The sequence below is a fragment of the Lysinibacillus sp. CD3-6 genome (genome assembly GCF_006351725.2).
In the GTDB taxonomy this organism is placed as follows: domain Bacteria; phylum Bacillota; class Bacilli; order Bacillales_A; family Planococcaceae; genus Lysinibacillus.
This window is the reverse complement of record NZ_CP085880.1, coordinates 692,055-749,725: the sequence shown is the minus strand read 5'-3', so window position 1 is coordinate 749,725 and position 57,671 is coordinate 692,055. Positions and strand designations below refer to the sequence as shown.

The following is a 57,671-nucleotide window of genomic DNA, read 5'->3' as shown; positions in this document are numbered from 1 at the left end:
CATGATGGACAAGCTTGTTGTGCCATATATTTTTCCATTTGTTCTCGTACATAATCCGAAGTTGTCTCCTTAAAACGACGCTCTACGTTACGAACAACACCTTCAAATTCAATCATTTGATCTCGCACATTGCCAAACTCATTTTCATAATGGAAGTGAATTTTATCTTTACCTGAGCCAAATAAAACCTTATCCATCTTTTCTTTAGGTATATCTTTGACAGGTACATCCATTGGAATATCGTAATGGTCACATACAGCTTTTAATAGCTGTGGATAATATTGTGAGCTTGTAGGCTCCCACGGTGCAATAGCATGCTCTAGTAATGAGCGATCCCAATCTGGCACGATAAGATCCAGATCAACCTCTTGTGTCGTGCCTAAACCGTCACAGCTTGTGCACGCTCCAAAAGGACTGTTAAATGAAAACATACGAGGCTCTAATTCCCCAATTGAAAATCCACATAATGGGCAAGCATGATGTTCGCTAAATAATAATTCTTCATGCTCCATTACATCTACAAGTACGCGCCCTTCCGCCAATCGAAGTGCTGTTTCTAATGAATCACTAAGACGAGCTGCAATTCCTTCTTTTACAACAACACGATCGACTACAACTTCTATCGAATGCTTTTTATTTTTATCAAGATCAATTGCATCATCTAAATCGCGTAATTCTCCATCAATTCGTACACGAACAAAGCCTTGCTTCTTCAAATCCTCAAGTATTTTTACATGTGTCCCTTTACGCCCAGAAATCATTGGTGCAAGTAATTGCATTTTCGTACGTTCTGGGTAGACGAGCAAACGATCCACCATTTGCTCAATCGTTTGAGACGTAATCTCAATACCGTGATTTGGACAAATCGGCTTGCCAATACGAGCAAATAGTAAACGCAAATAATCATAAATTTCCGTAACTGTTCCGACTGTTGAGCGTGGGTTTCGGCTCGTCGTTTTTTGATCGATTGAAATGGCAGGCGATAGCCCTTCTATTGCATCTACATCGGGTTTATCCATTTGGCCAAGAAATTGGCGAGCATATGCCGATAATGATTCGACATAGCGACGTTGTCCTTCAGCGTAAATCGTATCAAACGCCAATGATGACTTTCCAGACCCAGATAAACCTGTTATCACAACTAATTGGTCACGTGGAATTGTGACATTTATATTTTTTAAATTATGTGCTCGTGCACCTTGCACGACAATTTCTGTATTTTTCACAAGCCAATCACCCTTCTGCTTTCAATTCAAATATTGTATCGCGAAGCTCTGCTGCACGTTCGAAATCAAGTGCTTTTGCCGCTTCCTTCATCTCCAATTCAAGAGTAGCAAGTAATTTCTCTCTTTCTACTTTCGTTAACTTTTTGCCTTTTGTTGCTTTTGTTACATAAGACTCCTCTTCCTCTGCCACCTGTGTCGCACGAATAACATCTGGAATCTTTTTGACAATTGTTTTCGGTGTAATACCATGTTCTTCGTTGTAAGCCATTTGAATTGTACGGCGGCGTTTTGTTTCCTCAATAGCCTTTTTCATAGAATCAGTCATATTGTCCGCATACATGATGACATGACCATTCGCATTACGTGCAGCACGGCCAATTGTTTGAATAAGAGAACGCTCTGAACGTAAAAAGCCTTCCTTATCTGCATCTAAAATTGCTACTAGTGATACTTCAGGAATATCTAAGCCTTCACGCAATAAGTTAATGCCGATAAGTACATCATATGTACCTTTACGAAGTTCGCGGATAATCTCGATACGCTCTAGTGTCTTAATCTCTGAATGTAAGTATTCCACTTTTAAGCCCATTTCCTTCAAATAAGCTGATAAATCTTCCGACATTTTTTTCGTCAATGTTGTAACAAGTACACGCTCATTGCGCGCAATACGATCATGTATTTCATCAATTAAATCATCAATTTGCCCTTCAATTGGACGAACATCAATTAACGGATCTAATAATCCTGTTGGACGTATAATTTGTTCTACCATTTCTGGAGTATGTTCAATTTCATATGGGCCAGGTGTTGCTGATACATAAATTGCTTGATGAATATGTTTCTCAAATTCCTCAAAACGTAATGGACGATTGTCTAGTGCAGATGGTAAACGGAAACCATGCTCTACAAGAACACCTTTACGCGCCTGATCCCCATTATACATACCCCGTACTTGTGGTAATGTCACATGGCTTTCATCAACTACAAGTAAAAAGTCCTCTGGGAAGTAATCAAGTAACGTATAGGGTGTTGCTCCAGCTTCACGTAATGTTAAATGGCGTGAGTAGTTTTCAATACCTGAGCAAAAGCCCATTTCTCGCATCATTTCTAAATCATAGCGTGTACGCTGTTCTAAACGCTGCGCCTCTAATAGCTTATCTTCTGCTCGCAATAGCTCAAGACGTTGCTCTAATTCTTGTTCTATATTGTCAATTGCTTTAAGCATTTTTTCTTCACGCGTAACGAAGTGGGATGCTGGGAAAATGGCTACATGGTCTCGATCTGCCAATATTTCTCCCGTTAAAGCATCTACCTCTCGAATTCGATCAATTTCATCTCCGAAAAATTCGACACGTACGCAATGTTCATCACGAGATGCTGGGAAAATTTCCACAACGTCTCCTCGCACACGGAACGTCCCACGAGTAAAACTAATATCATTGCGTTCATATTGCACGTCGACTAATTTTCGAAGTAATTGATTGCGCTCAATTTCCATCCCTGTGCGAATTGAGACAACCAATTCCCGATATTCTTCTGGAGAACCTAAACCGTATATGCAGGATACGGAGGCAATAATAATAACATCATCGCGTTCAAAAAGTGCCGAAGTAGCTGAGTGACGCAGCTTGTCGATTTCATCATTAATGCTTGAATCCTTTTCGATATACGTATCGGTTTGCGGAACATACGCTTCGGGCTGAAAGTAGTCATAATAACTTACAAAGTATTCAACCGCATTATTTGGGAAGAACTCTTTGAACTCACTATATAATTGACCCGCAAGTGTTTTATTGTGGGCCATAATCAGTGTTGGTTTTTTTATTTGCTGAATGACGTTAGAAATCGTAAACGTTTTACCCGTCCCTGTTGCACCAAGTAATGTTTGATGTCGTTTCCCTTCACGTACACCCTCCACTAATTCTGCAATCGCCTGTGGCTGATCCCCATTAGGCTGATATGGCGCCTGTAAATCAAATGTTTGCACGCATGTCCCCGTCCTTTCCTTCCAATTTGTACATATATTTTAGCATAGCAGTATTAAAATATCGAACATTTAACGAACGAATGTTTGTTATTTTTTCATTTTCAATTTTTGGTATGTCTCTTTCAGTTACGATCAACTTCTATCCTTTATACCCATGATTAGATATATACCCATTCTTTAATCATAGAATTCTAGAAAAATAAAAGATTTTACAGCAAGCAATAATCTATCGGCACGCTTATCGTCTAGTTCATGAGACAAAAAAATCCGCTCTCCTGTAGTGGAGAGCGGTTTTATCATATTATTCACTTGCTACTTTGTGTAAAGCTTCTAGTTCAGTTGCGTATAAGTGAAAAGCTTTTTTATCTCGTTCATCGAGTGTTCTATCTATCAGAACCATTAGCTGTTCTTCACGATGTATACGCTGGATATGATTTAAAAATAAATCTAAATAAATCTCGTTCAATAATTTCTCTGCCTCATCAATTTTTTTGGACTGACCAACGGCTTTTAGAAAATCTGTGTACGAATAATATTTATCCAACGATCTCACCTCGATCCTTTTCTAAATTATAAGAAAATTTAGATTAAAATGCAACGCTAAACAAATAAAAATCATCTATTATTTATTAGAATTATAGCGTAATTTCGAGCAAATCCCTTAGGAAAAAGCATCAAATTTCTATATATTTTAAGCTTAAATCTATATTTCCAGATTGTATTTTTGTCATTTACACTACAAATAATCACTATCAAAAGGAGGTTTTTACATATGTCATCAAATTATGTGAATGGTTATTTAATTTCTTTCAATACTTATTTATTACAACCGATTCAGCATGAATCTAAAGTTTTTACTCGAGTTATCGACAAGCATAATGAGCTTATTGTGACACGCAAACCTTTGCATGTTTTACGCAAATCTTGCATCTCATTAGGCACGACTTATGAAGCGGCAAAACATTCAGCAAAGCGTTTTTTTGGTAATCAACATAAGCTTCCCATAGTCGTCGCATATGATTATGGCTTTCCATGTATTTTTTTACCGACCTATTCACCAAACTCTATACACAATATTTGGATTGGGCTTCATGCTATTTCAAATATTTCACCAAGTAATGAAGGCTGTATTATTACATTGAAAAATGATATGGAAATTGAATTGCCTATTAAATATGCTTCGATTAGTAAACAATTTGTGAATGCTTCCATGCTTTATAAACATTATATGGGTGAGCGTAAACAACTTAGCCATGATGCTCCGTATCATCCACCATTTTAATGAGAAGGTTCACTTGAGTATTAATAAAATATCTACTTGTTAGGGTTAGTAGGAGCTGTCACAAAAAATGCTCTATTCATGTGACTCTTCCTAAAGCGTAAAAACCCACTTCGCTTTCCGCGGGCACACACGTAAGCCGTAACCGTCGCTGTGGCGCCGTTTGTTACGTCTTACGCTCTGTGCGTTCCCGCAGGAGTCTACGTGGGTTTTTACTTAGGAAATATATATATTAATGTTCTACTAGCAGTGCCTAGGAGGATATTGCATAGCTGGAGTTCCTGTGCCATTCTATGCATTGTACTTCTAAAGCGTAAAAACCCACTTCGCTTTCCGCGGGCACACACGTAAGCCGTAACCGTCGCTGTGGCGCCGTTTGTTACGTCTTACATTGGGTGCATTCCCGCTGAATGCTTTGTGGGTTTTTTGTTTGATAACCTTACTAACAAAATTCTGAATTGTTTGAGTGACTGGCACTTATCATTAAATTTTAGAACGTAAATATGCATTGATAAATGGATCTAAATCTCCATCCATTACTGCGCCTACATTCCCTGTTTCTTCACTTGTACGGTGATCCTTAACCATAGAGTATGGATGGAATACGTATGAGCGGATTTGAGAGCCCCAGCCAATTTCCTTTTGCTCACCGCGAATTTCATCAAGTTGTGCTTGCTGCTTATCGATTTCTAATTGATATAATTTCCCTTTTAACATCGTCATTGCTTTTTCACGGTTTTTAATTTGTGAACGCTCTGCCTGACATTGAACGACAGTGCCAGTCGGAATATGCGTAATACGAACAGCTGAATCGGTTGTATTAATATGCTGACCACCTGCGCCTGTTGCACGGTACGTATCAATTTTTAAATCCTCTGTACGAATATCTACTTCAATATTGTCATCGAATTCAGGCATGACATCACATGAAACGAATGATGTATGACGACGACCAGAAGAGTCGAACGGTGAAATACGTACTAAACGGTGTACACCCTTTTCAGCCTGCAGGTAACCGTACGCATTATGCCCTTTAATAGATAGTGTAACGGATTTAATCCCCGCTTCATCACCAGGAAGATAATCGACTGTTTCTACTTTAAATCCGCGTTTTTCAGCCCAACGTGTATACATACGTAATAACATAGAACCCCAGTCTTGAGACTCTGTACCACCAGCACCAGGATGGAGCTCTAAAATCGCATTGTTTTGATCATATGGACCACTTAATAGTAATTGCAATTCAAAATCGCCCATTTTTTGTTGGAATTCTGCAAGCTCACTACCTAACTCCTCCTGTAATTCCTTATCGGGCTCTTCACGTAATAACTCTAGTGTCATATCTAAATTTTCATGTGTATCTACTAACTCTTTATATTCATTCACAATAGCCTTTAAGCCATTACCTTCATTGATGACTACCTGTGCTCCTTGTTGATCGTCCCAGAAGCCTGGCTCTAGCATCATTTCATCTAATTCTTGAATACGTGCCTCTTTGTTTTCTAAGTCAAAGAGACCTCCTAAAGTCCGCCAATTTTTTGGCTGTAGTGTCTAACGCGTTACGTACATCTGCTAATTCAATCATTGCTAAATCCTCCGAACATATTTAATGGATATTACAAGTAAAATCCGTATTATTCTATTATAGCGTTTTTCAAGCGGAAAACATAATTTTTTCAATACGCCAATCCATGATCCATAAAAAATAGTAGTACAAAGCACTTAGCTTATACTACTATTTTTTATGTTCAATTTAGTTTGGCAAGTAAACTTTTCCGAGCTTCTGCATGAATTTTTTGGTCACAATGCTCACATGTCAATCGTCTATTGCGATCCACTTTATAAAGCTGATATTTCCGCGTTCCTTCTAAAAGCTTAAATTGTTTTTTACAGCAAATACAAATCGTTTCATAATAAATCATCAAAGCCTACACCCCTCTGTATTTATTAATTGGATTTCTAATTAGCTAATAATTTTAAGAACAGTTATTGGATAGTCCGTTGCTTCTGTTTTCTAGCATTCATCTTTTTTCGTTTCATCCTCTATCTTAGAGCGAATTGCCATTCGTTGAAATACTTTGACACGATCAAACTGCACAAGTAAATGTTTTGTTCGTTTTTCAAGTTTGTATTTTAATAAAAAAGCTCTCTGAATACGATATTCAAATGCTTTCGGACTCACATCCACAATAATTTCTTGACCGTTCATAAATACAACCTTTGTTTGCTTTTTACCAATAGCAATATAATCATCTATATGATGGACAGCAAACCAAATACACTCTGGATGTAATGGTGACTTACTAGGGAACCACAAAATATTAAACCGTTCATGAACAACAATGGGATTTTTATTGAGCTTACCTAAGATCATCTTTGAACCATCAAAGGCCCCTCGCAAGCTCGAACCAAAATAACGGAGATTAAAATCCATTAATCTTGTAGGAGATAATTTGGATATATATTGATAGTCTCTTTCAATAACTCTCGTACATAAATTTCCAAAGGCATCATACTCAGGCATATACAACATTGTTTCACTACTCATAATGTCTTCACAATTATAATGCAATGATTACTCCTCCTTTAAATCATGTTTATCGTGTGAATTAAAAAGGAATGTACATGTTTATTGGTATATCTATGTACTTCCTCGAGCACGTCTGCTAAAACTACATTACTCGAGAATTTGATTCAACTAACGCATAAATTCACCTCCCCTTTTGTCAAAGAAAGTAAATTCATATGAAAGTGTCTTACTATTTATTTAAATAATCTGCTATACTCATTACTTTCGTTGAACTAAATACCTATTGTTACAATTATTGTATACTTTCGGTTGTCTATTGTCTATTAATTCAGATTTTGGCATTATTTCTTCCATGGCAAAAAAAGATCAATTCAACTTTTCGTTGAATTGATCTTTTCGTATCTTTATTGACCTGCACCATGGCAGTTTTTAAATTTCTTTCCACTACCACATGGACATAAATCATTACGTCCAATATTTTCAGCTTTACGTACAGGTTGTTTCTTCGGTGCTGGAGAACCATCCTCTTTCGGATTCACAGCTTGACCTTTCGCAACCTCTTCACGTTCTAAGTTACTGCGGATTTCTGCTTTCATCGCATATTTCGCTACATCCTCCCGAATTGAAGCGACCATATCCTCAAACATCGCAAAACCTTCTTGTTGATATTCACGTAGCGGATCATTTTGACCATATGCACGTAAATGAATCCCTTGTCGTAATTGATCCATTGCGTCAATATGATCAATCCATTTCGTATCAATTGAACGTAATAAAATAACCTTCTCAAATTCACGCATACGCTCTGGTGTAAGCTCTGCTTCTTTTTCATCATAGCGTTGGTGTACAGCATCAGAAATAATCGAATTAATTTCTTCGGCAGTTTTACCTTGGAAGTCTGCTACTTTTAATGTGCCTTCTTCTAGTAAGTTAGCTGCCACAAAGTCCTCAATCGCTTTTAAGTTCCAATCTTTTGGCTGCTCACCTTGTGTATAAAGACCGACAATATTATCAATTGTTTCCTGAATCATTGACTCTACAAGTTCACGCATATTTTCTGTTTCTAAAACGTCATAACGCTCTTTGTAAATAATCTCACGTTGCTGACGTAAAACATCATCATATTGTAGTAAACGTTTACGTGCATCGAAGTTATTCCCTTCAACACGTTTTTGCGCTGATTCTACCGCTCTTGATACAACTTTCGATTGTAATGGTTGTGAATCATCCATACCAAGACGCATCATCATAGACTTCATATTATCAGAGCCAAAGCGGCGCATTAATTCATCTTCAAGCGACAGGTAGAATTGCGTAACCCCTGGGTTCCCTTGACGACCAGAACGTCCACGTAGCTGATTATCGATACGTCGTGATTCATGACGCTCCGTACCAATTACAGCTAAACCACCAATTTCTAATACACCTTCACCAGGTTTAATGTCAGTACCACGACCAGCCATATTTGTTGCAATCGTAACGGCACCTTTTGAACCGGCATTTGCGATAATTTCTGCTTCACGCTCATGATTTTTCGCATTCAGTACATTATGAGGAATTTTATGTTTATCAAGTAACTGTGAAATAATTTCAGATGTTTCGATCGCAACTGTACCTACAAGTACTGGTTGACCAGCCTTATGACGCTCAGCAATATCCGCTGCTACAGCTTTATATTTCCCTTCCATTGAAGCAAAAATTAAATCTGGACGGTCATCACGTGCAATTGGTTTATTCGTAGGAATTGCAATAACGCTCATATTGTAAATATTACGGAACTCTTCTTCTTCTGTTTTCGCAGTACCCGTCATACCCGCAAGCTTTTGGTACATACGGAAATAGTTTTGGAACGTAATTGTAGCCATCGTCATCGACTCATTTTGAATCTCAACGCCTTCTTTAGCTTCAATTGCTTGATGGAGACCATCAGAATAACGACGTCCCTTCATTAAACGACCAGTAAAGCCGTCAACGATAACAATTTCGCCTTCTTGCACAACATAGTCAACATCATTATGCATACTCACATGCGCCTTTAACGATTGGTTAATGGCATGATTTAAACGTACATGTGTTAAATCAAACAAGTTGTCGATACCGAATGCTTTTTCGGCCTTTTCTACACCTGCATCCGTTAACGTAACGCCCTTTGTCGATTCTTCATACGTGTAATCTGTATCAGCACTTAACATACGTACAAACGCATTAGACTGCTTGTACAACTGCGCTGACTTCCCAGCCTGTCCCGAAATAATTAATGGTGTACGTGCCTCATCAATTAAAATCGAGTCAACCTCATCGATTACAGCGTAGTGAAGTGGACGTTGAACACGTTCTTCTTTATAAAGCACCATATTGTCACGTAAATAGTCAAATCCTAATTCATTATTTGTACTATACGTAATATCTGCATCATATGCAGCACGCTTTTCTTCTTTTGATAAGCTGTTTAAATTTAAGCCTACTGTAAGCCCTAAGAAATTGTACAGCTGTCCCATTTCAGCAGCGTCACGACTAGCCAAATATTCATTGACTGTAACAACATGCACGCCTTTACCAGTAATCGCATTTAAATAAACCGCCATAGTAGCAGTTAACGTTTTACCTTCACCCGTTTTCATCTCTGAAATATTACCTTCATCAAGTGAAGCAGCACCCATAATTTGCACGCGGAAAGGATACATTCCTAATACACGCTTCGACGCCTCACGACTAACTGCAAAAGCTTCAGCACGAATGGAATCTAATTTTTCGCCATCTGCATAACGTTTCTTAAATTCTTCTGTCTTCGCTTGTAGTTGCTCATCTGAAAGCTGTTCCATTTGAGAAGCGAATCCCTCAACTTGGTCAGCGATTTTTTCTAATTTTTTTAACTCACGTTTATTGAAATCAAATAATTTATTTAATAGGTTTGCCATGAATATTTTTCACTTCCTATACGAGTCTCAAATTCCATTTTACCATTGTGTAACAGTTTCATGCAAACAGTGTCCTATAGTAAGGTACAAAACATCGCAAAATAAGTTCATTTTACGACCTTTTTTTACCTTTTAAGCGTAAGACGAGGGTATTACAAATGAAAAAGAAAATAATTTAGTCGTTTATCAATTGACTACACATCTGCATTAAAAATGCCTGCCTCCATGTCAAGTAACTTTAACCTATCCATCTCATAGCAAGTTCATCTTGATTAACAAATCAACACAATGCCATTCTCCTCTTAAACGCTTTGTTCTTATTTGCAATCCCTGTTCATTCTTCAATAATCGGCAAGACAGCTCTATATAAAAGAAAATAGGTAATCTTGCAGTAGAAAATTATAAAAAAAAGCAGAGGTTTAAATCCTCTGCTTACTTTTTTGCCTAGCGACGTCCTACTCTCACAGGGGGAAGCCCCCAACTACCATCGGCGCTAAAGAGCTTAACTTCCGTGTTCGGTATGGGAACGGGTGTGACCTCTTTGCCATCATCACTAGACTTTATATTTAATTGAAAGATGTTATTCTTTCAAAACTGGATAAACGGTTCATTGAATGTTTCAAACTTTTTGGTTAAGTCCTCGATCGATTAGTATTCGTCAGCTCCATGTGTCACCACACTTCCACCTCGAACCTATCTACCTCATCGTCTTTGAGGGATCTTACTTACTTGCGTAATGGGAAATCTCATCTTGAGGGGGGCTTCATGCTTAGATGCTTTCAGCACTTATCCCGTCCACACATAGCTACCCAGCGATGCCTTTGGCAAGACAACTGGTACACCAGCGGTGTGTCCATCCCGGTCCTCTCGTACTAAGGACAGCTCCTCTCAAATTTCCTACGCCCACGACGGATAGGGACCGAACTGTCTCACGACGTTCTGAACCCAGCTCGCGTACCGCTTTAATGGGCGAACAGCCCAACCCTTGGGACCGACTACAGCCCCAGGATGCGATGAGCCGACATCGAGGTGCCAAACCTCCCCGTCGATGTGGACTCTTGGGGGAGATAAGCCTGTTATCCCCGGGGTAGCTTTTATCCGTTGAGCGATGGCCCTTCCATGCGGAACCACCGGATCACTAAGCCCGTCTTTCGACCCTGCTCGACTTGTAGGTCTCGCAGTCAAGCTCCCTTGTGCCTTTACACTCTACGAATGATTTCCAACCATTCTGAGGGAACCTTTGGGCGCCTCCGTTACCTTTTAGGAGGCGACCGCCCCAGTCAAACTGTCCGCCTGACACTGTCTCCTGCCCCGCTAAGGGGCATGGGTTAGAATTTCAATACAACCAGGGTAGTATCCCACCGACGCCTCCTTCGAAGCTGGCGCTCCGAGATCTCTGGCTCCTACCTATCCTGTACAAGTTGTACCAAAATTCAATATCAGGCTACAGTAAAGCTCCACGGGGTCTTTCCGTCCTGTCGCGGGTAACCTGCATCTTCACAGGTACTATAATTTCACCGAGTCTCTCGTTGAGACAGTGCCCAGATCGTTACGCCTTTCGTGCGGGTCGGAACTTACCCGACAAGGAATTTCGCTACCTTAGGACCGTTATAGTTACGGCCGCCGTTTACTGGGGCTTCAATTCGCAGCTTCGCTTGCGCTAACCACTCCTCTTAACCTTCCAGCACCGGGCAGGCGTCAGCCCCTATACGTCACCTTACGGTTTTGCAGAGACCTGTGTTTTTGCTAAACAGTCGCCTGGGCCTATTCACTGCGGCTCTCGTGCGCTTGCACGCTCAAGAGCACCCCTTCTCCCGAAGTTACGGGGTCATTTTGCCGAGTTCCTTAACGAGAGTTCTCTCGCACACCTTAGGATTCTCTCCTCGACTACCTGTGTCGGTTTGCGGTACGGGCACCTCTCACCTCGATAGAGGCTTTTCTTGGCAGTGTGAAATCAGGAACTTCGTCCATACGGACTCGCCATCACAGCTCAACGTTACAGTGTGCGGATTTGCCTACACACACGCCTTACTGCTTGGACGCGCACAACCAACGGCGCGCTTACCCTATCCTACTGCGTCCCCCCATTTCTCAAACGGTGAGGAGGTGGTACAGGAATATCAACCTGTTGTCCATCGCCTACGCCTATCGGCCTCGGCTTAGGTCCCGACTAACCCTGAGCGGACGAGCCTTCCTCAGGAAACCTTAGTCATACGGTGGACGGGATTCTCACCCGTCTTTCGCTACTCATACCGGCATTCTCACTTCTAAGCGCTCCACCAGTCCTTCCGGTCTGACTTCAACGCACTTAGAACGCTCTCCTACCACTGACATCGTAGATGTCAATCCACAGCTTCGGTGAATCGTTTAGCCCCGATACATTTTCGGCGCAGCGTCACTCGACCAGTGAGCTATTACGCACTCTTTAAATGATGGCTGCTTCTAAGCCAACATCCTGGTTGTCTGTGCAACGCCACATCCTTTTCCACTTAACGATTACTTTGGGACCTTAGCTGGTGGTCTGGGCTGTTTCCCTTTTGACTACGGATCTTATCACTCGCAGTCTGACTCCCGTGTATAAATATCTGGCATTCGGAGTTTGTCTGAATTCGGTAAACCGGGATGGCCCCCTAGTCCAAACAGTGCTCTACCTCCAGTATTCTCATCACGAGGCTAGCCCTAAAGCTATTTCGGAGAGAACCAGCTATCTCCAAGTTCGATTGGAATTTCTCCGCTACCCACACCTCATCCCCGCACTTTTCAACGTGCGTGGGTTCGGGCCTCCAGTAAGTGTTACCTCACCTTCACCCTGGACATGGGTAGATCACCTGGTTTCGGGTCTACGACCACGTACTAATTCGCCCTATTCAGACTCGCTTTCGCTGCGGCTCCGCCTTCTAAAGCTTAACCTCGCACGTAATCGTAACTCGCCGGTTCATTCTACAAAAGGCACGCTATCACCCATTAACGGGCTCTAACTACTTGTAGGCACACGGTTTCAGGATCTCTTTCACTCCCCTTCCGGGGTGCTTTTCACCTTTCCCTCACGGTACTGGTTCACTATCGGTCACTAGGTAGTATTTAGCCTTGGGAGATGGTCCTCCCGGATTCCGACGGAATTTCACGTGTTCCGCCGTACTCAGGATCCACTCTGGAGGGAATAAACTTTCGACTACAGGGCTTTTACCTGCTCTGGCGGACCTTTCCAAGTCGCTTCATCTAACTCATTCCTTTGTAACTCCGTATAGAGTGTCCTACAACCCCAAGAGGCAAGCCTCTTGGTTTGGGCTCTTCCCGTTTCGCTCGCCGCTACTCAGGGAATCGATTTTTCTTTCTCTTCCTCCAGGTACTTAGATGTTTCAGTTCCCTGGGTCTGCCTTCAAGACGCTATGTATTCACGTCAAGATACTACGCGATTAAACGTAGTGGGTTCCCCCATTCGGAAATCTCCGGATCAAAGCTCACTTACAGCTCCCCGAAGCATATCGGTGTTAGTGCCGTCCTTCTTCGGCTCCTAGTGCCAAGGCATTCGCCGTGCGCCCTTAATAACTTAACCTAGTTATTAAGCCTATAAAAAACTTAAAAAAATAAATGTGTTTGTTACAATTTCAATGTCGTTTTATCCAGTTTTCAAAGAACAAATTTTGAAGTATTTCATTCGTAAGAATGAACCTTCAAAACTGAACAGCAAAGACGTAATCATTGTTTCGTCCTAAACGAAACATTCCGTTAAAATCCTTAGAAAGGAGGTGATCCAGCCGCACCTTCCGATACGGCTACCTTGTTACGACTTCACCCCAATCATCTATCCCACCTTCGGCGGCTGGCTCCAAAAGGTTACCTCACCGACTTCGGGTGTTACAAACTCTCGTGGTGTGACGGGCGGTGTGTACAAGGCCCGGGAACGTATTCACCGCGGCATGCTGATCCGCGATTACTAGCGATTCCGGCTTCATGTAGGCGAGTTGCAGCCTACAATCCGAACTGAGAACGACTTTATCGGATTAGCTCCCTCTCGCGAGTTGGCAACCGTTTGTATCGTCCATTGTAGCACGTGTGTAGCCCAGGTCATAAGGGGCATGATGATTTGACGTCATCCCCACCTTCCTCCGGTTTGTCACCGGCAGTCACCTTAGAGTGCCCAACTAAATGATGGCAACTAAGATCAAGGGTTGCGCTCGTTGCGGGACTTAACCCAACATCTCACGACACGAGCTGACGACAACCATGCACCACCTGTCACCGTTGTCCCCGAAGGGAAAACTATATCTCTACAGTGGTCAACGGGATGTCAAGACCTGGTAAGGTTCTTCGCGTTGCTTCGAATTAAACCACATGCTCCACCGCTTGTGCGGGCCCCCGTCAATTCCTTTGAGTTTCAGTCTTGCGACCGTACTCCCCAGGCGGAGTGCTTAATGCGTTAGCTGCAGCACTAAGGGGCGGAAACCCCCTAACACTTAGCACTCATCGTTTACGGCGTGGACTACCAGGGTATCTAATCCTGTTTGCTCCCCACGCTTTCGCGCCTCAGTGTCAGTTACAGACCAGATAGTCGCCTTCGCCACTGGTGTTCCTCCAAATCTCTACGCATTTCACCGCTACACTTGGAATTCCACTATCCTCTTCTGCACTCAAGTCTCCCAGTTTCCAATGACCCTCCACGGTTGAGCCGTGGGCTTTCACATCAGACTTAAGAAACCACCTGCGCGCGCTTTACGCCCAATAATTCCGGACAACGCTTGCCACCTACGTATTACCGCGGCTGCTGGCACGTAGTTAGCCGTGGCTTTCTAATAAGGTACCGTCAAGGTACAGCCAGTTACTACTGTACTTGTTCTTCCCTTACAACAGAGTTTTACGAACCGAAATCCTTCTTCACTCACGCGGCGTTGCTCCATCAGGCTTTCGCCCATTGTGGAAGATTCCCTACTGCTGCCTCCCGTAGGAGTCTGGGCCGTGTCTCAGTCCCAGTGTGGCCGATCACCCTCTCAGGTCGGCTACGCATCGTTGCCTTGGTGAGCCGTTACCTCACCAACTAGCTAATGCGCCGCGGGCCCATCCTATAGCGACAGCCGAAACCGTCTTTCAGAATTGTCTCATGAGAGACAAAAGATTATTCGGTATTAGCCCCGGTTTCCCGGAGTTATCCCAAACTATAGGGTAGGTTGCCCACGTGTTACTCACCCGTCCGCCGCTAACGTCAAAGGAGCAAGCTCCTTATCTGTCCGCTCGACTTGCATGTATTAGGCACGCCGCCAGCGTTCGTCCTGAGCCAGGATCAAACTCTCCATAAAAGAAATTTGATTAGCTCAAATTGTTTTGCTGGCATCAATTTTGATGTCCAAAATTTTGTTTCGTTCACTAACGAAGTTAGCTACTAAAAACTATATTGATTACGTTTTGCTTGTTCAGTTTTCAAGGTTCATGTTGCACTGCGTTTCAGCAGCAATACAATTATTATATCAAAATACTATTGTGTTTGTCAACAACTTTTTTAAAAGTTGTTTTCGCTGTCTAAGTGACAGGAGTTTTAATATACCACGATAATACTTTATCTGTCAACACTTTCATTTAATTAATATTTCATCAATATAATTAATCGGTGTTTTACGACAGGATTAAATATTATCATGTTATATATTTAATAGTCAACAAAAACTTATAAAAAATTGCTTTTATATTTTTCTACTATAAGTATGAGAAGTTCTCGATATTATCCCCTTAGATTAAGGAAAGGAAAAATACCAAACTCATTTAGATTGAAATGCATTTCATCTAGCCTCTGGATATTATGTAAAGCTCCATTATCCTACTAAGCCTCAACACATTAGTTCTACATTTTCAAAAGTACAATATACCTTCCTTTAAATTAGGATAAAAAAAGAACCCTCATTAGAAGAGGGTTCTTAATTATTTATTTAAGTTGTTTCAATTAAGCCATACTTGCCATCTTTTCGTTTGTAAACAATGTTAGTACCGTTTGATTCAGCATCAGTAAAGATGTAGAAATCATGGCCTAGCATGTTCATTTGTAAAACCGCTTCTTCATGATCCATCGGTTTTAAATCAAATTGTTTAGTACGTACAATGGAATATTCGTCTTCCTCTGTTACAGTATCAGCTGCTGCCTGCGTTATAGCAAAATAAAGTCCTGCACCTTCACGCTCACGGAATTTACGGTTTACTTTTGTTTTATGCTTGCGAATTTGTCGCTCTAATTTATCAACAATTAAGTCGATTGCAGCATACATATCATTATGACGTTCTTCTGCACGAAGTGTTAAGTTCTTCATTGGAATCGTAACTTCCACTTTTGTTTGCTTGTCATTATAAACCTTTAAATTTACGTTAGCATTGGCGTTAACATCTTCGTTAAAATAACGTTCAACTTTTTCGATTTTATTTTCAACATACTCTCGAATAGCTGGCGTTACCTCAATATTTTCACCACGAATGTTAAAGTTTAACATGTAAACTCCTCCTTTATGACTGCTATACTTCTTATTTCTACACAAGTGTGTGAAATTCCTCTAAAATAATTCTTTTTTTCACAATAAATTTTAAGAATTAATTTTTTTAGCTTTTGCTTCTGCCGCTTCTTTTTTACGACGCAATTTCAGCTCGTCAACAATCAAATCCTCAATAGCGCCTTGATTATTGAAAAATACACCGTATTGTTTCCCATTCCCATAAGGACGGCTCCAAATAACTTCACCATATACTCGAATTTCTCTTGTATCTAGAACAAATCGCAAATCAAGAGGAGAAGGACGTAAACCTAAATCGACCTCAGTAAACATCTTTAAACCCCTTGGACTGATATCCAATAAATCCGCCATTGCAGTTTGCGCATGATTCACTTTTCCATTCTCATATATCGCAAAAGTCATATTAACAGGCTCGTCAAATTTAAAACGAAAGCCTTCTTGACGCTTAAATATCATTTTCCCCACCCCAATACTTTTCAAACATATAGTTAGCTTGATTATGACATGAATACATGATTTTCATCTAGAGGGAATTAGTAACATATTTTACCGTTAAATCACCTAATTTATGACTATATGTAAAGTTCCTCTTGTCGATTTTTGTATAATCTTAATAACTTTTTCGTTTTTTTATTTGCATAATTTGTCTAATAAACAAAAGAGACCATCATCAAGCGATGGTCTCTAATTTTTTATTAAACTTGTCCGTTATTCCCATTACCGAATTGTTGTTGTCGATTAATGCGAATAACTTCTTTCCAAGTATCTCGAAATTCCGTCACTAAGCCTTCAACCTCTTCAATAATGCTAATATCATTTTGGATATTTGCTTCTACTAACCGACGATTCATATATTCATAGAGTGCTAACATATTTTTCGACACTTCAATATCCATATTAAGCGTCGCCATAAGCTCACTAATGATTGCTTGAGCTTTTATCAAATTTGTATTTTTGTCTTGAATATTTTTATCTTGAATCGCAAGTTTAGCTTTATTTAAAAACTTTAAGCATCCATTATAAAGCATTAATGTTAGCTCACCAGGTGAAGCAGTTGTGACACTATTTTGCTTATACGCGTTTTGTGCTGTTAAATTTGCTGCCAATAAAGGACAACTCCTTTTAGATGTTACTTATTTACTATTTTAAACCATTAAACAAAGAAAAGCTAATAGAGAAATTAATTTTTCTTATCGTAATACATCCCGTCCATCACACGGACATTACCATAAGGATTAAAATATTGCACTTCACTTTTTTTCGTTTTTTGAAGGTTTGCCATATCCTGCTTTACTGCGCTCATTACAGCAGCCAATCGTTCTTTAATGCCATTATCTAATTCAAGCAAAGTACGATGAACGCGATCTTGTTCATCATAATGAAAACCTTCTTGTTTCAATCCATTGATAATCGTTCCACGCTTGTCCAACATATTATTAATAGTATCCACATAGTCATCACGATCTTCGCCTTTTGGGATATCACCTAATAATTTATATAGATTCGCAGACGCCTGCAATAGTTGATTTGTTAGTTGCATAAACTTCCCCTACCTTGCCAAATTAAAAACTTTATCAACCTTGAGCAAACAAGCTTGATTGTGAATTAGCTTTATTAATTGCTTGTTCCATCGCTGTGAATTGCTTCCAATAACGAGCTTCAATATCCTCAAGTTTGCTCTTCCAAGTGCTAATTCGACTTTCTGTATCTATAAGGTTTTTCCCAATTACATATTGAGAATCCGTCATCGTAGAACGTCCAGCTTTTTTCTCAATATTCATTTCTAAAGATTTCATCGATTCACGTAATTTTTCTAAATAACCACGTGTATCGACTGTTTTTCCATCCACTACATCCTCTTTTTTACCTTCACTATTTTTAAAGAGTTTTTCGACTGCATCTGGATTTTCTTCTAACGCTTTACGTAATTTAGCTTCATCAATTTGCAATGCTCCGCCATCGCTATAGCTTGTTGTCGTTGTTATTCCAATACTATAAAGTGTATTATACTTAGAGTCATCAATCGCTGGATTTGATTGGTAAATTAATGAACGCATATTTGACAAGCCATTTCTTATAAGAGTATCACCTCGAAGTAGACCACTCTTCGCTTTTTCTTCCCAAAGTTTAATTTCACTTTCGGACATTTCTTCTTTTTGCTCGCTTGTTAATGGCGTATAGTCACGATATTTTGTTTCTTTGGTTTGATCATTGAAATCTTTGATTAATCCATTATAAGTCGTAACAAATTCTTTTATTTTTGTCATGATGTCGTCAACATTCGTTGTCGATGTCATTGTCACGGCTTGTGCTTTTGGCGCGTCATTTACTTTCGTATCATCTATAGTACCATCAGGTTTTAAAATACCAGCTGCATCAGCATCTGCTTTTGCCGTATTTTGCGTATTAGTAGCTTCATTTAAGCGTGTAACAGCGGCTTTTTCTTCAGCAGTTGCAATTAAGTACTCTGATCGTTTAACATTTTGATCCGCTAGCGCATAAAATTTATTTTTTTGATCCGCTGTTAAACCATCCCAAACCTTTTTTTGGTCATCTGATAAATTCTCTTCTTTTATACTACCATCTTGTAAACCTTTTAATACAGCATCACCTAATTGGCTATACTTTTCTTTTAAATCATCAGCTTGAGCTTTTTCTTGATAAGTTTTTAAAGTTGCCGAATCTGTTGCTATTATATTAGTTAAATCATCTTTACTTAAAGATTTTAATGCATCTTTTACTTCTTGTGAAAATTCCGCATTATCGTCAATATCTTTATGAATTTTGTCAATTGAATCATTGCTGTTGTATGGGAAACGTTTTAGAGCATCAATAGCATTTGAATCAAAATCTTTTAATTTAGTACCATATTGTGCGTAATCAGCTTGAGATTTAAATGCTTTTAACTGCGTTGTATCAAGTGAAGATAAAGCTTGTAATTCATCATCTTTTAAAGATTGGAATTTTTCTATCTTCTCAGGACTCATACCACTTTCATCTATTGCCTTCCTCATATCCGCAACTGATTGACCTGCAGATAATTTATCATTAATGAAACTAGCTTCATCGTCTGCTAAACCTTTCCAAAAAGCGTTTCCTAGTTTATTATATTGCACTTGTTGTGACAAAGTTAACGAACTACCGAAAGCATCTGTATAAGCTTGGTTGTGTCCTGCTGTGTAACTATTAATATCACTAGCACCATAAGCCCCTTGTTTATTTGCAAGGTTTGCTTGTTTATTTGCTAAATTAGTAGTAGCATTTTTAAATTCTTCCAAAGCAGCCTTATATTTATCTGCAATTGTTTGAACACCGTTAAATGTTTCTTTTAACGTAACATTATATCCTGAAATATTAAACGTATTTGTTGTTCTTTCTGTTGCAATACCATTCACAGTGAAAATAGCATTTTTTCCTTCTGTATTTTGGACTTTACTAGGATCAGCAAATCCTAACTTATTGAAAATATCTACTCCACCTGTAACTTGGATTTCATCCTCACCTTTAACATCACCAGTGTTTTTGGCAGTAAATGAGAATCGACCATTTTCAAATACGGCGTTAATCCCCGCATTACTAGAATTCACTTTACTAATAAACTGGTTTACAGTCATATCAGAAGTAACTTCAATTTTTGTTGCTTCACTTGCTAATTGACCATTGCTTTGAATAGCTTTAAATTCAATCGTCCCTGTTGCCCCTAAATCCGACATTTTTGTCGTACCGATAGCATTTACTTGATCACCAACTTTACGAGCCGCTGTTGCTAATTGAGAAACCCCTTCGATTGAAAGTGAACCAGCAGCACTTCCAGTTGCAGTAGCAGATACTAAATTAGAGTTTGAACTAGCTGCTGTTTTCGAAAGGAAACTTTTTAAAACTAAATTATCAGCAATATAAGTATCAAATGTTTTTAATTTTGTATTCACACTACGATATGCGTCACGCTGCCACTCATACGTTTGTTTCTTTTGATATAACTTGTTTAATGGTGCTTTCTCCGCAGTCATTAATTTTTTTACTAATGCATCTATATCCATTCCTGAAGCTAATCCACCGATTCTATTTACCATTCTATCTTCCTCCTATATACACTTATATCTTTTCGTCTACAATCATTCCTAATAACTTTTGCATTTCATAAAATGCGTCTAAAAGTTTTTTAGGGGGAATCTCTTTTACGACTTCATCTGTTTGAGTATTTACAACCTGTACGAAATAACGTTCCAAACCGTCATGCAATACAAATTTAGAAGCATTATGATTTACTTGTAAAAACTCATTTACAGTGTCTACGACATTTTGCAGCTTGTCTTTTGATATTTCTTGGTCTTCAGCAGTTGGTAGTTCTTTTGATTGCACTACAGACTGCGATTTAACAGTTGTCATCGGGAGTTCCTCCGAACCAACCTTTTTAGAAAATGTTGATGAAGCTGCAGTTCCTACATCTGTAGATTGTCCTTGAGCTGCAATACGCATAATATGTAACCTCCTAAACATTTCTTGTTCTTATATTTAATATCGGAAGTTATTAGAAATATTTCACCTTTTTACAGTAAACAACTAATGTAGATACATTTCTCATAAAAAAAAACCTCCCGTTAGCAGACATCAAACTAGAGGTTTTTCACAAATTAATCTATTTAAGTATTCTTTCAGAAGTAAAAACAACTAATTAAAATTATTTACTAATCATTACAAACATATGTCCCATCGTTGTATAACCAGAGTCCTCCATACCTTTACGAACACCTTGTAGATAAGTAGAATTATGTTCAATTTCTTTTGCAAGTTGTTGTATACATTCAATAACCATTTCTTGGGTTAATTTTTGCTGTTTCGCAGCCATCCCAATCATATGTAATTTAATGAGTGTAAAGTGAATAACAAGCATCATATAGCTTTCAAACATTGTATTATAATCAAACGGAAATAGATTTTTAAATACATAGTTGACGATATAATTTTCAAGCATATAGCCTTGCTTTTTCATAAATGGTTCATATAATTCTAGATAGCTTTGATTATATTTAGCAATCGATTGATCCATATCCTGCACTTCTTTATTTTCGTCTTCTTCTAATAATAAACCTTCTATTAGTTGATATAGAATGGTTAAATATTTTTCCGATGAGCCAACAGACATGCGATAACGTATTAAATCTCTAGCTAAATTCAGCTGGAAATTCAAGTTCCCATTAACATTTTTTAAAGATTCAATAAATTCATCGTTATCTAAACGTTTTAAATAGTCTTCCATAATTATAGGTAATTGTTGTTCTAAGTCACTTTGCTTTAATTGCTCAATTTTTTGAATAAATAGACCCAAAATTATTAATCGGATTTCAATAGGTTGTTTACGATTTTGCATTAGTTGAATAGTAAAAACTCTTATATCCCAAAACAGTGGATGTTTATTTAAATTAAGTTCACTACCTATCAATCCACGAGTGTCTTTAGGCTCCTCAGTCTCAATGAAACCTAAACCGTCTTCACGCAACAGAACGACTCTTGCTGCCTCAGGGCATGATAAAGTTAAACTTTTTTCGACAAAGGAACCCACTTTTGTAAATTGTCTTGGATAAGTAGCACAAGTGTTACATAAAAACTGTTCACCCAATTCTTTATGAATACCACATAGCCCATCCTCTAACATCATATGACAATTCTTATTTTCGTCTAAAAGTAATTTTGCGTAATTCGAATCATCATTTTGTTTTCGATTACGTTTCACATAATGTTGTAACTTTTCACTTATTTCTGGATGTTTTACTTTACGATAATTTTGATAAGTCTTTTTATCTACTGTTATATTCCATCCTGCACAACAAGTATCCTCACATGCACCACCAATACAACTAAAATCTGAAAAATACTCTGGTATTAAAATTGGTCTCATTATTACACATCCTAAATTCTCTCTTTTTATAATAAATTATTTGATAGTTTGTATTAGATTTTCATATAAAGGTACTCACAAATCTTAAAATCCTCTTCAGTATCAATATCATACGATCTCTCAACTGGCATAACATATGCTTTTGTTTCTTCAGTTAAAAAGTTTCTTGTTTGTTTTAAAAGACTAGTATTAGCTAAATATATAGCTCCATTTAACGTATATACTTTAGGCAAATCTTGACGTCTTGTTATTAAAGATTGTTGTTTCAATAACGGTTGCATTTTAGCAGTATTATCTACCGTATACATCCAATAAGGTGATTGCTCTACTTCACATACACTAACACTAAATTCCGCTTTTTCTTGTAAAAGCTGTTCTATACATCCATCAATATCTTCAACTAAACGCAAAGGCGATGTTGGTTGTAACATAACAACATAATCGTAGTCAGTAAAATGGTCTAAAGCATGTAATACGGGCTCAATTCCAGCAGTTGTATCTTCTGCTAGATTAGCCGGTCTTACAAAAGGAACTTCTTCACCAAATTTACGGGCAATCTGTAAGATTTCTTCATCCTCTGATGAAACTATAACTCTATCAATATATTTAGACTTTTTTGCTTCTTCAATTGTCCATGCAATTAATGGTTTTCCTGCTAACTCTTTAATATTTTTTCGTGGTACACTTTTTGAACCTCCACGTGCAGGTATAATTGCTAAAACTTTAGGCTTCATTTAAAAGCTCCTTAAACTCATTATTGGCTTTATTAAAATCATCTATTTGCCCTATATCTAGCCAGTATTCTCTAATTGGAAATACAGAAGTTTTACTATTTTTTTCAATCAATTTCTCAAATAGAGAAGGCATATCATAAAATTTATCTTGAGGAATATAATCAATTACATCAGGATTTAGTACGTAAATTCCCGCATTTACAAAACTACGATGAATTGGCTTTTCTTTTATTGTCACTAAATCTGTACCATCAGTTTCAATAACTCCATATGGGATTTGATATTCATATTCTCTTACACACATCGTTGCTACAGATTCATGCTCCATATGAAATTGCATAAGTTGATCAAAATTAATTTGTGTTAGCAAATCTCCATTCATCACGAAAAACGGTTTTGTCGGTCTATTTTTTAGTAATGAAAGTGCTCCAGCAGTCCCCATTTTCTTGTCTTCTTCAATATACTCAATTGTTACATCAAATGCTTGTCCATTTTGGAAATAGTCCTGGATAACCTCTTTTTTGTAATTTACAGAAAAGATAAAATTAGTATAACCATATTGTTTAAAACCTTCTATTATTGTTTCTAAAATAGGCTTATTCCCAACTCTAAGCATCGGCTTTGGCGTATCGTTCGTTAACGGTCGCAACCTTGTTCCTAACCCGCCAAGCATTAAAATAACTGTATTTTTGTTTATTGAAGTTTCAATATTATCTGCGAAAAGTATATTTATAATTTTATTATTATCATCTACTATAGGTAACTGCTTAAGCATTTTGGATTTCATTATTTGCTTATATTTGTGATATTTTTGACCGCTTCTCGCACTTATTGGATTTGGATTCATAATAGATGTTATGGTTACATCGAGACCCTCGCCTCGCAAAATACCACGACGAATATCCCCATCTGTGACAGTCCCAAGTAAATGTTGTTCTTCATCCACAACTACTGCAAATTGCAAGGAAGAATCATCAATAATTTTCATAGTATCTAGTAAAGTATGATTTTGATTAACTAATGTTTTTTGCCATTGTTTCATAGATTACACTTCCTTTGCAGGTACGCCAACTGCCTTTATACCATCAGCAATGTTCCTAACCACGACTGCTCCTGCACCAATTAAACAATTTGACCCTATATGAATGCCTTGGATAATAGTTGCACCGGTTCCCACATGTGTCCCTTTTTGTATATGGACACTGCCAGATATTTTAGAACCTGGCGCAATGTGTATATGGGAACCTATTTGACAATCATGATCAATCAGCGCACCAGTATTTATAATACTATTATCGGCAACTGTTGTATTCGTTTGAATAATAGTACCAGCCATTATTTGAACTCCTTGTCCCAATTGAACGGAAGGAGCAATAATGGCTGAAGGATGTATAACAGATTTAAATTGATAATTTTTTTGGGTAAAGATATTAAATATTTTTTCTCGTATTGGTGACGGCTTAATTGTCCCTATAGCAAGTACTAGTTCAATATCAGACGGATTATGTTCTTGTATTATCTCATCAGATCCTAAGTAAGCTAAATCAAAAGCATTCTCTTCTATAGTCGGTGCAGTATACCCGATAATCGTTTGATTCTGTGCAAGTAAAATTTCTGTTAATACAGACGCATGTCCTCCATTCCCAATAATTATAATTGGTTTATTCATCTATTAGCTCATCCTCTTCATATGAATTTGAAGCAATTTCACCGATGAGAGACCAGTATTTCGAAGGTTGGATACCACTTCCAGGTCTTTTTATAGTTAAATTGGTAACAGAGAATATTTCACCTGCTTGTATCGGATTTTTAGCGACTAAGCTTTTCCTTGCAGGAATACGATTTTGAAGTTCTATAGGTGTTGGACTTTTTATGCCATCTCCTAGTGCCTGTTCTACTTCTCTGATTCCTTTAATCATTAACTTAAGTTCTTCTGGATTTAAAGAGGCCACATGGTCTGGTCCTTCTAATGTTTTATCTAATGTGAAATGCTTTTCTATTACTGTTGCCCCCAAACCAACTGCCGCTATAGGGATATTGATCCCTTCAGAATGGTCTGATAAACCAATAGGTAATTGAAAGATTTTTTCCATTTCAATCATTGCTTTTAAATTAATTGAATCCATTTGCGCTGGATATTGTGTTGTACAATGTAGAATTGTTACATATCTTTTTAACGCTTCTTTCGCTTCTTCAGTAGCATAGAAATTAAATACGTTCTCGATCGTAACAGGTTCCTTAGATTTCACTAAACCATATGATATAAATGCTAGTGCCTCATGAATCTCCTCGACAGTTGCCATTCCAGTTGATAAGATAATTGGTTTTTGTTTGGTTGCGATATAATGAATAAACGGTGCATTCGTTAATTCTCCCGAAGGTATCTTAGCCGTTGCAATTGCAATGTCCTCTAGCAAAAAATCGACACTTTCAAAGTCAAAAGGTGTCGATAGAAATTCTATTTGCTCTGTTTTACAAAATGATTGCAATTCAACAAATTCCTCGAACGTTAATTCTAGCTTTTTTAGCATTGCAAATTGAGATGTTTCTTCTTTCAAGTTTTCAACTTGATATGTCGCTTGTTGAGCCTGCTTAGTAACAAGGTTTTCTGCTTTAAATGTTTGAAATTTTACAGCGTCTGCCCCTGCTTCTTTTGCAACCATTACAAGCTCTTTTGCCATTTTCAATGAACCATTATGATTAACACCGGCTTCAGCGATGATATATGTCTTACTACTCATAAATCATAAAACCCCTTTTGAATAGAAAATGATGGTAAATCGCGTAATACTGTAATTATTTTTTCAGATACTATTCCATCACCGAATATATGTTCATACTTATCGCTAAACTTTCTTGCTTTTTCAATAGTATTATATATATTTTCAACATCCATATTTGTATTAAATACTGAATTGGGATGCTCACGCCCTTCTTGACGGTTTCCACAATTAACAGTAGGTGTTTCTAAATAAGGAACTTCTATTAGACCACTCGAAGAATTTCCAATAACAACATCAGCATTCTTCACTGCACTTAAATACTTTAATTGACCAAGTGAGTCAAATAATTTAGCATTACTATGTTTTAAAATGAATTGTTGAATAGATTCATTAATCATCCTTCCCCCATTATCAGCATTCGATTTAGTAAACACTAAATTTATTTCGGGGTAATTTTCTAATGCCTTTAACAACTCGTTTATCCCATTAGTATGACCATTCGTTTCAGGATGATATGTTATTAAAAACATAGGACGTTGCTCATCAAGCTGAAGTTTTTGATATAGTTCATGTCGCGTCAAAAGGTTCAAATTCGCAATATTTTCTATTCCGAGAGCACCGACATTATAGACACATTCTGGAGATTCACCTAATTGAATAACACGTTTACGATGGGATTCTGTACTTGTAAAATGCCAGGTAGCCATTTTTGTAATGGAATGACGAATAGCATCATCATACGCTCCAAATGTACATTCACCTCCATGTAAATGTGCAATAGGTATTTGCATAATAAGTGCCGTTTGAGCGACTGCTAACATTTCAAAACGGTCACCTAAAATGATAATTAAATCTGGTTGTAAACGGTTAAGTGCATCTGCAAAACTAATTGTGGCTAGTCCCATCGATTTCACAATACCAGTGGGAGAATCCGCAGATAAAAGAATTTCTATTTTTTCATTAATCAAAAAACCATCATTTTCAATTTCTTCATATGTGCTTCCAAACTCTGGAGATAGGTGCATCCCTGTTACAACCATCTGTAAGTCAAATTCTTTATCTTCCTGAAGTTTCTTTGCAAGATTGGAAAGTAACCCGTACTCTGCTCTAGTACCAGTTACAATACAAATTTTACGTTTCATCGTAATCCCTCACTTATTGGTGTGCTGGGAATATTGATTACACTTCTATTTAACTGCTCTGTCACACTTAAATCTGATTTCGGGCAGTTTTGATAAATTGCTAAGTGGTGCATCGGTGTCCAAATAGGGCGACTCATTACACCTTGCTCATTTAAAAAGTCCAACACCTCATCACGATTAAATCGTTCATCTAATAAAATTGTTTGTAGCCAATAATTGCTTTTAGTATTTGCAGGCTCTTTAAATAGATGGACGCCATCTAAATTACCTAGCCATTGCTCATAGTGCTTCGTTAATTCGCGTTTTTGTTGTATAAACATCGGCAATTTTTCTAATTGCGCACAGCCTAACGCTGCATTTAAATTCGGCAAGCGGTAATTAAATCCGATTTCATCGTGCTCATATGCCCAGCGATGCGGAATTTTAGCAGTGGTTGTTATGTGTTTTGCATAGTCAGCTATTGCATCATCATTTGTCACAATCGCGCCGCCACCGCCAGTTGTCATTATTTTATTGCCGTTAAAGCTCAATGCACTTACTTTTCCAAAACCGCCTGTATGTTTTCCTTTATAATAGGAACCTAATGACTCTGCGGCATCTTCAACAAGAGTCAAATTATACATTTCACATACTTTAAGTAATCCTTCCACATCAACTGCATGACCAAATGTATGCATCGGTACAAGTGCTGAAATACGTCTTCCCGTTTCTCTATTATAAAGCTGATTATTTTGTATTTTTCCAATTTTTTCTATATAGATTTGTAATTTATCTGCATCTACACCTAAAGTATTAAGAGAAACATCTATAAAATGTGGAACAGCGCCTAAATATGACACAGCATTGGCTGTTGCAATAAAAGTAAGTGACGGCATCAACACTTCATCTTCAGCTTTTACGCCTGCAACTTTTAATGCTATATGCAGTGCAGCTGTACCATTTACAACAGCAACCGCTCGCTTTACACCGACAAATTTAGCTAAATCCTCCTCAAAACGATTAACATATGCGCCAACTGAAGAAACCCAACCTGTTTTTACACAATCCGTGACATATTCAACTTCTTTATCATTGAATGTGGGCTCATGTAAAGGCACAAACTCTTTTCCATAAAACTGCTTTACATTATCTGCAAATTCCAACCATTGCGTATTCATATATTATAAACATCTGCCTTATATTGAGATAAGTTCTTAGGATTTGTAAACCATTCTATTGTTTCTTCAAGACCTCTACGGAAGCCATCTTTGCCACCATATTGTGGCTCCCACCCAAGTAATTCCTTCGCCTTTTTGTTCTCAGCCCAAAGACGTTCGACTTCACTTTTTTCAGGACGAAGGCGTTGTTCATCCGTTTCGATTGTTAAATCTACACCCATAATATCAGCAATCATTTCTGCAGTTTCGCCAATAGAAACCTCATAATTTGATCCGATATTAATGACTTCACCGATTGAATTAGTGGAATTCATTACAGATATAAAACCGTTAACTGTATCTTTTACATAGTTAAAATCACGTGTAGGGCTTATAGCTCCAAGCTTTATGTTCGTTTTGCCACTTGCCAGTTGACTAATAATCGTCGGTATAACCGCGCGTGCAGATTGGCGTGGTCCATATGTATTAAATGGACGAATAATAGATACAGGTGTATCAAATGAGCGATAAAATGACAAAGCCATTTGATCAGCGCCTATTTTTGATGCAGAATATGGCGATTGTCCTTGTAATGGATGCTCTTCATCAATTGGTACATATAACGCTGTTCCATATACTTCACTTGTAGAAGTATGAACAACCTTTTCTACACCTAACTCTTTCGCTGCTTGTACAACATTTAACGTCCCTGTTACATTTGTATCTACATAAGTTGCAGGAGAATGGTAGGAATACGGAATTGCAATTAGCGCTGCTAAATTAAGGACATGCGTACACCCCTTCATTGCTTCTTTGACACCATATGGATCACGAATATCCCCTGAAAACACATCCAATGATGATTTAATATCCGATGATGACTGATCTAACCAGCCCCATGAATTAAATGAATTATAATAAACAAATGCACGAACATCATAACCTTGTCGTACTAATGTTTCCGTTAAATGTGAGCCTATGAAGCCATCGGCACCTGTTACTAAAATTTTTTTTTGCATCACACTTATCCCTCTTCTTCTAAAAAATTATTCATTTTTTTATTAATTGTACAAATTCCTCTTCACTTATCAAAGGAACATTTTTTATTTTAGCTCCTTTAATAGCTGTATTAAATACTTTCACTTTTGTTTTTTCCATTTTTTGATTATACCAATACCAAAACACTTGAAACATTGCTGTTGTATGGATATCACTGCCATCATTTGCTTTTATATTTCTTAAAAAAGTACTATTAGAAGCATTTCTCCCTGATGTAGAATCTGTTGCATGCGTATGATTACCCGAGAATCCCAAATCTTGACCAAATAAAACTACAGTTTCATATCCTAAATATTCAAGTAAGCTAAAAGTTGTAGTCCCTACAGATCCCCCTGTTTCAATTAAAGGTGCATTCCGCTTTTCAGCTTCTCTCTCAGCTAATTTATATCCTTGTTGGAAAAGTATATAACGCTTGCTACCATGTAGTTTTACGCTTTTATAGTTTGCAGTACATAAATAATACAACTCACCATCAAAATTTAAATCTTGAAACTGGAGTATAGTTTCATCATTAGCATCTGATAAAATTGCACCTTTTGGTATAATTCCATTTTTCAATAATTTTTTTAATGCCGCCCCTACAACATAAATATCCACCTGATGTTGATACTTCTTTAACCATCGTATTGTTTCGTCCAACGATGGTCCTGCTGCAACTATACAACCAATAATACGTTGCTTTTTTACTTGAATAATATCGTCATCTAAAATAGTATTGCAGTAAAAATTTTCTTCCATTTTACTAGAATCTCTTTTAAAAGAAAGTTGGTTTATTTTTATCATTTCTAAAATTGAAAATAAGGGATGACTTTGGCCAATCCCTTTAATCCAGACATTTGGAAGTAAAATCTGAACATTATCATGAAGTTCTGTTTGACTAAATTCATGAACTATATGTATATTTTCCTGTTCCCACCAAAGATCAGTATTATGAGCTAAAAACAATTCGTATTCTTGTTTATCAAAATAATATACTGTGACTGGTTTATTTTTACTTTGACTAACAAGAGCCTTTAAATGATATCCTAAACCCAAACCAATTAATACGTAACTTTTTGCCACTGAATTAAACTCAGCATTTATCCAGCGTAAGGCATCTTCTTTTGGTCTGTATTTACTATAGATAAAGACCCCATTAAGTTGTAATGTATGTTCTTCATTTTTAGCTTGTACTACTTGCCATTGCAACTTATTGTACCGTACCATTTGCTTTAACTACTGCTTCAAAAAAAGGTGCTATTTCGTATTCAAACATATCGGCAACTAATACGTAATCTTGCTTTTCTAAGCCATCGTTGACCTCTATTAAAAACTCCTGTATTTGTTCAATATTTAATGCTGCTTCAGCACCGTTTTTTACTAATAGGTCACTTGCTTCAGAAAGCCAAAGTACACCTTCAGAAAAATCTTTAATCGCTGTTAAAGCATTATTTAGATTGTCCTCACGTAAATAGTTAGCAATATATATAGCTCCAACTGGTATCTTCTTTACATAGTCATTATAACTTCCGATTAGTTCTTTAATCTCCATTGTTACTCCCCCATAAGCTCTTCAGCTTCTCTTATTGTATCTAGTGTATACTGAATAGATTGTTCAGTAGCCTTGCATAGTCTGTCATATAACTCTTTATTCTGTTCAAACACACGTTGGTATGTTTGTTCTGGAGTTTCTTCACCTTTTGCCTCATAATTAGTCATAACGTCTAATGTAATGGGATCATTAATACGCTCCATAACTACTTTTTTCATTAATTTTGCTACCTTAATATCTACTTCGTCTAACGTTTTTAATATACTAGGAGCAAATTCTGTAGTTAAAGTATTTTTTCCTAACGCATGTTGAGCTAACTTTAACTCTAAAATAATACTTTTATAAATTCTAATCTCCTCTCTTGCAGTACTTATATAATTAGCCAAATTCTTTTTGTTCTCTTTTTCATTATATAATTTCACTTCATTACTCCGATTTACAAATTGATGACAGAAATGCTCAAAGGATTTTTGCTGAATATTCCTTATCTTCAATCCACCCTCAGTACAATTGAAAATTGTATCAGGGTCTTCAATCTGTTTCATTATTTCCTCAAAGCTTTCTTTCATTGAAAATAATGAGTAATCCGTCATCACTTTATCTCCATAGTAACCTTCTATTTCAAATGCTCCTTGAAAAGTGAGAAACGCTGAATCAGCTGCTTTTAAATTCTTGTTCCCCTCGGCATGCGTCTTACCTTCAGTATAAGCTAAATCCTGCCCTATTAATGCTATTGGTCCTGTAGATAAATAACGAGCAATACTTAATGCAAAATTTGCTACCGATCCACCTCCTAATATATTAGGTAAGTCGATTCCAAGTGTCTTATTTACATGCTCTTTAAACTTATTTTCCCTAGTATCCAAAAAAGCATATTGTCTATTTTTAAAATTTTGCTGTATTTTATAATGACTAGTTGAAGCATACATAAGTTCAGCTGACTTTACTTTTAAATCTTTAAAGTGAGAATTATAATTTATTTCAGAGCCATCGATTGAGATAATATAATCAGGTTCAATATTATGTGTTATTAAAGTATTTACAGTTGAACCTGCAGCAATTAATATAACATTTTTTCTAACACCCTTCAGCATATCGAGTTGCTTAGTTAATGACGGCCCCCCAGATGCAACTATTACTGGACAATTATAATACTTTTCTAATACATTTAACGAACCATTAATATATGTTGGAAGCATATTACGAATACTATTTTCCTGCCAAGTAACACTCAAATCTCTAACTGTATTATTGTAAACAACATTTAGACTTTGTATATCTTTCACCTTTTTTAAAACATTCACATATAAAGAGGAGAAAATTTTATCATAATTGGGGGCACAGATTACATTAATTTTTCTACTAAAAAAGCGGAGCTTTCCATCAATAGCTTCTTGAATTTCATCTAAATTATCTCCAAATACAATATCATATTGTTTAGTATCAAATTTATCAAAAGTAGTAATTGGTTCAATAAATAATATTTTTTCATTACTTATTTTTTCTTTTACTAGCGCATTTGCAAGGTAACCTCTTCCATATCCAAAAATAACATTAATATATTGTTTATTAATTTCTTTCTTAATTAAACTTTCAGCTTCCCGTGAAGGATTATATTTACTATGCAATAAATAACCATTCACTTCAAACGTTTCATTGCCGTCTTTTGCAGTTATACATTTTATATTTAGTAATTCCATAAATCTATCAATCACCTCATTTTGTATATCGGCATTCTTTTAAAAAAATAAAGAAGGCCCTCTCAATTAATAGAGAGAGCCTTCTTCTTAATCATTTAAGAATTATTGTAATAATTGTAGTACACCTTGTGGTTGTTGGTTAGCTTGCGCTAACATAGATTGAGCAGCTTGCATTAAGATATTGTTCTTAGTGAAGCCCATCATTTCTTTCGCCATATCTGTGTCACGGATACGTGATTCAGCAGCTGTTAAGTTTTCTGATGTAGCACCTAAGTTGTTGATTGTGTGCTCTAAACGGTTTTGAACTGCACCAAGAGCAGAACGTTGTGTAGATACTGTTTCTAAAGCTTTGTTGATAGTAGAGATTGCTTTGTTAGCTGTAGATTGTTTGTCAATCTTAACTCCACTTACACCAATACCTTTAGCACCCATATCTTTGATTGTTAATGAAATATTTTGGTCTTTGTTTGCACCAATGTGGAATACTTTAGCTTTAAAGCTGCTGTTTAATAATTTTTGAGTATTGAACTCTGTATCTGTTGAAATACGAGTAATCTCAGAAGTTAATGCATCAACTTCTTTTTGAAGTGCATCACGGTCTGTAGATACGTTTGTATCGTTCGCAGATTGTACTGCTAATTCACGCATACGTTGTAGGATAGAGTGTGTTTCGTTAAGAGCACCCTCAGCAGTTTGGATTAAAGATACTGAATCTTGAGCGTTTTTAGTAGCCATGTCAAGACCACGGATTTGTCCGCGCATTTTTTCAGAGATTGCTAAACCTGCAGCGTCATCGCCAGCACGGTTAATTTTGTAACCAGAAGATAACTTCTCAAGATTTTTAGAAGCTTCAGTGTTGTTGAAAGAAAGGTTACGGTGTGTGTTTAAAGCTGAAATGTTGTGTTGAATTCTCATTTGGAATTCCTCCTTGAATGTTTGTTTTGTTATTCCACATCCGTGTGGAATATTGTCGGTTTAGGTTGTATATATGTACTTCCCTTACCCTACAATCTATATATCGTTAGTAGTTGGAAAAGTTTAATAGTTTTTTTAAAAGTTTTTTTATTTTTTTATGTAATAGATTTGAAGCTTTCATTTACCATTAAAAATAGTAACTATTTTCTCTTAAGTTGTTCTAAAAAATTTGCTGAAGAAGAAAGTGCTTCTTTATTTTGTGCTTGGATTGCTTCAAAAACTTCAGAGCGATGTACTTTTACTGTTTTAGGCGCAACTATGCCAAGTTTAATTTGGTCACCTTCAACTGCTAATATTTTAATTTCGATTTGATCACCTATCATAATTGACTCATCTTTTTTTCGTGAAAGTACTAGCATTATTTCGCACTTCCTTCCAAAGGCAACATTGGATAGCGCAATGGATAGGCTTTACTATCTTGGAGAACGATTTGCTTACCACGTTTTTTATTTATATTTAAAATAACGGGTGCTAATAAGTTTATTGTAGATTCTTGGAATGTTTCTTTCATTGTGACAATGGCATATGGAAGAACATCTTCTTGTTTATCAATTTGTAATTGCTCGCGATCCTCTTCGCTAATATCAAAGCTATAATCTTTTTTGAATGCAAATGGATAGGCAACGACAAAGCCGATTTCGACATGTTGAACAGACTGAAGTAATGCAAGCGGCAGGTCTGCATCGATTGGTAGTAAGACAAACTCTCTTTCTTCTTCTAATCCTAATAAGCCATGTTCAAAAGTCAGGATATCATGTTCAACGATTTCTACTTCTCCTAAAAATTTAGTAGCTATTTTCATATTTTCGGGTGCACTCCTTTAAACGATGACATCAATGTCAACATCTGGTCTTTGTATCATTGTACCAGTTACTTTACCTGGTGTGTATTCATGTATCGGTTTGTTCACTTGGGCGTCAATTACTGGTTCTCTTCGTTGTATATTGACGTCAGTTGTACCTGGCGTATAGTCGATTTTTACGGAATCAACAGATGGCACAAATTTTATATTAAATTGCACACGGTGTGGGCCATGGTTTTGTTTGGCGATATTTTGGATTGTTGCTCTTCCCTGATCTTTGCCGGCGCCCTCCATCATTTGTCGGCCTTCCCTTGCTCTTCGTGCCATACCCTTCATTGCTTCTTGTTTCCCTTTTTGCGCATAATTTGCACTTGATTCTAATGGTCCAATTAAGCCTAAATCACGTCTTGCTTGGGATGAATCAATTTTCAGCACACTGCGTGTTGTATTAATCTCGAGTATAGCGGCAGGCTGTTCAATATGCTGCGTAGCACTTGGTTGTTTAATGTATTGCTGTGGCTTGGCAATATTAAGGTCAATTTGTGCGTCCGTAGTACGAATTTGGATTTGTGGGAGTCTCATGTACACTTCTCCTTTCAAGAAAAGCGTCTGAACAAAATGTTCAAACGCTTGGTTTTATTAGTAGGAAAATCAATTGTATTTATCTAATAAAATCAACTAAAGATTGTTGAATAATTTTAGCGCCGACAGATAATGCTGCCTGATGAATCGATTCTGACGTTACCATCTCTGTAATAGCTTTTGAATAATCAACGTCTTCGTTATTCGATAATTGCTTCGTCACACTAATTTCGCGAATAGATAAGCGGTTTTCCATTAATTCCACACGATTTTGGCGTGCACCAACATCCGCCTGCGTTTCAAGAATTTTATTGTGCATTGTTGTAATGTCATCGTCAGTGCTTGTACTTGTAACACCACCTAGTGTTGAACTAATTTCGTCACTTGTAGCAAGTGGAATTCTATTCGGGTCTAGAACATCTGAAATTTTGCCCATCATATCATCAACACTTTTAAATAAATCCATGCCAGCAGTATTCACTGTCATTTGAATTCCATCATATACTTCAATCTTAACATCTTCAGAATTGACATTTGCATTGTTAAGTGTGCCATTTATAAATAATGGTTGTCCTGTTTTTGTACCACTGAAAATATAGCGATCTCCCACTTTTGTGTTCGCTACATCTTGAATTTGTTTACGAATTTGATCGATTTCGGCTTTCGCTTTCGCTCGCTCATCTGGTGTATTCGTATCATTCGCCGCTTGAATTACCAGCTCACGAACTCGCTTCATCTGCTCGCCTACTTGATTTAATGATTCGTCAGATGTATCGAGCCAGTTGTTCACTTCATTCATATTACGTGTGTACTGTTCAACTTGCCCTAAATCACGTCGATAGCCCATTCCTTTAACTGCTACAACAGGGTCGTCTGAAGGTCTCGTGATTTTAGAGCCTGAAGTGATTTGATCTTGTAGCTTGGACATTTTTCCGTAGCTATTATTTAAGTTTAGAAGCATGTTATTCGATAACATGGATTGTGTTACGCGCATGTTTGTAAAAGCTCCTTCCTTTAGTCGTACTCATTTATTTTTTAGTTAAATTCCTACACGGCCCATGCCGTTAATGATTTTGTCTAATGTTTCATCGATAACAGTAATCATACGTGCATTTGCGTTATATGCTTGTTGGAATGTAATCATATTCGTCATTTCTTCATCAAGCGATACCGAAGTGATGGAAGCACGGCTGTTGCTGATTGTCACAAGTAGTGTTTCAGAAGTGGCGTTTAGGCGCGCTGCTTCTTCTCCATCGACACCGAGCTTACCAATGATTCCTTGATAGAATGTGTTAAATGTTGCGCCGTCTAAATTTGCTTGAACTTTTGATTGGATATTTGAAAGCTCAAGTGCCCATTTTCCGTTCCCTTCTTCATTTGGCTTGCTAGAAGCAGCCAATTTTGAAGAATCTTTCAAAAGCTCAGCATTCACTTTAATATTTCCTGCAGACATCGGTTTTGTATTATCAATTGGTTCAAAGAAATCGATTGTGCTTTGAGCACCTGTTAAATCATACCCTTGCTTATGCATCGCATTAAAGACATTTGCAAATTCTGAGGCAAGTTTGTCGAGGCTAGCCATCGTTTCTGGATAATAGCCTTTAACATTTGCTCCATCTTGATATCCATAAGAGTTAATCAATGATAATAATTTACCTTTGCCAGGCTCTAATTGGTCATATGTAATCGTGCCTGAGTCAGCTGTACCTGTGCCAACTACATTGATGCTCGTAAATACTTTTGATAAATCCGTTCCATCAATTTGTGTAGTTCCACTATTTACTTCAATGCTAGCAGCATCTTTACCATTCACTAATTTAATAGCTGTGTTTGTTCCAAATGGCTTAAATGTAATAGTTACACTGCCTTCAGCTACACTAGAAGCAAGTCCACCAGAAGGAACACGTTCGACTGAGACTGGGATGTAACTATTTAATTCATCGATTAACACATCGCGAGCATCATATAAATCATTTGGTACATGACCATTTGGTTCAACCTCTTGCACTTGCTTATTAATAGAAGCAATTTGCTTTAGTAAGGAATTGATGCGGTTTGTCGAAACACTAATTTCGTTACCTAAGTTACCTTGAATTGTTTTTAATTGCGTATCGATATAGTTAAATGATTCGGCTAAATGGTTGGCACGTTCGATAGCAACTTTACGTGATGCCGCATTTTCTGGACCTGTACTAACATCTTGTAGACCTTTCCAGAACTGTTCTAATGCTGCGTTTAAACCGTACTGAGAAGGTTCGTCCATAATATCTTCCATTTGAGAAATAGCATTTGAACGTGATTCCCAATAACCTAACTTGTTTGTTTCCTGACGATATTGACGGTCAATAAATTCATCGCGAATACGTTGAATAGATCCTGTCTCTACCCCTGTTCCCATATGTCCAGGGTAATTAGGCGTGTTTAAACCGGCTGTTGGAAAACCTGGTGTAGCTTGCATATTTACTCGTTGGCGTGAGTAACCTAGTGTGTTGGCATTTGAAATATTATGACCTGTTGTATATAAAGCAGATTGTTGTGTAAATAAACCGCTTCTACTAGTTTCTAAGCCCATAAATGTTGAGCGCATCATTATTCCTCCCTTTAGTAACGATTAAAAATTAAGCTTGTGAATCGAAGTACGATTTTTTTGCTACTGTATTCGTGCCACGCACCTCACGACCAGAGTAATTTATTTGCTCTGGGCGTGGGCGTAGGGCATCTAATGTTAGATTGACAAATTGTAATGATTGGAATACCATTTTTTGATTGAGTTCGTTTTGTTTTCGTAAATCATTAATGATGAGCATTAGTCGATTGCGAACAGCTGAAAGTGCTTCTTTTTCAGTTTCTAGTTCAGCAGCATCGATGACATCAGCAACAGACATTTTGTCAGTTAAAGCAATTCCTTTTGCTTTAAGGTATTCGGTTACCTGTACCTGACGCTGTTGCTCGAGCTTATCAATGGCCGCTACATGTGCCTGCTCATCCTTGAGCATTTGGTCTAGTGCTTCGATATCGCCAGCTTTAATAATTTCTGTTTTTCTAAAGGCTAGTTCGAGTAAGCTTTTATGCATTCTCTCTAATATTGTTAATGTAGAACAAATTGTTTCTACAGTCATATTACTAAGCACCCTTTCTGTATTTCCTAGAAGCGATAATATTTCAGCATATCTTCAGCAACTTTACGAGCATTGACCTTATATTCTCCAGAATCAATATCTGCCTTTAATTGTTGCACGCGTTCAGCTCGTTCAGTGCTGTACGTCGTTACACCTTGCATTTCTTGAGCTGCTTTTGAAATTTCAATTTTGTCAGCGAATGACGCTTTGTTGTCGCCAGATTTGACATTACGTACTTGATTTTTATATGCGTTTACAGCATTAACACCATACGATGTAATTTTCATATTCATCCCCCTATCTTAAAAGCTTATCTTACTATTATTTCGGATTGTCTCCAACAATGTTAAGTTTTCAAATATAAAAAAGTGTGCTAATTTTGTTTAAAATTAACACACTTTCGCTTATCAACCATCTTTAAGGTGTATAATTTAACTTCGTCATTCTCAATTCCCTGTTACATTTTGCTTGGTAGATCGCATCAGCATTGCACGTATGTAAGTGAAGGAAGCTCAACTCTTGTGTAAAATTAACCTATTTCAAATTGTTACTTTTTACGTTCGGCATGATAAGTTACACGATCATGCTCTGCTACACTTTCACGGAACTCCTTAGCTGCTTCAAATGTACGAAGATCTGACTTTAATTCATCTTGGCATTTTGTACACAGTTTCCCTGTTGTCGTTAAATGACCGCAGTTATCGCATGGATAACCTAAGTTCGGGAACATTGCTGGCTGCAAACGCCCTTTACGAACCCATTTATATAATAATTCCTCTTCAGCACCAGTTGCCTCCACAATTCGTTCCACTGTAGCCGCACGATTTTCGCGTTTTCGTAAAAAACGATATACTATTTGATATAATTCCTCTTCTGATTGTGCGCATTTATGACATACGTCTCTGACCCCAGTATAATTAAAAAACTCATTACATTTTGGACAATTTCGAACCTCAGCCATCTCTTCTTCCTCCTCTTGCATGATCACTATTTAATTACACGAATCCTAAATTCGTAATCTATTATACATGATGTATTAGCATTTTCATCCATTAATTAATGTGAAGGTTCGAACATTTCGGGCACCTGCTTCTAGTAAAACCTGTTTAGCATGCCGCATTGTTGTCCCTGTAGTTTGTATATCGTCAAAAAGGAGATAATCTTTATGTTCAACTTGTGCTACAGGATTTAGTCGAAAAAGTGAAGCTGATTTTAGACGTTGCTCCCTATTTTTGGAGCTTTGTGTTTCTACTGTCGTTTTTTCTAAAAGTTGTGTATAGGGAATATTTGCAGCTTTCAGAAGCTCCTCGGTATGTGAAAAGGTACGCTCTTTTTGTTTAATCGGATGCATTGGAATCGGAATAATTGTTGCTGCTTCACATTTAAATTGTGTATGAATCTGCTGTCGAAATACTTTAGCAAGTGCAACGTCTTGAAGAAATTTATATTGATGCAAATACTTCTTCATTGCATCGTTATATTGATAAAGTGCTGTCGTTGTTGAGGAAAGCTCAAATTTGGAGAAACATTTTTCACAAAGACAAGGCGGGAAGTGTCTTATTAAAAGTGTTTTCCAGCTAGGAACGATTTGCAAAGGCTGAGCACATAGCAAACAAAACATTTCTACTTTATTCATTGGGAGAACCCTACCTTATTGTTATAAATTATTTTCTCGCGCGCTTCATCCATGGCGATTGTGATGCCATGATGAAAAAACACGACGTCTCCCTCTGCATAAGCTTCATGTCGCCCAACCCGTCCTGCTATTTGAATTAATGCACTTCCAGTAAAAATAGCCGATTCTGCCCCAACAACAGCGACTTGTACATTTTTTATCGTGATACCTCTTTCTAAAATCGTCGTCGTTACTAATCCAGGAATTTCTTCATTACGTAGCTGAAGTACTTTTTCTTTTCGTTCTGGGTCGTCAGCATGAACGGCTAAAATATTTGCATGTATCCTTTGAAAAAGTGGCATGGCAATTTTCAACAATTCAACTTTCGGTAAAAAAATAAGAAATGGTTCTTTTTTAGTTAGCCGCTCCTCTATCCAAACTTTTAGCTTTCTCGGGAGTCTTCCCCGTTTTAAGCTTTTTTCATATCCCCATAGCGAGCTAAAGCGTGGCACTGGCAAAGGATTATTGTGATATCTTTTTGGAATAGATGAGCAATATTTAAACTGATCAATTAATGTCTGTGATGGTGTAGCTGTAATAAAGTAAGTTGAGGCTTTTGCAGTTTTGGCTTTTTTCACGGCTCTTGCTAATGTTTCATCGAATGAATAAGGGAATGCATCCGCCTCATCAACAATCATGACATCAAATGCCTGTTCAAAGCGATATAGCTGATGTGTCGTCGCCAGTATTAGTTGCGCATAACCGTTCTGCTGCGGCGCTCCACTATAATAAGCGTGAATGACGGTTTCAGGAAAAGCCTTTTGAAAGCGTGGCAACAACTCTAGCACAACATCTGTTCGTGGCGCTGCAATACAAACGCGCATCCCTTTTTCTAGCGCATACTGTACTGGTTGAAAAAGCAGCTCTGTCTTACCAGCCCCACACACCGCTGAAATCAAATGACATCGACCTGCTTTAACACTTTCAAGCAGCTCATTTGCCGCCTGTTGTTGAAGTTCCGTCAGTTGGCCTGTCCATTGGAGTGGATGCTGTCTTTTTCTATAAGCTTTCGGCCCTCGCCATATGATCAGTTGCATGCAGCTACTTACTCTGCCCATGCTTAGACAATGTCTACAATACACACATTGTTGTTGGCATTTTGAGCAATCAAACATCGTAAAAAACTGAGGTTTATCATTATAGCAACGGTTACATCTTAATCGTGGTCTTGTTTGAATACCTTCTATTATATGAAGATACTTTTTATCAATAGCATACTGTATGTCATGATTAGCAAATGGTGAATGTTCCATTAACCATATACGCCCTTCATGAAAATCTCGTAAAGTAGGAGGCAACAGCCATCCTTTATATTTCATTCTAATTTGCTCCTTTCTTTTTGTGATAATGGTTCTAGCAGGGGGTTCTGCAGGGTTATCGGCGATTTACTCAGGTTTATCGGCGATTCGATAGAGTTTATCGGCGTTTCACGCGCTTCTATCGGCGATTTGACAGAGTTTATCGGCGTTTCACGCGCTTCTATCTGAGGTTTCAACCAGGTTTACTGGCGATTCGCTCACGCTATCAGAGATTTCTCGCCTACAATAAATAAAAAAAGCCCCTACAACAAGTTGTAGAGACTTTTTTATATTATTTTTTTGTCCAGCCTAATCCCATCGCACCTTCACCAAGGTGTGTGCCAATAACTGGGCCGAAATAGCTCAATTTAAAGTCTACGTTCGGATAGGTTGCAGCGAGCTGTGCTAACCATTCTTCAGCTTCTTTTTGGCAGTTACCATGTATGACTACTGCATCCATCTTGTCATACTTGTTTGCATCTTCTGCTAGTAATTCTTCTGCACGCTTTAGTGCTTTCTTACGTGTACGAATTTTTTCGAAAGGTACAATTACCTTATCTACAAAATGCAAAACAGGCTTTACTTGTAATAAACCTCCAATTAAAGCTGCTGCTGAAGATAGACGGCCTCCACGTTGTAAGTGCGCTAAGTCATCTACAATGAAGTAAGCACGAATAGACTGCTTCATGTCCGCTAATGCTGCTAATATTTCTTGTGCCGTGCAACCTTGCGCCGCCATTTCAGCTGCACGTAACACGTAAAAGCCTTGAACCGCACAAGAAATCTCGCTGTCAAATGCGAATACATCAATACCTTCCACCATTTCTCCTGCTTGAACAGCACCTTGATATGTACCGCTTATACCACTTGATAAATGAATAGAAATTACTTCGTCATAATCATTTGCCAACTCTTCAAAGAGAGCAGCAAACTCACCAATTGGTGGCTGTGTTGTTTTAGGGAATTCTTTTGCCCCACGTACTTTATTATAAAATTCAGAAGCCGTAATATCTACTTCCTCTGCGAATAATTCACCTGCGATGTTTACACTTAACGGAATCATACGAATATTTAAGCGCGCTCGTTCTTCTGGCGTAATGTATGCAGTACTGTCTGTTACGATTGCCGTCCTCATTCATGTCCACTCTCCTATGTTCCAAGTTTACCTCAAAAAGAAATGAATGTGAATTGAATTACGACCTAACGTAATTACATCCTAATTGAACTACTAGTAAGTACGAGTTCAAACGATGATGTCCACTTCACATTCATTTCCTATGTATAGTAAGGGAAGAATTTCCCTTATTGATTGCCCGTGCTAGATTTTGAATCATCACCAATATAAAAGACGCTCGTCACTTTCCAAGCCCCATCCTCTTTTACAAATACCGTAACTTGTCGTCCAGCACTATCGTGTTCGACATTCGTCTCAAGTTGTAAAGAGTGCATCGTCATATTAGCAAATACTTGTGCTTCTTCCTGACCATACTTTGCAATCGTTACATTAGTAACATCACGTTTCGTATCAAATTGGTCAAATATTTCTTCTGCAAATACTTTTTCTTCATCATATTTAAAGCCTTTTGGGTTCTTAGATATCGTTTTCATATAACGATGAATTTCTTCTTCATTTAATGCGGCAATATATTCATCAAACGCCGCTAAAATTGCTTCTTCCTCATTAACTGGTACATTCGTCGCTTTTTCGACTTCTCCACCCATCATTTCAAAGCCTACTGTACCATCCTCAATAACCTTTTCTCGCTCTTTTGCAGTTAAGTCTTCATCTTTATTGCCACAGGCAGTTAACACTAATAAGGTTAAAACTGCTAGAATACTTTTCTTTAACATCATAAAACCTCCCGCGCAATATTGTAGCATATAAATGCATTAGTAGGAATTTTGTTGCGCATTTTCTACATTTAGGTGCTTATATCATTCTTATGACGTCTTTTAATTTAAAATGTTGCACAACAAAAAAAACTGCCTTAAAAGCTACTTTATCTGTTAAAGTAGCTTTTAAAAACAGCCTTTAATACTATACTATGCAGTTATCGTACTTCAACCCAACCATTTTTAATGGCAGTTACTACGGCTTGTGTACGGTCGTTTACATTCATTTTTTGTAAAATGCTTGAAACGTGGTTTTTAACCGTTTTTTCAGAAATAAACAGTGTCTCACCGATTGTACGGTTAGATTGACCGTCTGTTAGTAATTGTAAAACTTCACATTCACGTTTTGTTAGTAAATGGAATGGACGACGAATTTCCGTTTGATGGAAGTTACCTTTGTTTTCATGTTCAGAAAGGCGACGGAATTCTGCTACTAAATTTTTTGTTACTTTTGGATGTAAATAAGAGCCGCCATTTGCCACTACTTTAATCGCTTCTACGATTTCATCAGCATCCATCTCTTTTAGCATATAGCCAAGTGCACCTGATTTTAATGCATGTGTTACATATGTTTCATCATCATGGATAGATAGCATGATGACTTTTGCATCTGGAAATTCTGCAATTAAATCAGCTGTTGCCTCTACACCATTTTTTCCTGGCATATTGATGTCCATTAAAACAACATCCGGTTGATTTTCCGCATATAAGTTTACAACATCTGTGCCATCGTCACCTTCTGCAATTACATCAAACGTATCTTCAAAATCTAAGATACGTTTAACCCCTTCTCGGAATAGCTGGTGATCATCTACAATAATTATCTTCGTCATAAGTCTTTACCCCCTAAAATTCTGCAACACATTCTTTAATCTACTTCTAACGGAATTTTAAATAGTACCGTTGTACCTCTATTAATCTCGCTTTCAATTGAGATTGTACCATTTAATATTTCAATTCGTTCTCGCATTCCTAAAATACCAAAGGAATGATCTTTTACAACTTTTTGATCGAATCCAACGCCATCATCTTTCACGACAATATTTACCGCGTTATTCAACCATTCAAGCTTTACCCAAATATCCTTACATTTCCCGTGTTTCATAGCATTTGTTACACATTCCTGAACTAAACGGAAAATGGATACTTCATAGTTTGATGGAATACGTTGTTCTGTACTCCTTGACTGAAAATGGATTTCAACTCCCGGATTATATTCGGTCACAGTCGACAAATATTTCTTTAATGTCGGTACAATACCTAAATCATCGAGTGCCATAGGACGTAAATCATAAATAATACGTCGCACTTCTGATAGCGCATTGCGCACTGTTTTTTTCAAATCAGCAATTTCAGCCAAAGCATATTCAATGCCCTTTTCACGATACGTTCTTTCAATTAAGTCCGTACGCATTAAGACATTGGCCAACATTTGCGCAGGTCCATCATGAATCTCTCTTGATAAACGTTTTCGCTCTTCTTCTTGCGCTGCGATTATTCGTATACCAAAATCTTGCTTCATTTTCGCTTGTTCAAGCGCTAACCCAACATTTTTTAAATCAGACGTTAAATAATTTAAAATAACATTTACTTGATTAACAATATGATCAGCACGTTCAATTGTATCGAGTAATCCTCTTAGACGTCGCTCTAAATCATCTCTTTTGTCGCGCAGTTGCTTTTCTTGTGTTTTAATGACGGAGAGCTTCAATTGAAAATCATGGGCCGTTTCATATGCATCTCTAACTTGTTCTTCGGTATAATTATCAAAAGCTTTACTCACTAACACAAGTCTTTGCTTAGCAAGTTGCGTGCTTTTTTCTAAAGCATCGCCTTCATCGATGACAGTTGAAATCTGTTTTCGAACAATTTCTAGCTCTCGTTGCATATCTTCAAAGCTTCTACGGCTTTGTTCACTTATAATGAAAATATCGTCTTTAGAGCTCATTATTGTTTCTAACATTCGATTGAATACGTCATCAAGCGACTTTAAATCGAAGGTATCATTTGAAAACATAGTGTACTCCCCAGTCTAATGTCCTTATTACCACATAGTATTTTGAAAGACCAATTTCATAGAATCTAAGTCTAAACCTATTATAGCATCACAATGATAAAAATTAATGCTTTTTCTTTATGAAATTTATAGCATACAACCCTACTTTAAAGGAGAATGACACATATGAGAGATAACTATTTAACTGTAAAAGGCTATGGAGAAAGTGAAATCATAATATCTAAATCTCGCTTTCTCACTTATATAGAACGCGCTGAAAGCGAAGAGGATGCAATGTTGTTTATCGAGCGCATAAAAAAAATGCATCATAATGCGACACATAATTGCTCTGCTTATATAATTGGGGAGCATGATCATATCCAAAAGGCAAATGATGATGGGGAACCTAGTGGCACGGCAGGCGTCCCTATGTTAGAGGTTTTAAAAAAACAAGGCTTAAAAGATACGGTCGTTGTCGTCACACGCTACTTTGGTGGCATAAAATTGGGCGGCGGCGGTCTTATTCGTGCTTACGGTAAAGCAACAACAGAAGGATTACTCGCTGCACAAGTTGTCGAACGCAAGCTACACCACCTAATGAAAATTGTCATCGACTACACTTGGCTTGGAAAAGTAGAAAATGAGATTCGCAACTCCGCTTACTCATTAGAGGAAATTCGCTACTTAGAAGGTGTCGAAATCATTGTTTCCGTGTTGAAAGAGGAAGAAAATCAGTTTACCAATTGGATTACAGAACTTACAAATGGACAAGCTTCTGTCTCATTCGAGAGTGCGCAATTTATCGAATTTATTGTGAAATAAATAGTTTTAATTGTCTAATGCTGAAGGTCCATAGTATAATTTTAATATTGAGCTAACTTACTCAGTTACGCCTCTGTGCTATTATGAATAAAATTTAGTTCAATCGCGTAATTATTCCCAAAATCAAGAGGAGAATATACCAGATATGAAAAGAACAAATGTAAAAAGGAAAAAGAGGTCTTCTAAAGCGTCTTTCATTATAAAAGTAGCATTACTACTTGTTGCTAGTTTCCTAATTTGCGTTACGGCCTACGGAGTATATATTACAAAGCAAGCCGAGCACGCTGCAAACTCAGCTCATGAAGAATTAGAAGGTCGCGATGTTTCTACACTAAGAGAAGAAAAAGTAGAACCAGTTCATGATAATGTTTCGATTTTATTTGTAGGTGTTGATGATAGCGAAAATCGTGGACAAGGTTCTGATCACTCACGCTCAGACGCTCTGATTTTAGCGACTTTAAACAACAACACAAAAACGATTAAAATGTTAAGTATCCCTCGTGATTCTTACGTTTATATTCCTTCAGTAGGTTATAAAGATAAAATTACCCATGCACATGCTTTAGGCGGTACACTAGCAACAATTGAAACAGTTGAAGGACTTCTAGATATACCAATTGACTACTACGTGCGCATGAACTTTAATGCATTTATTGATGTTGTCGACGCATTAGGCGGCATCGAAGCAGAAGTGCCATATGCATTACACGAAAAAGATGAATTTGATCGTAATACAATTAATTTAAAACCAGGTTTACAGCACTTAAGTGGTAGTCAAGCACTTGCACTTGCCCGTACTCGTAAACAAGATAATGATATTCAACGTGGTATTCGCCAACAAGAAATTTTAACAGCTATTACAAATAAAGTAGCTTCAGTCGGTTCTATTACAAAGTATGATGATGTCATTAAAGCAATTGGTGATAATATGAAAACAAATATGACATTTAGTGAAATGAAATCATTCCTGTCATATTTAAAACAAGGTAAACCACGCATCGATTCGTTAACTTTAGAAGGTAACGATGATATGTCTACAGGTGTTTACTATTATCAACTAGATCAGCAATCAGTTGATGACGTATCACAAATTCTTAAAAATCATTTAGCTTTAAAATCTTCATCTTCAACGTTAACAAATAATAATACAGATAAAGATAATGCAGCTGGCGACGACAGTTCGACTAACGAGTCAGCACAATAGAGTTTTTGAGAAACAGCCAGTTGCGGGTATTTAACCTGTGACTGGTTGTTTTTCGCTTCCGCTTAGTTATTCCGCGCTTCAAGACCCTTTTTCCGCGATACGGCATCTTTTTTCCGCGTTACATGGGATTATTCCCGCGCTTTAGACCTATATTTCCGCGAAGCAACAAGGTTTTTCCGCGATAGTACAAAAAAGACAGAAGACAAACTCAAATGCCTTTGAGTTTGTCTTCTGTCTGAGCAACTATAGTCCAGTATAGTTGGTTCGAATGTTATTTATTAAAAATCCGCATGAAATTTAAGAGCGGTTTATAGTTTTTGCCAGCGAGTCCTATGATTTCAACAAAAATTTCAATGGCGATTAAAATAACTGTAATAAGCAAAATTGCTCCCCATAATTTAGCCATTGAGAAGATAATAGCAGCTAAGCCGAACATCATCGCAATGCCATATATAATCAGTACAGTTTGACGATGTGTAAAGCCCATATCCAATAATCGATGATGTAAATGCGATTTATCTGGATCCGACCATTTTTTCTTCATACGTAAGCGACGAACAATCGCAAAGAATGTATCAGAAATCGGTACACCTAGCATAATAACTGGGATAATTAACGAAATGATCGTAAAGTTTTTATATCCTAATAATGCTAATACTGAAATCATAAATCCTAAAAATAGTGCTCCAGTATCTCCCATGAAGATTTTTGCTGGATGGAAGTTATAAAATAAGAAACCAATTGTCGCTGCAGCTAAAATTGCTGCAAAGGCTAATACGAACATATCGCCCATTATAAATGCCATACCTGATAATGTGATTAGTGCAATAGAAGAAACACCTGCAGCTAAACCATCTAAGCCATCAATTAAGTTAATCGCATTCGTAATACCAACAATCCATAGTATAGTAAATGGAATACTTAAGAAACCGAAATCTAATTGGCCACCAAATGGCAAGTTAATAAAGTCAATTTGAATTCCGCCAACAAAAATAACGATAAGGGCCGCTACTACTTGCCCAAGCATTTTTGCCTTTGCGGAAATTTCGCGCATATCATCAATGACACCAGTTGCTACAATAATACAAGCTCCGATAATAATCGCTAAACTATTTTCACCTTGTGGCTGTAAAAACGCCACCCCTATTAAAAACGCAAGGAAAATTGCCAGACCACCAAGCCTTGGCATTATGCGTGCATGTACTTTTCGATAGTTTGGCGCGTCAACGGCACCAATTCTAAACGCTAAACGTTTAACTAGTGGAGTTAACAAAATGGAAGCAACGAATGCTGCTATTAAAGACACGTAAAGCATGTCTCTCCCCCTCAAAAAATTAATCTACATTTGAATCCAATTTGATTATAGCATGAACAAGCTCTGAAATATACTTTTTCTATTCATTTTCCACCATTTCACAATTTACATTTTTCTCTATTATTCTACTTGTATTACTTAATGTCAAATGTAGTCATCATTCGTAAAATTTGATAGAATAATGAGGTGTCTAGCATTTAGACAACTTTAAAGGAGCGTAAATTCATGTTCTCAATTTTTAAACGCAACAACGAGCAAACAAGTGCTCGTCAATTAAAACGCTACTATAAAATAGTAGAGCAAATTAATAATCTAGAAGAAAACTATGTCAATAAGTCAGATGCTGAATTAAGAGAAATGACTTTTATTTTCAAGGATCGCTTAGAACAAGGCGAACCAATTACATCAATTATCCCAGACGCATTTGCAGTTGTACGCGAAGCCTCAAAGCGTGTTTTAGGAATGCGCCATTTTGATGTACAGCTGATTGGTGGACTTGTATTAACAGAAGGCAATATTGCAGAAATGCCTACAGGTGAAGGGAAAACGCTTGTCGCTTCACTGCCCTCTTATGTACGCGCATTAGAAGGTAAAGGTGTTCATGTCATCACAGTCAATGACTACTTAGCTAAACGTGACTTTGAGCTTGTTGGACAAATTCACCGCTTCCTAGGTTTAACAGTTGGATTAAATATTCCAATGATGGAACCTACTGAGAAAAAAGAAGCGTATAACGCAGATATCACGTACGGTGTAGGTACAGAATTTGGTTTCGACTATTTACGTGACAATATGGCACATAGCTTAGCGGATAAAGTGCAACGTGCTTATCATTTCGCCATCATCGATGAAGTCGATAGTGTGCTTATTGACGAAGCAAAAACGCCACTAATTATTGCTGGTAAAATGCCTGCAAATGATGAGCTACACCGCATTGCAGCAATGTTAGCTAAACGCTTTAAAGCTGAAGAAGACTATGATTTTGATGATGAAACAAAAGCTACTTCTTTAACAGATAAAGGCATTGAAAAAGTAGAGGCTGCTTTCAATGTTGATAATTTATATGATTTAGAACATCAAACACTTTATCACTATGTGATCCAAGCTGTTCGTGCCCATGTCATGTTCCAGCGTGACGTTGATTATATCGTTAAAGAAGATAAAATCGAGCTTGTAGACATGTTCACAGGTCGTATTTTAGAAGGTCGTTCTCTTTCTGATGGCTTACACCAAGCTATCGAAGCAAAAGAAGGCGTAACAATTACAGAAGAAAATAAAGCACAGGCACAAATTACAATTCAAAACTATTTCCGTATGTATCCGAAGCTTTCTGGGATGACAGGTACAGCGAAAACACAGGAAAAAGAAATTCGTGAAGTGTATGGCATGGAAGTAATTCAAATTCCAACAAACCGTCCACGTCAACGTGTTGATCAGCCTGATATGATTTTCAAAACGCAAGCTGCCAAATATAAATTTGTAGCTGCTGAGGCGAAACAACGACATGCTAAAGGACAACCAGTGTTAATTGGAACAACATCCATTCTACAATCCGAAATGGTTGCAGATCATTTGAAAAAAGAGGGCCTGAAATTCCAATTGTTAAATGCAAAAACGGTTGAACAAGAAGTTGAGCTTATTTCTCAAGCAGGTCAAAAAGGACGTATTACCGTTGCTACAAATATGGCTGGTCGTGGTACAGATATCGTGCTAGGCGACGATGTCCATGAACTTGGTGGACTGTATGTTATCGGTACCGAAAAGCATGAAAGCCGACGCGTTGATAATCAGCTGCGCGGTCGCTCTGGTCGTCAAGGTGACGTAGGTGAAAGTCGCTTCATTCTCTCTATTGAAGATGATATGTTCCGCCGCTATGCAAAAGAAGAAGTTGAAAAATTCTCAGCAAAAATGGTTGTGGATGAAAATGAGGTCATTCAAAACAAAGATGTACAAGAGCTAATTAATCGTACACAGCGCATTGTTGAAGGCTCACAATACGGCATGCGTGAGTACAATTTAAAATTAGACGATGTTATCAATGATCAACGTACTGTTATTTATGGTTTACGTGACAAGATTTTAGCTGGCGAGGATTTAATGGGTGAGTTGAAAAAAATGCTGAGCGAAACGGTCGATTTTGCAGTGCGAGATGCTGCGCCTGAAGAGCTCCCTTCTGTAGAATGGGCTTATGACCAAATGGAAAATTCACTTAATTCGTTATTCATTACTCCAGTCACGATCGATCGTGAAGTAGGTAAAGTGAAGCAAATTTTAGCTGATGTCCAGCCTTCTGAGCAAGAACTCCTTGATCATATGCAAAAATTTGCAGAAAATGAGCAAGTAATGGCTGTTATTCCACAAGTTATGTTGAGTTATTTAGATAGTGGCTGGGTGAAGCATTTAGAAGCAATGGCTCACTTAAAAGAAGGTATTGGCTTACGTCATTATCAACAAGAAGATCCAATGCGTATTTATCAACGCGAAGGACTTGAATTATTCGGAAAGAACTTCCAGGAATTACGCCGTTCTATTATTATTGAAATTACAGGCTTCATGAAAATGATTGAAGGACAACAGGAGGTACAATAATGGGTTTATTTTCATTTTTTAAGAAATCAGACAAAATCGTTCAAGAAAACACAATTGATTCTAAAGATTTACTAGGAAAAGTTTCAGCAAATAAAGGTGACAACCGTGACGTTGTAACGAAACTTTCATTCCATCCTGAATGGGATGTACCTCAGGAACAAAAATACATTTTTAACTTCCTAGCAAATGACCTAGAGCCATTAAAACCAAATCAATTATCACTATCATCTATTAGTATTGAAGAGGAGCCACGCACGGGCAAATGGCTTGTACGCGCCTTCTTCCGTTCATCATTAGCAGAAGCAATTGAACTAGGCGAAATTGAATTATTCATTATGGATAAAAATGATGAGCTAATAGCTTCTAAAAAATTCGATTTTAAAGCGCTTGGCACAATTCCAGCTGAAAGTGCACGTCCATGGGTATTTGAATTTGAAAAATCAACTATTAAAGTTGACGAAGTACCAGAAGACGGCTGGAAAATCGCCTTTAACCTTGTCTCATTACGTGGTCACCAATTAGAGTTAGACCCTACATGGGAGAAACAGTTACCATCTGCACAAAAGGAAGAGCTTGCAAAAATCGTGAGTACATTACCAAAGTTAGGTGAAACGGAAGTTAACTTCACTGGTCTACAAGCAAAGCTTGCTGATAATGGGAACCTAAATGTATCCATCTTTATCCGTAATGGTCATAACAAAGCGATTAATTTAGAGCAATTACCATTAGAAATCATTGATGCAACAGGTAAACAAATTGCAAAAGGTTCATTTACAATGGATCCAATCTTAACTGTCCAACCGAACTCAACAAAACCTTGGACTTTCATTTTCCCAGCTGAACTTGTTGATGCACAACAAGCTGATCTTTCTCGCTGGACAGCACGCGTTACTCAATAAAAACAGCAAAAATCCTTCTTTTTTCGGAAAGAAGGATTTTTTTAGTGAAAAAATGATGCTCACTTTCTCGCGGAAGTTGAACAGCGCTTCACTCCAGTTTACAGCGTTTCATTAACTTCTATCGGCGGTTCGTCCGAGTTATCGGCGATAAGCACTGTCCTTCTGGCGATTACCGTACTTTACTGGCAATCCGCACGTCCTTCTAGCACATAAAAAGGCGATATTTGCACAATGCAAATATCGCCTTTTCCTTATTTCACTGTATCGAATCGTTTATAAGCTACTAATCTAGTTGACCAGTAAGAGTACGTAACATCAGAAAGTTCTACACCATCCGTACCTGCGTGGATAAATTTATTGTTACCGAGGTAAATACCCATATGAGAAATACCTTCTTTATACGTATTTTCAAAAAATACTAAGTCTCCTGGCACAGGATTTTTCACTTGCGTTGTACTGTTATTGAAATAGCCTTCGCTGCTATCTCGTCCAATTTTCAAACCACCTTGATTGAAAGCGTAAAAAATAAATCCACTACAATCAAGACCTTCTGGTGTGTTTCCTCCATAAAGATATGGCGTTCCAATTAGTTTATTAGCCAGTTCCACCGTTTTTTTGTATATAGCCTGTCCATTCGCTGTCGGATCTTGATTTGTTACTTTTGATGGTGCCCCCGTATCTGAAGTCACATTGTTATGTATTGTATCACCCTCGGGTATTACGGCTACTGGAGAAATTTTTAACACTTGTCCAATATAAATCGTGTCGTTCTCTATTCCATTCCAATCTTTAAGCTCTTTTAATGTCACATTGTATTGCTTTGCAATTTTCGAGAGCGTATCGCCTTTAATAACTGTATGAACGGCAGTCGATGGCTTAGAAGGTGTAGTTGTTGTTGGCTTTGACGGTTTAACTGTTTCCGTTGTAGGTTTTGACGGTTTTACTGTTTCAGCTGTCGCCTGCTTTGTAATCTCTAGTTTTTGGGCTACATAAATCGTATCCTTTGATAAATTGTTCCATTTTTTTATGTCTTGAATTGTCACTTGGTGGGTTTGGGCGATTTTGGATAACGTATCGCCTTTTTGTACTGTATATGTTGCAGCTTCTGCAGTTTGTATTGCAAAAAATGAAGTAGCAATAGTGCTTAAAGCGAGAATTCTCCATTTTTGTGATTTTAGCATATCAAATAGCCTCCGTTCATGGTAGAATATTTCCTTGTGTGTCTATCATACTAAAGATATGTCTAAACAAAAATCGGAAAAACTGACTATTTTTCAAACAATTTATGAATCCTATAGAATACTACAGAATCCGACTATCTACTATTAGTATAATAATTGCAAGTTTTATAGTCCTATGATAACATACATGTCTGTATTTAAAATTTTTAGAAAGTTTTATTTTTTCAATTATAAAGGAGTTTTAGTATTTATGAGAAACATCTTGATTTTCATCAAAGAGAATTTAGCTGTAGGCTTACTACTTTTTGCCTTGTTCCTAGGGGCGGGCAACATTATCTTTCCACCGTTACTAGGCCAACAAGCCGGTGAACATATTACAATTGCTATGATTGGATTTTTAATAACGGGTGTAGGTTTACCATTACTTGCTATTGTCGCTGTTGCAAAAGCAGGTGGCGACTTACAGCTACTTTCAAGTCGTGTTCACCCTGTTTTCGGAATCATTTTCACTTCAATTGTCTATTTAGCAATCGGGCCATTTTTCGCCGTTCCGCGTACTGGCTCTGTGTCTTACGAAATCGGCATTGCACCATTTCTTTCAGAGGCAGCACAAGCACATTGGGCTCCTCTATTTATTACATCGATCGTATTTTTTGCGTTTATACTTTATTTAGCCTTCAATCCTTCTAAACTAGTAGATCGTGTAGGCAAGATTTTAACCCCTGCACTCTTAATCGTTATTTTACTATTAGCTGTTAAAAGCTTTATTACACCAATGGGTGAAGCAGGAATGGCGGTTGGGAAATACAATGTTTCGCCATTTTCCGAGGGCTTTGTTCAAGGCTATTTAACGATGGATGTTCTCAGTGCACTTGTTTTTGGTATTGTCATTTTACAAGCTTTAAGTGATATGGGAATGAAAGATACTAAAAAGCAAGTTAAAACAACAATTTTTGCAGGCATTGTGGCTGCCATTGGTTTAGCCTTCGTATATATTTCACTTGGCTATATCGGCAATACAAGTATAGGAGCAATAGGTACATCTGATAATGGTGGCGTCATCATCGCAAAATCTGCAGAATACCTTTTCGGCAGCTTCGGAAGTATTATTTTATCGCTTACTATTTTATTAGCTTGTATTTCTACTGCTGTCGGCTTATTGACAGCCAATGCACAGTTCTTTAATAAGCTTTTCCCAAAAATTTCATATAAAACGTTCTTAATCGTATTTACATTATTAAGTGTAGCCATTACAAATGTTGGATTATCAACAATTATTAATACATCACTACCTGTACTACTAATTATTTATCCACTGGCAATGGTTTTAATGGTGTTATCGCTTGCTGATCATTTCTTTAAAGGTGGACGAATTGTTTACATTTTAGCGTTAATTCCAACATTCTTTGTTAGTGTTTATGACGGCTTAAAACAAATGGAAATTAAAATTACTTCCTATGAAAATATTTTAAAAGCATTACCACTGTACGAGCAAAGTCTTGGTTGGCTTGTCCCTGCAATGATCGGTGCGCTTATCGGCTTCATTATTCATAAGCTTTTCAAGAAAAACTAAATAGGTAATGCTAGCAGACACGTTCTACGATAGACGTGTCTGTTTTTATTCGACGTCAATATGGAAATTCATGTATAATATATGTAAATAATTCTGAAAAGAGGTGTCTTATGAAAAAAGTATTATGGTCTTTCTTGTTCGTATTGAGCTTTGTCATTTTTCCATTATCAAACGCTTCTGCTGCAAATAATAATGACCAGCAACTAGTTGAAGAAATAAAAGAAATTATAACAGAAAACTATGTTGGGAAAATTAATGGAGATCTACAAAAGGCAACAACCATTTCTGACATTATTAATATGTTAGACCCTTATTCAACATATTTTACTAAACAAGAATTTGAAGAATTTATGAATAGCATCAATCTATCCACAATTGGTATTGGTGTTGTTATTGAGGAACATGATGATGGAATACACATTTTACAAGTAATCGACGAAGGTGGAGCATCTGATGCAGGTGTCGAGGCTGGAGATATCATCATTTCCATTAACGGTCAATCCATAGTAGGTAACTCCATAGAAGAAGCCTCTTCCCTACTAATCGGTAATGAAGGTACACAAGTACAGGTTAAGCTATTACACGAGAACGGGTCTACTTCCACAAAAACAATTACACGTAAAAAATTCACACTGCCAAACGTAGAATCTGCTTTATTATTTGGTAATGTTGGTTACATAGCAATGTCTTCTTTCTCTGAAGATGGTGCGCAACTAGTAAAAGAGGCACTGATTCAGCTTAAACAGCGTGGCGCTACTTCTTTTATTTTGGATTTACAAAATAATGGCGGTGGCTATGTTACAACAGCAGAAGAGCTTACTGGTTTATTTCCTAAAGCAAAAATAGCTTATTTATTGCAAGAAGCACATGCCTCTTACGAAGTACGTGCTAAGCAACAAAACGTTAAATTTCCAGCAGATACTCGTATTTTAGTAAATCGATATAGTGCAAGTGCATCTGAAATGCTATCAGCTTCGTTACAAGATCAACAATCTGCCATTCTATATGGTGAAACTACTTACGGTAAAGGGGCTATGCAAGGCTTCTATGAATTGCATGACGGTAGCTATTTAAAGCTTACTGTCGGTAAATTTACTGGTCCTGCAGGTCATACAATTAATGAAGTAGGTGTGAAGCCTAATATACAAACGAAGACTGCTCCAATTTTCCAAGCACATTATGATGCTATTAAGGCACAATACAAAGATTATCAAGAACTAACTAGCCTAAAAAATGTACCTACTACTAAAACGTTTACTGTGAAGTTTTCACAGGCATTCTCTACACCAATTCCTGAAGGAAGCGTACAGCTAGTTGCTTTAGGTGGAGATGAAGTTCCATTTACAACAAAGGTGGAAAAAGATAATTCCTTAATTATTAAACCTGCTGAACCACTTGTTGAAGGGCAAGAATACATGCTGCTTGTGCATCCAACTATTCAAAAATCTTCAGGTGACAAACTACAAAAGGGGATTTATCTCCATATAGCAGTAACTAATTAAAAATAGAGTTTTCCATAATAGAAAGCGTTTGATAGTCGCGCCAATGCGAAATCAAACGCTTTTCTAATCCATAAAAACCACTACAAAAAAGTGTTAGATTGTCTATAATCAATCTAACACTTGCTGTCGACGTATTTAGACCCTCTCTATTGGTACTTCCACAGGCGTAGCGTATGCCTTAGGAGTCCTTTCCTTCGTTCCCAATGTTCTTGTGTGCCGTAGTCTTAACGCTCTATCCAAGCTATGTGGAGATGGGTTTTATACTTCTAATAAGCTACATCTACATTCCCGACTTATGCGTTTCTCTTAGGAGAAAAAATACATGCACTAAATTGCGTGCAAGTTCACACGGCTTGCTTTTTTGTTCTAGTAAATTTGTTAATATTAAACGTTCAAATGAGCCAACTAAACTATCTGCTACTATTTTTACATCTATATTTTGTAATTGAAATAGACGATCACAATCATGACGATAAACTAGTTCAATAAATTGCTGTGTTAATTGTGTTTTAACGAATGATGATTGTTTAGATTCAAAAAAGCCAATTTTCGTTAGTTTCGGATTCTCAATTATATAAAGGAACAACAAATATAGCTTTTGCTCCAACATTTGAATAAAGCCCTCTATCCCTTTTTCCACTTCTTCATTTTGATTGGACATGATTTCATTAAATCCTTGTTGGAATTTTATATTCAAATCATTATAGAGCGATTCTTTACTTTTAAAATATAAATAAAATGTAGGCTGAGTTACATCTGCCGCTTTCACTATATCGCTTATTTTTGTAGCATAATATCCCCTTTCAGAGAAAAGCTCCACAGCTTTTTCAAGTAATAATTGTTTACTTCTTTCTCCATTCGAATTAATCTTCCTACCTCTTGCCATACTAGTCACCTTACTCTATTAATAAATATTCGTTTTGTTTTGTTTAAATATGGTATTAAAAATATTTAATACCATATTTAAACCCACCATTTACCTTTTCACTGCCTGAATAATGTTAATTATAATACAATTCAAAAAATTACACTATGCATTTTTAACAATAATATGATACATGATACTTTTCTTGCTTCTTACAAACTACTACCATCAAAAAAAGAGACTCCCCACTCTTCATCACAACCCTTTACAAATGCCCTTTCACTAGCTTTAGATACAATATAAAAAGCATGTCGGAAGTACTCCCGACATGCTTTGATAAAGATAATCTGTCTAAAATAAGCATATTTTTAACAAATAAGAAAACGTTGATTTTTTAGCTGACTGTTTATACAGTCACTCATTTTTATTGTTTTAACAACTTCTTTTTCAGCTTATCATAATATTCTTTTACTTCATTAATGCCAAATACTAAGTATGATCCAACAAAGACAGCGATAAAAATAGCTAGACCTACAATGAATGTTAACCACTTGTATTCAAACACTAAATAATGGCTTGAGAAATACATGACAATCGTAATGATAATCATTGGCGGCATCGCTCTGAAAAAATGTAACTCTTTGCTGAAGATGCCCATTTTCAAGTCATACTTCGGTATTGCATAAGCGACTAGCATAATAAAGTTTGTAATAGAACTAATTAATGTACCCCAAGCAATTGCTTCAGCACCGTAATTATCCACCATCAGCATAATAACCGCAATATTGACACCAAAGACATTAATTAAGCTAAAAATAACAGGTGCCATCGAGTCGCCTTTTGCATAGTAAAAGCGTGTAATGTACGTATTCGCAGCTAAGAAATACATGGATAATACGAATATTGCTAAGACAGGTGCTGTAATGGCAGTCGAATCAGCATCGAATTTACCATATTGGAATATAACTTGTATAAGGTTTTCTGAGTAGAAGTAAGAATATATTGTTACTGGTATAAGTAGCAACAATA

At 37.2% G+C, this 57,671-nt stretch carries 50 protein-coding genes and 3 rRNA genes (2 of these 53 cut by a window edge); 7 read left to right on the top strand and 46 right to left on the bottom strand.

Features of this window, described 5'->3' with window-relative positions; genetic code table 11:
* The 3 genes from uvrA to FH508_RS03355 form a co-directional block, all read right to left on the bottom strand.
* Positions 1–1,226 carry the beginning of an excinuclease ABC subunit UvrA gene (uvrA, locus tag FH508_RS03365; RefSeq protein WP_173478110.1) on the bottom strand. It extends 1,639 nt beyond the left edge of the window, so the window shows 1,226 of its 2,865 coding nt (coding positions 1–1,226); its start codon is at positions 1,224–1,226; its stop codon lies beyond the left edge, outside the window.
* Between the two features lie 7 nt (positions 1,227–1,233).
* The gene (gene uvrB, locus FH508_RS03360; protein ID WP_173478111.1) at positions 1,234–3,213 is read right to left on the bottom strand and encodes an excinuclease ABC subunit UvrB; all 1,980 of its coding nucleotides are present in this window, start codon (positions 3,211–3,213) and stop codon (positions 1,234–1,236) included.
* 301 nt (positions 3,214–3,514) lie between these two features.
* Positions 3,515–3,757: an IDEAL domain-containing protein gene (locus FH508_RS03355; RefSeq protein WP_173478112.1), complete on the bottom strand. Its 243-nt coding sequence runs from the start codon at positions 3,755–3,757 to the stop codon at positions 3,515–3,517.
* A gap of 228 nt (positions 3,758–3,985) precedes the next feature.
* Between FH508_RS03355 and FH508_RS03350 the strand changes: the two genes are divergently transcribed.
* Complete coding sequence (locus tag FH508_RS03350) at positions 3,986–4,495, top strand: competence protein ComK (protein WP_173478113.1); 510 nt, start codon at positions 3,986–3,988, stop codon at positions 4,493–4,495.
* A 480-nt stretch (positions 4,496–4,975) separates the two neighbouring features.
* On the opposite strand, the gene prfB is transcribed toward FH508_RS03350, so the two are convergent.
* From prfB to FH508_RS03155, 39 genes are all read right to left on the bottom strand, one after another.
* A protein-coding gene (gene prfB / locus FH508_RS03345; protein ID WP_217270185.1) for a peptide chain release factor 2 occupies positions 4,976–6,077 on the bottom strand; the annotation gives its coding sequence in 2 pieces (ribosomal slippage) (positions 4,976–6,001 and positions 6,003–6,077; 1,101 coding nt in all).
* A 163-nt stretch (positions 6,078–6,240) separates the two neighbouring features.
* On the bottom strand, positions 6,241–6,417 hold the full coding sequence (locus tag FH508_RS03340) for a hypothetical protein (protein WP_173477680.1): 177 nt from the start codon (positions 6,415–6,417) through the stop codon (positions 6,241–6,243).
* A gap of 89 nt (positions 6,418–6,506) precedes the next feature.
* Entirely contained in the window at positions 6,507–7,064 is a 558-nt protein-coding gene (locus FH508_RS03335) for a competence protein ComK (RefSeq protein ID WP_228134368.1), read from the bottom strand.
* A gap of 362 nt (positions 7,065–7,426) precedes the next feature.
* Positions 7,427–9,940: a preprotein translocase subunit SecA gene (secA, locus tag FH508_RS03330; RefSeq protein WP_173478114.1), complete on the bottom strand. Its 2,514-nt coding sequence runs from the start codon at positions 9,938–9,940 to the stop codon at positions 7,427–7,429.
* A 442-nt stretch (positions 9,941–10,382) separates the two neighbouring features.
* Positions 10,383–10,498: ribosomal RNA gene (rrf, locus tag FH508_RS03325) — 5S ribosomal RNA — on the bottom strand.
* 70 nt (positions 10,499–10,568) lie between these two features.
* Positions 10,569–13,496 (bottom strand): 23S ribosomal RNA (locus FH508_RS03320).
* A gap of 186 nt (positions 13,497–13,682) precedes the next feature.
* Positions 13,683–15,234 (bottom strand): 16S ribosomal RNA (locus FH508_RS03315).
* The 16S, 23S and 5S rRNA genes sit together here, the layout of an rRNA operon.
* A gap of 624 nt (positions 15,235–15,858) precedes the next feature.
* Complete coding sequence (gene hpf, locus FH508_RS03310; protein ID WP_173479666.1) at positions 15,859–16,410, bottom strand: ribosome hibernation-promoting factor, HPF/YfiA family; 552 nt, start codon at positions 16,408–16,410, stop codon at positions 15,859–15,861.
* Positions 16,411–16,500: 90 nt separating this feature from the next.
* On the bottom strand, positions 16,501–16,884 hold the full coding sequence (locus FH508_RS03305; RefSeq protein ID WP_173479667.1) for a PilZ domain-containing protein: 384 nt from the start codon (positions 16,882–16,884) through the stop codon (positions 16,501–16,503).
* Positions 16,885–17,123: 239 nt separating this feature from the next.
* Positions 17,124–17,534, bottom strand: coding sequence for a flagellar export chaperone FliS (fliS, locus tag FH508_RS03300; protein WP_173479668.1), 411 nt, complete (start codon positions 17,532–17,534; stop codon positions 17,124–17,126).
* Between the two features lie 74 nt (positions 17,535–17,608).
* Complete coding sequence (locus tag FH508_RS03295; protein ID WP_173479669.1) at positions 17,609–17,968, bottom strand: flagellar protein FliT; 360 nt, start codon at positions 17,966–17,968, stop codon at positions 17,609–17,611.
* A 34-nt stretch (positions 17,969–18,002) separates the two neighbouring features.
* Positions 18,003–20,501, bottom strand: coding sequence for a flagellar filament capping protein FliD (gene fliD, locus FH508_RS03290; RefSeq protein WP_173479670.1), 2,499 nt, complete (start codon positions 20,499–20,501; stop codon positions 18,003–18,005).
* Positions 20,502–20,523: 22 nt separating this feature from the next.
* The gene (locus FH508_RS03285; RefSeq protein ID WP_173479671.1) at positions 20,524–20,907 is read right to left on the bottom strand and encodes a flagellar protein FlaG; all 384 of its coding nucleotides are present in this window, start codon (positions 20,905–20,907) and stop codon (positions 20,524–20,526) included.
* A 202-nt stretch (positions 20,908–21,109) separates the two neighbouring features.
* Positions 21,110–22,327: a flagellin lysine-N-methylase gene (fliB, locus tag FH508_RS03280; protein ID WP_173479672.1), complete on the bottom strand. Its 1,218-nt coding sequence runs from the start codon at positions 22,325–22,327 to the stop codon at positions 21,110–21,112.
* A 53-nt stretch (positions 22,328–22,380) separates the two neighbouring features.
* The gene (locus FH508_RS03275) at positions 22,381–23,061 is read right to left on the bottom strand and encodes an acylneuraminate cytidylyltransferase family protein (RefSeq protein WP_173479673.1); all 681 of its coding nucleotides are present in this window, start codon (positions 23,059–23,061) and stop codon (positions 22,381–22,383) included.
* On the bottom strand, positions 23,051–24,103 hold the full coding sequence (locus tag FH508_RS03270; RefSeq protein ID WP_173479674.1) for a nucleotidyltransferase family protein: 1,053 nt from the start codon (positions 24,101–24,103) through the stop codon (positions 23,051–23,053). The genes FH508_RS03275 and FH508_RS03270 overlap by 11 nt, the downstream gene beginning before the upstream one ends.
* A 3-nt stretch (positions 24,104–24,106) precedes the next feature.
* Positions 24,107–24,730, bottom strand: a complete 624-nt coding sequence (locus FH508_RS03265) for an acetyltransferase (RefSeq protein WP_173479675.1) — start codon at positions 24,728–24,730, stop codon at positions 24,107–24,109.
* The gene (neuB, locus tag FH508_RS03260) at positions 24,723–25,802 is read right to left on the bottom strand and encodes an N-acetylneuraminate synthase (protein WP_173479676.1); all 1,080 of its coding nucleotides are present in this window, start codon (positions 25,800–25,802) and stop codon (positions 24,723–24,725) included. Before neuB ends, FH508_RS03265 begins: the two co-directional genes overlap by 8 nt.
* Positions 25,799–26,926 (bottom strand): UDP-N-acetylglucosamine 2-epimerase, encoded by a 1,128-nt coding sequence (neuC, locus tag FH508_RS03255; protein WP_173479677.1) that lies wholly within the window; start codon positions 26,924–26,926, stop codon positions 25,799–25,801. Before neuC ends, neuB begins: the two co-directional genes overlap by 4 nt.
* Entirely contained in the window at positions 26,923–28,083 is a 1,161-nt protein-coding gene (locus FH508_RS03250) for a LegC family aminotransferase (protein WP_173479678.1), read from the bottom strand. Before FH508_RS03250 ends, neuC begins: the two co-directional genes overlap by 4 nt.
* A complete protein-coding gene (locus tag FH508_RS03245; RefSeq protein WP_173479736.1) occupies positions 28,080–29,081 on the bottom strand; it encodes an NAD-dependent 4,6-dehydratase LegB in 1,002 nt (333 codons plus the stop codon). The genes FH508_RS03250 and FH508_RS03245 overlap by 4 nt, the downstream gene beginning before the upstream one ends.
* A 31-nt stretch (positions 29,082–29,112) precedes the next feature.
* Positions 29,113–30,309: a motility associated factor glycosyltransferase family protein gene (locus FH508_RS03240; RefSeq protein WP_173479679.1), complete on the bottom strand. Its 1,197-nt coding sequence runs from the start codon at positions 30,307–30,309 to the stop codon at positions 29,113–29,115.
* Between the two features lies 1 nt (position 30,310).
* Positions 30,311–30,652 carry a DUF8042 domain-containing protein gene (locus FH508_RS03235; protein WP_173479680.1) on the bottom strand — a complete coding sequence of 114 codons (342 nt, stop codon included), beginning with the start codon at positions 30,650–30,652 and terminating at the stop codon, positions 30,311–30,313.
* A 2-nt stretch (positions 30,653–30,654) separates the two neighbouring features.
* Positions 30,655–32,352 carry a motility associated factor glycosyltransferase family protein gene (locus FH508_RS03230; RefSeq protein WP_217270375.1) on the bottom strand — a complete coding sequence of 566 codons (1,698 nt, stop codon included), beginning with the start codon at positions 32,350–32,352 and terminating at the stop codon, positions 30,655–30,657.
* A 102-nt stretch (positions 32,353–32,454) separates the two neighbouring features.
* Positions 32,455–33,267 carry a flagellin N-terminal helical domain-containing protein gene (locus tag FH508_RS03225; RefSeq protein ID WP_139860233.1) on the bottom strand — a complete coding sequence of 271 codons (813 nt, stop codon included), beginning with the start codon at positions 33,265–33,267 and terminating at the stop codon, positions 32,455–32,457.
* 200 nt (positions 33,268–33,467) lie between these two features.
* Complete coding sequence (csrA, locus tag FH508_RS03220; RefSeq protein ID WP_139860231.1) at positions 33,468–33,686, bottom strand: carbon storage regulator CsrA; 219 nt, start codon at positions 33,684–33,686, stop codon at positions 33,468–33,470.
* Positions 33,686–34,129, bottom strand: coding sequence for a flagellar assembly protein FliW (fliW, locus tag FH508_RS03215; RefSeq protein ID WP_139860229.1), 444 nt, complete (start codon positions 34,127–34,129; stop codon positions 33,686–33,688). Before fliW ends, csrA begins: the two co-directional genes overlap by 1 nt.
* 18 nt (positions 34,130–34,147) lie before the next feature.
* Entirely contained in the window at positions 34,148–34,711 is a 564-nt protein-coding gene (locus tag FH508_RS03210; RefSeq protein WP_139860227.1) for a DUF6470 family protein, read from the bottom strand.
* Between the two features lie 79 nt (positions 34,712–34,790).
* Complete coding sequence (gene flgL, locus FH508_RS03205; RefSeq protein ID WP_139860225.1) at positions 34,791–35,705, bottom strand: flagellar hook-associated protein FlgL; 915 nt, start codon at positions 35,703–35,705, stop codon at positions 34,791–34,793.
* Between the two features lie 45 nt (positions 35,706–35,750).
* Positions 35,751–37,298, bottom strand: a complete 1,548-nt coding sequence (gene flgK / locus FH508_RS03200) for a flagellar hook-associated protein FlgK (RefSeq protein WP_173479682.1) — start codon at positions 37,296–37,298, stop codon at positions 35,751–35,753.
* A gap of 31 nt (positions 37,299–37,329) precedes the next feature.
* Complete coding sequence (locus tag FH508_RS03195; RefSeq protein ID WP_173479683.1) at positions 37,330–37,830, bottom strand: flagellar protein FlgN; 501 nt, start codon at positions 37,828–37,830, stop codon at positions 37,330–37,332.
* A gap of 26 nt (positions 37,831–37,856) precedes the next feature.
* Positions 37,857–38,117, bottom strand: coding sequence for a flagellar biosynthesis anti-sigma factor FlgM (gene flgM, locus FH508_RS03190; RefSeq protein ID WP_173479684.1), 261 nt, complete (start codon positions 38,115–38,117; stop codon positions 37,857–37,859).
* Positions 38,118–38,377: 260 nt separating this feature from the next.
* The gene (locus tag FH508_RS03185) at positions 38,378–38,791 is read right to left on the bottom strand and encodes a TIGR03826 family flagellar region protein (protein WP_173479685.1); all 414 of its coding nucleotides are present in this window, start codon (positions 38,789–38,791) and stop codon (positions 38,378–38,380) included.
* 84 nt (positions 38,792–38,875) lie between these two features.
* Positions 38,876–39,466 (bottom strand): ComF family protein, encoded by a 591-nt coding sequence (locus FH508_RS03180; protein ID WP_173479686.1) that lies wholly within the window; start codon positions 39,464–39,466, stop codon positions 38,876–38,878.
* The gene (locus FH508_RS03175; protein WP_173479687.1) at positions 39,463–40,824 is read right to left on the bottom strand and encodes an ATP-dependent helicase ComFA; all 1,362 of its coding nucleotides are present in this window, start codon (positions 40,822–40,824) and stop codon (positions 39,463–39,465) included. Before FH508_RS03175 ends, FH508_RS03180 begins: the two co-directional genes overlap by 4 nt.
* 271 nt (positions 40,825–41,095) lie before the next feature.
* Positions 41,096–41,938: a DegV family protein gene (locus tag FH508_RS03170; RefSeq protein WP_173479688.1), complete on the bottom strand. Its 843-nt coding sequence runs from the start codon at positions 41,936–41,938 to the stop codon at positions 41,096–41,098.
* 167 nt (positions 41,939–42,105) lie between these two features.
* Positions 42,106–42,657 (bottom strand): DUF3225 domain-containing protein, encoded by a 552-nt coding sequence (locus FH508_RS03165; protein ID WP_228134367.1) that lies wholly within the window; start codon positions 42,655–42,657, stop codon positions 42,106–42,108.
* A 197-nt stretch (positions 42,658–42,854) separates the two neighbouring features.
* The gene (locus tag FH508_RS03160) at positions 42,855–43,529 is read right to left on the bottom strand and encodes a response regulator (protein ID WP_173479690.1); all 675 of its coding nucleotides are present in this window, start codon (positions 43,527–43,529) and stop codon (positions 42,855–42,857) included.
* A gap of 35 nt (positions 43,530–43,564) precedes the next feature.
* Positions 43,565–44,713 (bottom strand): sensor histidine kinase, encoded by a 1,149-nt coding sequence (locus FH508_RS03155; protein WP_173479691.1) that lies wholly within the window; start codon positions 44,711–44,713, stop codon positions 43,565–43,567.
* Between the two features lie 165 nt (positions 44,714–44,878).
* Between FH508_RS03155 and FH508_RS03150 the strand changes: the two genes are divergently transcribed.
* Positions 44,879–45,514 (top strand): YigZ family protein, encoded by a 636-nt coding sequence (locus tag FH508_RS03150; protein ID WP_173479692.1) that lies wholly within the window; start codon positions 44,879–44,881, stop codon positions 45,512–45,514.
* Positions 45,515–45,659: 145 nt separating this feature from the next.
* Positions 45,660–46,718, top strand: coding sequence for an LCP family protein (locus tag FH508_RS03145; RefSeq protein ID WP_173479693.1), 1,059 nt, complete (start codon positions 45,660–45,662; stop codon positions 46,716–46,718).
* 271 nt (positions 46,719–46,989) lie between these two features.
* Here the strand turns inward: FH508_RS03145 and FH508_RS03140 are convergent, their stop codons facing one another.
* Complete coding sequence (locus FH508_RS03140; RefSeq protein WP_173479694.1) at positions 46,990–48,033, bottom strand: glycosyltransferase family 4 protein; 1,044 nt, start codon at positions 48,031–48,033, stop codon at positions 46,990–46,992.
* A 225-nt stretch (positions 48,034–48,258) separates the two neighbouring features.
* Here FH508_RS03140 and secA2 point away from each other — a divergent pair, with 225 nt between their 5' ends.
* Together secA2 and FH508_RS03130 are read left to right on the top strand one after the other, a co-directional pair.
* The gene (gene secA2 / locus FH508_RS03135; protein WP_173479695.1) at positions 48,259–50,622 is read left to right on the top strand and encodes an accessory Sec system translocase SecA2; all 2,364 of its coding nucleotides are present in this window, start codon (positions 48,259–48,261) and stop codon (positions 50,620–50,622) included.
* Positions 50,622–51,521, top strand: coding sequence for an accessory Sec system S-layer assembly protein (locus FH508_RS03130; protein WP_173479696.1), 900 nt, complete (start codon positions 50,622–50,624; stop codon positions 51,519–51,521). Before secA2 ends, FH508_RS03130 begins: the two co-directional genes overlap by 1 nt.
* Before the next feature lie 251 nt (positions 51,522–51,772).
* Here FH508_RS03130 and FH508_RS03125 read toward each other — a convergent pair whose 3' ends face one another.
* Positions 51,773–52,702 (bottom strand): C40 family peptidase, encoded by a 930-nt coding sequence (locus tag FH508_RS03125; protein ID WP_173479697.1) that lies wholly within the window; start codon positions 52,700–52,702, stop codon positions 51,773–51,775.
* 250 nt (positions 52,703–52,952) lie between these two features.
* On the opposite strand from FH508_RS03125, the gene brnQ reads away from it, so the two are divergent.
* Complete coding sequence (gene brnQ / locus FH508_RS03120; RefSeq protein ID WP_173479698.1) at positions 52,953–54,275, top strand: branched-chain amino acid transport system II carrier protein; 1,323 nt, start codon at positions 52,953–52,955, stop codon at positions 54,273–54,275.
* A gap of 110 nt (positions 54,276–54,385) precedes the next feature.
* Entirely contained in the window at positions 54,386–55,777 is a 1,392-nt protein-coding gene (locus FH508_RS03115) for a S41 family peptidase (RefSeq protein WP_173479699.1), read from the top strand.
* Positions 55,778–56,057: 280 nt separating this feature from the next.
* On the opposite strand, the gene FH508_RS03110 is transcribed toward FH508_RS03115, so the two are convergent.
* Complete coding sequence (locus FH508_RS03110) at positions 56,058–56,663, bottom strand: TetR/AcrR family transcriptional regulator (RefSeq protein WP_173479700.1); 606 nt, start codon at positions 56,661–56,663, stop codon at positions 56,058–56,060.
* Positions 56,664–57,066: 403 nt separating this feature from the next.
* On the bottom strand, positions 57,067–57,671 hold the end of the coding sequence (murJ, locus tag FH508_RS03105) for a murein biosynthesis integral membrane protein MurJ (RefSeq protein WP_173479701.1). 934 nt of this gene lie beyond the right edge of the window; only the last 605 of its 1,539 coding nucleotides appear in the window; its start codon lies off the right edge, out of view; it ends in the stop codon at positions 57,067–57,069.

What these genes read in the sequence shown, in the direction of transcription:
- FH508_RS03350 (WP_173478113.1), top strand. Translation starts at nt 3,986, where the DNA reads ATGTCATCAAATTATGTGAATGGTTATTTAATTTCTTTCAATACTTAT.
- secA (WP_173478114.1), bottom strand. Translation starts at nt 9,940, where the DNA reads ATGGCAAACCTATTAAATAAATTATTTGATTTCAATAAACGTGAGTTA.
- hpf (WP_173479666.1), bottom strand. Translation starts at nt 16,410, where the DNA reads ATGTTAAACTTTAACATTCGTGGTGAAAATATTGAGGTAACGCCAGCT.
- FH508_RS03305 (WP_173479667.1), bottom strand. Translation starts at nt 16,884, where the DNA reads ATGATATTTAAGCGTCAAGAAGGCTTTCGTTTTAAATTTGACGAGCCT.
- FH508_RS03295 (WP_173479669.1), bottom strand. Translation starts at nt 17,968, where the DNA reads ATGCAACTAACAAATCAACTATTGCAGGCGTCTGCGAATCTATATAAA.
- fliD (WP_173479670.1), bottom strand. Translation starts at nt 20,501, where the DNA reads ATGGTAAATAGAATCGGTGGATTAGCTTCAGGAATGGATATAGATGCA.
- FH508_RS03285 (WP_173479671.1), bottom strand. Translation starts at nt 20,907, where the DNA reads ATGCGTATTGCAGCTCAAGGACAATCTACAGATGTAGGAACTGCAGCT.
- fliB (WP_173479672.1), bottom strand. Translation starts at nt 22,327, where the DNA reads ATGAGACCAATTTTAATACCAGAGTATTTTTCAGATTTTAGTTGTATT.
- FH508_RS03275 (WP_173479673.1), bottom strand. Translation starts at nt 23,061, where the DNA reads ATGAAGCCTAAAGTTTTAGCAATTATACCTGCACGTGGAGGTTCAAAA.
- FH508_RS03270 (WP_173479674.1), bottom strand. Translation starts at nt 24,103, where the DNA reads ATGAAACAATGGCAAAAAACATTAGTTAATCAAAATCATACTTTACTA.
- FH508_RS03265 (WP_173479675.1), bottom strand. Translation starts at nt 24,730, where the DNA reads ATGAATAAACCAATTATAATTATTGGGAATGGAGGACATGCGTCTGTA.
- neuB (WP_173479676.1), bottom strand. Translation starts at nt 25,802, where the DNA reads ATGAGTAGTAAGACATATATCATCGCTGAAGCCGGTGTTAATCATAAT.
- neuC (WP_173479677.1), bottom strand. Translation starts at nt 26,926, where the DNA reads ATGAAACGTAAAATTTGTATTGTAACTGGTACTAGAGCAGAGTACGGG.
- FH508_RS03250 (WP_173479678.1), bottom strand. Translation starts at nt 28,083, where the DNA reads ATGAATACGCAATGGTTGGAATTTGCAGATAATGTAAAGCAGTTTTAT.
- FH508_RS03245 (WP_173479736.1), bottom strand. Translation starts at nt 29,081, where the DNA reads ATGCAAAAAAAAATTTTAGTAACAGGTGCCGATGGCTTCATAGGCTCA.
- FH508_RS03235 (WP_173479680.1), bottom strand. Translation starts at nt 30,652, where the DNA reads ATGGAGATTAAAGAACTAATCGGAAGTTATAATGACTATGTAAAGAAG.
- FH508_RS03230 (WP_217270375.1), bottom strand. Translation starts at nt 32,352, where the DNA reads ATGGAATTACTAAATATAAAATGTATAACTGCAAAAGACGGCAATGAA.
- FH508_RS03225 (WP_139860233.1), bottom strand. Translation starts at nt 33,267, where the DNA reads ATGAGAATTCAACACAACATTTCAGCTTTAAACACACACCGTAACCTT.
- csrA (WP_139860231.1), bottom strand. Translation starts at nt 33,686, where the DNA reads ATGCTAGTACTTTCACGAAAAAAAGATGAGTCAATTATGATAGGTGAT.
- fliW (WP_139860229.1), bottom strand. Translation starts at nt 34,129, where the DNA reads ATGAAAATAGCTACTAAATTTTTAGGAGAAGTAGAAATCGTTGAACAT.
- FH508_RS03210 (WP_139860227.1), bottom strand. Translation starts at nt 34,711, where the DNA reads ATGAGACTCCCACAAATCCAAATTCGTACTACGGACGCACAAATTGAC.
- flgL (WP_139860225.1), bottom strand. Translation starts at nt 35,705, where the DNA reads ATGCGCGTAACACAATCCATGTTATCGAATAACATGCTTCTAAACTTA.
- flgK (WP_173479682.1), bottom strand. Translation starts at nt 37,298, where the DNA reads ATGCGCTCAACATTTATGGGCTTAGAAACTAGTAGAAGCGGTTTATTT.
- FH508_RS03195 (WP_173479683.1), bottom strand. Translation starts at nt 37,830, where the DNA reads ATGACTGTAGAAACAATTTGTTCTACATTAACAATATTAGAGAGAATG.
- flgM (WP_173479684.1), bottom strand. Translation starts at nt 38,117, where the DNA reads ATGAAAATTACATCGTATGGTGTTAATGCTGTAAACGCATATAAAAAT.
- FH508_RS03185 (WP_173479685.1), bottom strand. Translation starts at nt 38,791, where the DNA reads ATGGCTGAGGTTCGAAATTGTCCAAAATGTAATGAGTTTTTTAATTAT.
- FH508_RS03180 (WP_173479686.1), bottom strand. Translation starts at nt 39,466, where the DNA reads ATGAATAAAGTAGAAATGTTTTGTTTGCTATGTGCTCAGCCTTTGCAA.
- FH508_RS03175 (WP_173479687.1), bottom strand. Translation starts at nt 40,824, where the DNA reads ATGAAATATAAAGGATGGCTGTTGCCTCCTACTTTACGAGATTTTCAT.
- FH508_RS03170 (WP_173479688.1), bottom strand. Translation starts at nt 41,938, where the DNA reads ATGAGGACGGCAATCGTAACAGACAGTACTGCATACATTACGCCAGAA.
- FH508_RS03165 (WP_228134367.1), bottom strand. Translation starts at nt 42,657, where the DNA reads ATGATGTTAAAGAAAAGTATTCTAGCAGTTTTAACCTTATTAGTGTTA.
- FH508_RS03160 (WP_173479690.1), bottom strand. Translation starts at nt 43,529, where the DNA reads ATGACGAAGATAATTATTGTAGATGATCACCAGCTATTCCGAGAAGGG.
- FH508_RS03155 (WP_173479691.1), bottom strand. Translation starts at nt 44,713, where the DNA reads ATGTTTTCAAATGATACCTTCGATTTAAAGTCGCTTGATGACGTATTC.
- FH508_RS03150 (WP_173479692.1), top strand. Translation starts at nt 44,879, where the DNA reads ATGAGAGATAACTATTTAACTGTAAAAGGCTATGGAGAAAGTGAAATC.
- FH508_RS03145 (WP_173479693.1), top strand. Translation starts at nt 45,660, where the DNA reads ATGAAAAGAACAAATGTAAAAAGGAAAAAGAGGTCTTCTAAAGCGTCT.
- FH508_RS03140 (WP_173479694.1), bottom strand. Translation starts at nt 48,033, where the DNA reads ATGCTTTACGTGTCTTTAATAGCAGCATTCGTTGCTTCCATTTTGTTA.
- secA2 (WP_173479695.1), top strand. Translation starts at nt 48,259, where the DNA reads ATGTTCTCAATTTTTAAACGCAACAACGAGCAAACAAGTGCTCGTCAA.
- FH508_RS03130 (WP_173479696.1), top strand. Translation starts at nt 50,622, where the DNA reads ATGGGTTTATTTTCATTTTTTAAGAAATCAGACAAAATCGTTCAAGAA.
- FH508_RS03125 (WP_173479697.1), bottom strand. Translation starts at nt 52,702, where the DNA reads ATGCTAAAATCACAAAAATGGAGAATTCTCGCTTTAAGCACTATTGCT.
- brnQ (WP_173479698.1), top strand. Translation starts at nt 52,953, where the DNA reads ATGAGAAACATCTTGATTTTCATCAAAGAGAATTTAGCTGTAGGCTTA.
- FH508_RS03115 (WP_173479699.1), top strand. Translation starts at nt 54,386, where the DNA reads ATGAAAAAAGTATTATGGTCTTTCTTGTTCGTATTGAGCTTTGTCATT.
- FH508_RS03110 (WP_173479700.1), bottom strand. Translation starts at nt 56,663, where the DNA reads ATGGCAAGAGGTAGGAAGATTAATTCGAATGGAGAAAGAAGTAAACAA.